At 66.0% G+C, this 57,671-nt stretch carries 50 protein-coding genes and 2 other RNA genes (1 of these 52 only partly in view); 21 read left to right on the top strand and 31 right to left on the bottom strand.

What is annotated here, in order from left to right:
- Window positions 1–251: 251 nt before the first annotated feature.
- From ABQY64_RS16235 to ABQY64_RS16285, 11 genes are all read right to left on the bottom strand, one after another.
- Complete coding sequence (locus ABQY64_RS16235; protein WP_349779488.1) at window positions 252–1,991, bottom strand: BatD family protein; 1,740 nt, start codon at window positions 1,989–1,991, stop codon at window positions 252–254.
- Window positions 1,988–3,841 carry a tetratricopeptide repeat protein gene (locus ABQY64_RS16240; protein WP_349779487.1) on the bottom strand — a complete coding sequence of 618 codons (1,854 nt, stop codon included), beginning with the start codon at window positions 3,839–3,841 and terminating at the stop codon, window positions 1,988–1,990. Before ABQY64_RS16240 ends, ABQY64_RS16235 begins: the two co-directional genes overlap by 4 nt.
- Window positions 3,838–4,845 carry a VWA domain-containing protein gene (locus ABQY64_RS16245; protein WP_349779486.1) on the bottom strand — a complete coding sequence of 336 codons (1,008 nt, stop codon included), beginning with the start codon at window positions 4,843–4,845 and terminating at the stop codon, window positions 3,838–3,840. Before ABQY64_RS16245 ends, ABQY64_RS16240 begins: the two co-directional genes overlap by 4 nt.
- Window positions 4,842–5,303, bottom strand: coding sequence for a DUF4381 domain-containing protein (locus ABQY64_RS16250; protein WP_349779485.1), 462 nt, complete (start codon window positions 5,301–5,303; stop codon window positions 4,842–4,844). Before ABQY64_RS16250 ends, ABQY64_RS16245 begins: the two co-directional genes overlap by 4 nt.
- A 2-nt stretch (window positions 5,304–5,305) precedes the next feature.
- The gene (locus ABQY64_RS16255) at window positions 5,306–6,268 is read right to left on the bottom strand and encodes a DUF58 domain-containing protein (RefSeq protein WP_349779484.1); all 963 of its coding nucleotides are present in this window, start codon (window positions 6,266–6,268) and stop codon (window positions 5,306–5,308) included.
- Window positions 6,269–6,290: 22 nt separating this feature from the next.
- Window positions 6,291–7,310: a MoxR family ATPase gene (locus ABQY64_RS16260; RefSeq protein ID WP_039525693.1), complete on the bottom strand. Its 1,020-nt coding sequence runs from the start codon at window positions 7,308–7,310 to the stop codon at window positions 6,291–6,293.
- A 310-nt stretch (window positions 7,311–7,620) separates the two neighbouring features.
- The gene (locus ABQY64_RS16265; RefSeq protein ID WP_349779483.1) at window positions 7,621–9,558 is read right to left on the bottom strand and encodes a type IV pilus secretin PilQ family protein; all 1,938 of its coding nucleotides are present in this window, start codon (window positions 9,556–9,558) and stop codon (window positions 7,621–7,623) included.
- Window positions 9,559–9,577: 19 nt separating this feature from the next.
- The gene (locus ABQY64_RS16270; RefSeq protein ID WP_016903584.1) at window positions 9,578–10,111 is read right to left on the bottom strand and encodes a pilus assembly protein PilP; all 534 of its coding nucleotides are present in this window, start codon (window positions 10,109–10,111) and stop codon (window positions 9,578–9,580) included.
- Window positions 10,108–10,773, bottom strand: a complete 666-nt coding sequence (locus ABQY64_RS16275) for a type 4a pilus biogenesis protein PilO (RefSeq protein ID WP_016903585.1) — start codon at window positions 10,771–10,773, stop codon at window positions 10,108–10,110. Before ABQY64_RS16275 ends, ABQY64_RS16270 begins: the two co-directional genes overlap by 4 nt.
- Window positions 10,770–11,543: a PilN domain-containing protein gene (locus ABQY64_RS16280; RefSeq protein WP_024938131.1), complete on the bottom strand. Its 774-nt coding sequence runs from the start codon at window positions 11,541–11,543 to the stop codon at window positions 10,770–10,772. The genes ABQY64_RS16275 and ABQY64_RS16280 overlap by 4 nt, the downstream gene beginning before the upstream one ends.
- Window positions 11,543–12,601: a pilus assembly protein PilM gene (locus ABQY64_RS16285; protein WP_039423791.1), complete on the bottom strand. Its 1,059-nt coding sequence runs from the start codon at window positions 12,599–12,601 to the stop codon at window positions 11,543–11,545. The genes ABQY64_RS16280 and ABQY64_RS16285 overlap by 1 nt, the downstream gene beginning before the upstream one ends.
- Window positions 12,602–12,719: 118 nt before the next feature.
- On the opposite strand from ABQY64_RS16285, the gene ABQY64_RS16290 reads away from it, so the two are divergent.
- Window positions 12,720–15,242 carry a penicillin-binding protein 1A gene (locus tag ABQY64_RS16290; RefSeq protein ID WP_349779545.1) on the top strand — a complete coding sequence of 841 codons (2,523 nt, stop codon included), beginning with the start codon at window positions 12,720–12,722 and terminating at the stop codon, window positions 15,240–15,242.
- Window positions 15,243–15,456: 214 nt separating this feature from the next.
- Window positions 15,457–16,107: a hypothetical protein gene (locus ABQY64_RS16295; protein WP_039525683.1), complete on the top strand. Its 651-nt coding sequence runs from the start codon at window positions 15,457–15,459 to the stop codon at window positions 16,105–16,107.
- A 102-nt stretch (window positions 16,108–16,209) separates the two neighbouring features.
- Here ABQY64_RS16295 and ABQY64_RS16300 read toward each other — a convergent pair whose 3' ends face one another.
- From ABQY64_RS16300 to ABQY64_RS16340, 9 genes are all read right to left on the bottom strand, one after another.
- Window positions 16,210–17,499, bottom strand: coding sequence for a citrate synthase (locus ABQY64_RS16300; RefSeq protein WP_024938127.1), 1,290 nt, complete (start codon window positions 17,497–17,499; stop codon window positions 16,210–16,212).
- A 229-nt stretch (window positions 17,500–17,728) separates the two neighbouring features.
- Window positions 17,729–17,971, bottom strand: coding sequence for a type B 50S ribosomal protein L31 (locus ABQY64_RS16305; protein WP_024938126.1), 243 nt, complete (start codon window positions 17,969–17,971; stop codon window positions 17,729–17,731).
- A 71-nt stretch (window positions 17,972–18,042) separates the two neighbouring features.
- The gene (locus ABQY64_RS16310) at window positions 18,043–18,981 is read right to left on the bottom strand and encodes a nucleoside hydrolase (protein ID WP_065032782.1); all 939 of its coding nucleotides are present in this window, start codon (window positions 18,979–18,981) and stop codon (window positions 18,043–18,045) included.
- 138 nt (window positions 18,982–19,119) lie between these two features.
- The gene (gene recG, locus ABQY64_RS16315; RefSeq protein WP_349779482.1) at window positions 19,120–21,264 is read right to left on the bottom strand and encodes an ATP-dependent DNA helicase RecG; all 2,145 of its coding nucleotides are present in this window, start codon (window positions 21,262–21,264) and stop codon (window positions 19,120–19,122) included.
- A gap of 29 nt (window positions 21,265–21,293) precedes the next feature.
- The gene (locus ABQY64_RS16320) at window positions 21,294–21,674 is read right to left on the bottom strand and encodes a RidA family protein (RefSeq protein WP_024938123.1); all 381 of its coding nucleotides are present in this window, start codon (window positions 21,672–21,674) and stop codon (window positions 21,294–21,296) included.
- Between the two features lie 280 nt (window positions 21,675–21,954).
- Entirely contained in the window at window positions 21,955–24,126 is a 2,172-nt protein-coding gene (locus ABQY64_RS16325) for a bifunctional (p)ppGpp synthetase/guanosine-3',5'-bis(diphosphate) 3'-pyrophosphohydrolase (protein WP_039525675.1), read from the bottom strand.
- A gap of 127 nt (window positions 24,127–24,253) precedes the next feature.
- Window positions 24,254–24,553 carry a DNA-directed RNA polymerase subunit omega gene (gene rpoZ, locus ABQY64_RS16330; protein WP_002812428.1) on the bottom strand — a complete coding sequence of 100 codons (300 nt, stop codon included), beginning with the start codon at window positions 24,551–24,553 and terminating at the stop codon, window positions 24,254–24,256.
- A gap of 127 nt (window positions 24,554–24,680) precedes the next feature.
- Window positions 24,681–25,292, bottom strand: coding sequence for a guanylate kinase (gene gmk, locus ABQY64_RS16335; RefSeq protein ID WP_039525672.1), 612 nt, complete (start codon window positions 25,290–25,292; stop codon window positions 24,681–24,683).
- A gap of 112 nt (window positions 25,293–25,404) precedes the next feature.
- Window positions 25,405–26,265, bottom strand: coding sequence for a YicC/YloC family endoribonuclease (locus ABQY64_RS16340; protein WP_349779481.1), 861 nt, complete (start codon window positions 26,263–26,265; stop codon window positions 25,405–25,407).
- 109 nt (window positions 26,266–26,374) lie between these two features.
- Between ABQY64_RS16340 and rph the strand changes: the two genes are divergently transcribed.
- The 8 genes from rph to ABQY64_RS16380 all read left to right on the top strand — a co-directional run bounded on the left by rph (window position 26,375) and on the right by ABQY64_RS16380 (window position 34,055).
- Window positions 26,375–27,100 (top strand): ribonuclease PH, encoded by a 726-nt coding sequence (rph, locus tag ABQY64_RS16345; RefSeq protein ID WP_349779480.1) that lies wholly within the window; start codon window positions 26,375–26,377, stop codon window positions 27,098–27,100.
- On the top strand, window positions 27,097–27,489 hold the full coding sequence (locus ABQY64_RS16350) for a VOC family protein (protein WP_016903569.1): 393 nt from the start codon (window positions 27,097–27,099) through the stop codon (window positions 27,487–27,489). Before rph ends, ABQY64_RS16350 begins: the two co-directional genes overlap by 4 nt.
- Window positions 27,486–28,085 carry an RdgB/HAM1 family non-canonical purine NTP pyrophosphatase gene (gene rdgB, locus ABQY64_RS16355; RefSeq protein ID WP_039512392.1) on the top strand — a complete coding sequence of 200 codons (600 nt, stop codon included), beginning with the start codon at window positions 27,486–27,488 and terminating at the stop codon, window positions 28,083–28,085. Before ABQY64_RS16350 ends, rdgB begins: the two co-directional genes overlap by 4 nt.
- A 16-nt stretch (window positions 28,086–28,101) precedes the next feature.
- Window positions 28,102–29,259, top strand: coding sequence for a radical SAM family heme chaperone HemW (hemW, locus tag ABQY64_RS16360; protein WP_167709597.1), 1,158 nt, complete (start codon window positions 28,102–28,104; stop codon window positions 29,257–29,259).
- Between the two features lie 222 nt (window positions 29,260–29,481).
- Window positions 29,482–31,893 carry a DUF1631 domain-containing protein gene (locus ABQY64_RS16365; protein ID WP_349779479.1) on the top strand — a complete coding sequence of 804 codons (2,412 nt, stop codon included), beginning with the start codon at window positions 29,482–29,484 and terminating at the stop codon, window positions 31,891–31,893.
- Window positions 31,890–32,237: a PilZ domain-containing protein gene (locus ABQY64_RS16370; protein ID WP_016903565.1), complete on the top strand. Its 348-nt coding sequence runs from the start codon at window positions 31,890–31,892 to the stop codon at window positions 32,235–32,237. Before ABQY64_RS16365 ends, ABQY64_RS16370 begins: the two co-directional genes overlap by 4 nt.
- Before the next feature lie 65 nt (window positions 32,238–32,302).
- Window positions 32,303–33,628, top strand: a complete 1,326-nt coding sequence (gene pepQ, locus ABQY64_RS16375) for a Xaa-Pro dipeptidase (RefSeq protein WP_104559958.1) — start codon at window positions 32,303–32,305, stop codon at window positions 33,626–33,628.
- 28 nt (window positions 33,629–33,656) lie between these two features.
- Window positions 33,657–34,055 carry an XVIPCD domain-containing protein gene (locus tag ABQY64_RS16380; protein ID WP_024938113.1) on the top strand — a complete coding sequence of 133 codons (399 nt, stop codon included), beginning with the start codon at window positions 33,657–33,659 and terminating at the stop codon, window positions 34,053–34,055.
- Window positions 34,056–34,240: 185 nt separating this feature from the next.
- Here the strand turns inward: ABQY64_RS16380 and ABQY64_RS16385 are convergent, their stop codons facing one another.
- Together ABQY64_RS16385 and ABQY64_RS16390 are read right to left on the bottom strand one after the other, a co-directional pair.
- Entirely contained in the window at window positions 34,241–35,581 is a 1,341-nt protein-coding gene (locus ABQY64_RS16385) for an aminopeptidase P N-terminal domain-containing protein (protein WP_167705883.1), read from the bottom strand.
- A 13-nt stretch (window positions 35,582–35,594) separates the two neighbouring features.
- Window positions 35,595–36,137 (bottom strand): YecA family protein, encoded by a 543-nt coding sequence (locus ABQY64_RS16390; protein ID WP_024938111.1) that lies wholly within the window; start codon window positions 36,135–36,137, stop codon window positions 35,595–35,597.
- 236 nt (window positions 36,138–36,373) lie between these two features.
- Here ABQY64_RS16390 and ABQY64_RS16395 point away from each other — a divergent pair, with 236 nt between their 5' ends.
- From ABQY64_RS16395 to ABQY64_RS16430, 8 genes are all read left to right on the top strand, one after another.
- Complete coding sequence (locus ABQY64_RS16395; RefSeq protein ID WP_024938110.1) at window positions 36,374–36,595, top strand: TIGR02449 family protein; 222 nt, start codon at window positions 36,374–36,376, stop codon at window positions 36,593–36,595.
- On the top strand, window positions 36,592–36,891 hold the full coding sequence (locus tag ABQY64_RS16400; RefSeq protein WP_016903560.1) for a cell division protein ZapA: 300 nt from the start codon (window positions 36,592–36,594) through the stop codon (window positions 36,889–36,891). The genes ABQY64_RS16395 and ABQY64_RS16400 overlap by 4 nt, the downstream gene beginning before the upstream one ends.
- A 96-nt stretch (window positions 36,892–36,987) precedes the next feature.
- Window positions 36,988–37,172: non-coding RNA, 6S RNA (gene ssrS / locus ABQY64_RS16405), on the top strand.
- A 269-nt stretch (window positions 37,173–37,441) separates the two neighbouring features.
- On the top strand, window positions 37,442–38,032 hold the full coding sequence (locus ABQY64_RS16410; protein ID WP_349779478.1) for a 5-formyltetrahydrofolate cyclo-ligase: 591 nt from the start codon (window positions 37,442–37,444) through the stop codon (window positions 38,030–38,032).
- On the top strand, window positions 38,029–38,499 hold the full coding sequence (locus ABQY64_RS16415) for an EVE domain-containing protein (RefSeq protein ID WP_349779477.1): 471 nt from the start codon (window positions 38,029–38,031) through the stop codon (window positions 38,497–38,499). Before ABQY64_RS16410 ends, ABQY64_RS16415 begins: the two co-directional genes overlap by 4 nt.
- A 108-nt stretch (window positions 38,500–38,607) precedes the next feature.
- Window positions 38,608–39,255, top strand: coding sequence for a ribose-5-phosphate isomerase RpiA (gene rpiA, locus ABQY64_RS16420; RefSeq protein WP_349779476.1), 648 nt, complete (start codon window positions 38,608–38,610; stop codon window positions 39,253–39,255).
- Window positions 39,256–39,417: 162 nt separating this feature from the next.
- Window positions 39,418–39,867 carry a DUF192 domain-containing protein gene (locus ABQY64_RS16425; RefSeq protein WP_104555318.1) on the top strand — a complete coding sequence of 150 codons (450 nt, stop codon included), beginning with the start codon at window positions 39,418–39,420 and terminating at the stop codon, window positions 39,865–39,867.
- A 40-nt stretch (window positions 39,868–39,907) separates the two neighbouring features.
- Entirely contained in the window at window positions 39,908–40,789 is an 882-nt protein-coding gene (locus ABQY64_RS16430) for a SirB1 family protein (RefSeq protein ID WP_024938107.1), read from the top strand.
- A gap of 104 nt (window positions 40,790–40,893) precedes the next feature.
- Here the strand turns inward: ABQY64_RS16430 and ABQY64_RS16435 are convergent.
- Window positions 40,894–40,970, bottom strand: a non-coding RNA gene (locus tag ABQY64_RS16435) — sX9 sRNA.
- A 60-nt stretch (window positions 40,971–41,030) separates the two neighbouring features.
- Window positions 41,031–41,270 carry a rubredoxin gene (locus tag ABQY64_RS16440; RefSeq protein ID WP_024938106.1) on the bottom strand — a complete coding sequence of 80 codons (240 nt, stop codon included), beginning with the start codon at window positions 41,268–41,270 and terminating at the stop codon, window positions 41,031–41,033.
- 23 nt (window positions 41,271–41,293) lie between these two features.
- Between ABQY64_RS16440 and thiE the strand changes: the two genes are divergently transcribed.
- Window positions 41,294–41,917: a thiamine phosphate synthase gene (gene thiE / locus ABQY64_RS16445; RefSeq protein WP_349779475.1), complete on the top strand. Its 624-nt coding sequence runs from the start codon at window positions 41,294–41,296 to the stop codon at window positions 41,915–41,917.
- Window positions 41,918–42,615: 698 nt separating this feature from the next.
- On the opposite strand, the gene ABQY64_RS16450 is transcribed toward thiE, so the two are convergent.
- Window positions 42,616–45,792: a TonB-dependent receptor gene (locus ABQY64_RS16450; RefSeq protein ID WP_164741611.1), complete on the bottom strand. Its 3,177-nt coding sequence runs from the start codon at window positions 45,790–45,792 to the stop codon at window positions 42,616–42,618.
- Between the two features lie 308 nt (window positions 45,793–46,100).
- Between ABQY64_RS16450 and hemL the strand changes: the two genes are divergently transcribed.
- A complete protein-coding gene (gene hemL / locus ABQY64_RS16455; RefSeq protein WP_047129250.1) occupies window positions 46,101–47,390 on the top strand; it encodes a glutamate-1-semialdehyde 2,1-aminomutase in 1,290 nt (429 codons plus the stop codon).
- Between the two features lie 488 nt (window positions 47,391–47,878).
- Window positions 47,879–50,650, top strand: coding sequence for a LuxR C-terminal-related transcriptional regulator (locus ABQY64_RS16460; RefSeq protein WP_349779474.1), 2,772 nt, complete (start codon window positions 47,879–47,881; stop codon window positions 50,648–50,650).
- Between the two features lie 320 nt (window positions 50,651–50,970).
- On the opposite strand, the gene azu is transcribed toward ABQY64_RS16460, so the two are convergent.
- The 6 genes from azu to ABQY64_RS16490 form a co-directional block, all read right to left on the bottom strand.
- On the bottom strand, window positions 50,971–51,420 hold the full coding sequence (gene azu / locus ABQY64_RS16465; protein WP_016903022.1) for an azurin: 450 nt from the start codon (window positions 51,418–51,420) through the stop codon (window positions 50,971–50,973).
- Between the two features lie 91 nt (window positions 51,421–51,511).
- Window positions 51,512–52,714: a pyridoxal phosphate-dependent aminotransferase gene (locus ABQY64_RS16470; RefSeq protein WP_104600055.1), complete on the bottom strand. Its 1,203-nt coding sequence runs from the start codon at window positions 52,712–52,714 to the stop codon at window positions 51,512–51,514.
- A 30-nt stretch (window positions 52,715–52,744) separates the two neighbouring features.
- Window positions 52,745–53,248 carry a RidA family protein gene (locus tag ABQY64_RS16475; protein WP_039519172.1) on the bottom strand — a complete coding sequence of 168 codons (504 nt, stop codon included), beginning with the start codon at window positions 53,246–53,248 and terminating at the stop codon, window positions 52,745–52,747.
- A 32-nt stretch (window positions 53,249–53,280) separates the two neighbouring features.
- A complete protein-coding gene (locus ABQY64_RS16480; protein WP_047124714.1) occupies window positions 53,281–53,706 on the bottom strand; it encodes a cytochrome c in 426 nt (141 codons plus the stop codon).
- The gene (locus tag ABQY64_RS16485; protein WP_349779473.1) at window positions 53,703–55,310 is read right to left on the bottom strand and encodes a flavin monoamine oxidase family protein; all 1,608 of its coding nucleotides are present in this window, start codon (window positions 55,308–55,310) and stop codon (window positions 53,703–53,705) included. Before ABQY64_RS16485 ends, ABQY64_RS16480 begins: the two co-directional genes overlap by 4 nt.
- 87 nt (window positions 55,311–55,397) lie before the next feature.
- Window positions 55,398–57,671: the 3' portion of a TonB-dependent receptor gene (locus ABQY64_RS16490; RefSeq protein WP_026064441.1), read on the bottom strand. The gene runs 9 nt beyond the window's last position; the window shows 2,274 of its 2,283 coding nt (coding positions 10–2,283); its start codon lies off the right edge, out of view; it ends in the stop codon at window positions 55,398–55,400.

The raw sequence follows: 57,671 nt of genomic DNA on the forward strand, positions 1-57,671 counted from the left end.
GGTCCTTGCCCGCTCACCGTCGCGGGACCTTACGCGGCATGGATGCCGCGTAAGAGCCTACAGGGACGTACTTGCGGCGTGTCCCGCGAGGGTGGGCGGGCAAGGGCCCTGCAGCCAGGTCGCAGACCCAACGCCTTGTTTTAAGCAGCACAGGTGAACAACCAGGTGCAACTGGGATCAATCCGTCAAAGCCGGACAGGACATGGTGATCATCTAGACCCAGTCAGCAACTTCCGACGCAGCGAAACCGATCAAGGCGCCGGCGGATACAGCGGCGCCAAGACCTCCGGCTCCGCAGCCGTGGCATGCCGCCAACGCGGGCCCTTGGCAAAGGCCTCGCGCAAGGCCGAACGTGCACTGGTCACGTCGCCATCGCCGCCCCAGCGAGCGCGCTGCATCTGCGCCACCGCTGCCCGCTGCGCCGGGTCTCTCAACGCTGCCAGCACGCTGTCGATATCGGCAACGCCGGCCATGCCGCACAGCACCGCGGCCACGTCGTCCATGCCGCCGGTATCGAGCGCACGTCGCAGCTCGGCCACACCGTGCGTCACACGCCGGCCGGGCGCAGCTGCATCGCTGGTGTTGATCACCGGCGCGCCGTGCGAACCGCCGCGACGCCGTAACAAGGCCCACACCAGTGTGGCAATCCACAGCAGCGCAAAGCCGATCGCCGCAGCGATCCAGCCCCATGGCCGTTGCGTGGCCGCAGCCTGCTGCAGACTCAGCGTGCCGGCCGCAGCGGTTGGCGCAGCGTTATCCGGTGATGGACTAGCTGCAGGCGTTGGCGCCGGCGCGGGCGCCGCAAACGCACCGCTGCCTGCCGCCACATCCAGCGTAAGGTCCGGCAACGCCGCGGTCTTGGCTGCCGCCGCGCCCACATCCCACCATGCCACCTGCAAGCCGGGCACCACCAGCGGACCGGCGCGATTGGGCACGATCGAATAACGGCGGGTCAGCCGCAGCTGCGGCGAGCCATCCACGAAGCGTTCTTCGTATTGCGGCGGCTCGGCGAACACCTGCGCGTCGGGCACGCTCGGGGTCGGCAATTCCGGGAACTGCGCCTGGGTGGCGCCACGTGCGCTGGCCTCCACCACGATCTGGGCCGCTTCACCGGCGGTGGCGCGCTGCGGCGTGGTCGTATACCGCAACTGCAGGCTGCGCAGCGGCAACCACGGCTGCGGCGCGTTGGCTGGTTGTGCGCGCACCTGCAGTGGGATGCTGGCACTACGCGCGCTCAGCTCGCCATTGCCACGACCGAAATAGTCGTCGAAGAAGCCGCCGACCGAGCGGCCATTGAAGCGCGCCGACGGCAACACCAGCCGGCCGCTGCGCTCGGGCACCAGCAGATAGCGCCGCTCGACCACGTTGTATTGGCGGTTATTGAGTACCTTGACCGAACTGACGTCGTCGCCGATGCGCTGCAGCGATGCACCATCGGGCGCTTCCAGATCCAGCTCGCCGGACGCCAGCTGCGTGGCGAAATACAGCCGCACCACTACGCCCACACTTTGCTGCACATAGGGCTGCGGATCGTCCACCTGCGTCTGCACAAAGGCATCCTCGTTGCCTTGCGCCGCCGCTGCTGCGCCGGGCGCGCTACTGCCGGCATCGCTTGCCGACGCGCCCACCTGCAACCGCAACGGTTCGGTGCGCTCGTTACCCACGCGGATCGCCGGCACGATCAGCTCGCCGCTCTTGCGCGGCGTCAGCACCACGCCGAACAGCGCGCGCACCGTCACCGACCCATTGGTCACCTGCATCTGCTGGTTGGCGCTCTTGGCCCCCAGCGCGAAGTCGTTGCGCAACGGCGTGTAATCCGGATCGACACCGCGTTGATCGGTTTCGATATTCAACATCACTACGTCGCCGGCATCGGCGCTGTCGCGGTCCAGCCACGCGCGCGTGACGGCACCCACCGGTGCACAGGTGAGCAGCATCACGCTGGCCAACATGCCGATCGCCGCGCGGCGCAAATGGTGTGTGCCGATCATCGTCCGTCCCGTTGCCTGCGTTCGTGTTCCAGCCTGAATTTGGTGCGCAGCAAGCTACCCGGATCATCCGGCACCCGCCGCAACCAGGCATCCACCGCCTGACGTTGCTCGCGTTGCTCCGGCGTTTCGTTCGCCGTTGCCGCAGCGGCCTGCTTGCCATTTGCATCGGCGCTCTTGTCGCCAGCCTGCGCCATCGCCTGCTGCATCTTTTGCCGCTGCGCGGCATCGGCCTGCTGCTGCGCCTTGGCGTCGGCCGATTGCGGCGCTGCGTCCTGCTTGCTCTGCTCGCCCTGGCCGTTTTTGGACTGCTGGCTCTGCGAGGCTGCGTCCTGCGGCGCCTGCGTAGGCGGCTGATCCTTGCCGTCCTGTTTGCCTTGCGCATCCTGCTTGCCTTGTCCGTCCTGGCCGGGCTTTGGATCGTTCTGCTTGTTCTGTCCGGACTGATTCTGGCCGGAGCCGTTCTGACCGGATTGCTTCTGGTCGTCGGACTGGCCCTTGCCGTCCTTGCCCTTGCCGTCTTTATTGTTCTGCTGCTGGCGCTTACGCGCCGCCTCCACCGCCGCACGATTGGCGATGGCGTCGGGCTGATCCGGATGTTGCTTGATCGCCCGGTCGTAAGCGGCAATCGCTTCGTCGTACTGGCCCTGCCTGGCCAGCGCGTTGCCGAGGTTGTACAGACCCTCATCGGTGGGCACATTTTCGAAGGCTTTTTGTGCCGCGGCGAAATCACCCTTGCGATACGCCTGCACGCCGGCATCCAGGCGTTGCTGCTGCACCTGATCGGCGCGTTGCCACAAGGTGCCGTCGGCAGCATGCGCGGGTTGGGCCAATGGCAACACGCACACCAGGGCCAGGATCGCCACAACCGTACGCCGCCGGAACGCCAGCAGTGCCAACAGCATCACCGGCAGCAGCAGCCAGTAGCCCTCGTCCAGCCAGGTCTTGCCGCCGGTGGACTCGGCAGCTTCATCGGCCAGCGGCTGTTGCGCCGGGTCGAGCACGCCCAGTGCACGCAGGTCCGCATCGTCAGCGGTGATGCGCGCATAGCGACCACCGCCCTGCCCGGCAAGATCGCGCAGGCTGCCTTCATCCAGTTTTGTCTGCGCAATCTCACCGGTCGTGGTGCGATAGGCCGCGCCGCGCGTGCTCCCCACGCCGAGCGCGGACACGCTGAATCCACGCGAGCGCGCCAACCGTGCGGAACTTCCGGCCGCACGATCGGCGCTGTCGCTGACCAGCAGGATGTCGCCTTGCTTGAAGCCCGCCTGCAGCAGCAACTGCGTGGCCGCGTCGATCGCCGCATCGGCGCGCTTGCCGTCCACCGGCATCACCGATGGCGACAGCGCATCCAGAAACAACGCCACGTTAGCGGTGTCTTCGGTCAACGGCGCAACGGTGAAACTCTCGCCCGCATAGACCAGCAATGCGACTTCGCCACCGGCCCGCTTGCGCAACAACGCGGCCAACTTGGCCCGCGCCTGCAGCAGACGCGATGGCGGCAGGTCGTTGGCGGTGATGCTGGAGGACAGGTCCAGCGCCACCACCAGCGGCATGCTGGAGTGATACACAGGCCGCTCGGTCTGCCGCCAGCTCGGCCCGGTCATCGCCAGCACCGCCAGCGCATAGGTCAGCGCAGCCAGCACAAATCCCAGCCATCCACGCCGACTGCCGGACACCAGCAAGGTCGGCAACAGATGCGCATCCACGCTTTGCCGCCACACGTCCACATCGCGCCGACGCAACTGCCACAACACTGCCGCCGGCACGATCGCCAGCAGCGCCCCCAGCAACCCCGGGCGCAGCAGATGCAACGACTGCAGCCAGCCAGCCAGTTCGGTCAGCGCATTCATCGCCATCTCCGCGGCAACACATAAGCCAGCAGCGCAAGCACGATGGCGGCACCCAATGGCCAGTAATAGCGTTCCACGCGCGGCTGCACCGAGGGGCCGAGCGCCTTGACCGGCTCCAGCCGATCCAGTTCGGCATAGATGCCGGCCAGTTCTTCGGTATCGCGGGCACGGAAAAAGCGTCCACCGGTTTGCGCGGCGATCTTGCGCAAGCCGTCTTCGTCGATATCGTCGTTGCCCGTGGCCGGAATCGGCACGCCGAACAACGAATAGCCGCCGTTGCCGCCGAAGGCGATCGTATGCACGCGCACGCCTTCGGCCTTGGCGAGCTCAGCGGCCTTGAGCGGATTGAGCACGCCGGCGGTGTTGACGCCGTCGGTGAGCAACACCACCACGCGCTGGCCCTGCTTCTGCTCGCGCAGCCGTTTGACCGACAACGCGATCGCATCGCCGATCGCCGTCTCGCGCCCGGCCAGTCCCACCACGCTGTCGGCCAACTGGTCGCGCACGGAGGTCAGGTCGGCGGTCAACGGCGTCAACGCGTACGCGCGCTGACCGAACACCAGCAAGCCGACCCGATCGCCGTCGCGACGATCCAGAAAGTCCGACAACACCGCCTTGGCGGCGGTCAGGCGATCCACCACATTGCCGCCGAGCACCATGTCCGGCTCGCTCATGCTGCCGGACAGATCCACCGCCAGCATCATCTGCCGTGCCTCGCGCGGCGGCTGGATCACATCGCCCAATTGTTGCGGGCGCGCAAGCGCCGCGCACAGGAAAAACCAGCCCAGCCAGGCAAGCCAGCGCGGCACCCGCAGTGCGGGTGCGCTGTTTGCCTGTGCAACTGCATGCAGTTGATCGGCATAAGGCACGCGCAGCGCCGCGGTATCGGCGCTGCGCTGCGGCCAGAACCACATCAGCAACGGCAGCGGCATCAACCACCATGCCCACGGCCATGCGCAGTGCGCCAGCGCATCCTGCCACTGCGACCATTGCAGCCAGTTCATCGCCGGCCTCGCATCAGACCCAGAAAACGCTGCCGCGCCAGCGCTTGCACCGCATCCAGATCGGTCACCGCCGGCGTGCGTTGAAACCCGCCGTCCAGCAGCGCGCGCCCCGGTCCCTGCGAAAAGGCCTGCGTCTTGCTTTTGCGCCCGTCCAGGAACTGCAGCCATGCCTCGCCCTGCAGCCGGTCGGCCTGCGCATCGACGCTGCGCGCTGCGCGTCGCAACAACACCGACAACGCGGCCAGACGCTGTGCGGGAGTCGTTGCGCGCTGCAGCTCGGCATCGAATGCCGCCAGCCAGCGCCGCTGCTGCTGACGACGGCGACGCCACCACCACCATGCGCTGCCAAGCACCAGGACCACTGCCGCGATCACCAGCCACCAGCCCAGCGCCAGCGGCCACCACGACGGCGACGGCGGCAGATGGACATCGCGTAGCGGCAGCGATTGCGGCGACATCGTCATCGACTCCGCACGGCGGCACTGCCGCCCAACCAGGCATCGCTGGCATCGTCGGTGGACAGGCGATGCAAGCGCACACCGCGTGACTGCAGGACCGCGGTCAATTGTTCCAGCGGCGCCACGAATTCGGCCTGCCAACGCGCACGTCCGGCCTGCGTGGACAGATCGATCGCAATGCGCTCGCCGCGCACATCGAAGCTGAGTGCGCGGGCCGGCGGCGCCAGCTCCAGCGGGTCGACCAGCACGATCACCACCACCTCGTGATGCAAGGCCAGGCCCGACCAGCGCGTGGCAGAAATCCTGCTGGCGCTGCGCGCATCGGCCAGTACGGTCAGCCGCGCACCCGGGCGCAGCAACCGCGCGGCATGGTCCAGTGCCACCTCCAGGCCCGCATCGCCGGACGGCGGCTGCGTGTACCAGCGCGCCAACGCATCCAGCACCGGCAATACGCCGCGTTGACCCGAGCGCGGTGCAATCGGCGCCTCGCTGGCAGTGCCACGCAGCGCGGCGATCCGGTCGCCCTGCCGCTGCGCCAGCCACGCCGCGATCGCGCCGGCACGTGCGGCCTGCACCGATTTGTAGCGCATCCGCGTACCGAAGAAGAGCGCCGGCGAGGTATCGGCCACAATCAGGCTCAAGCGTTCGCGCTCGGCCTGGAACAATTTGGTGTGCGCGCGCCCGGTACGCGCGGTGACGCGCCAGTCGATATGCCGCGCATCGTCGCCGGCCACGTACTCGCGCGACTCGGCGTATTCCATCCCGCGCCCACGCGTTGCCGCCGGCACCGGCCCGACCAGCCCATGGCGACCACGCCCTGGTTGCCCGCGATGGGTCGCGGTGCCGCGCAGCGCGATCAGCTCCGCCAGCGTCGGCCGCAGCCCATCGCCGGCGATCGACGCCGGAGCGGTGACAGGGGAAGAAGACGGCATCGAAGACATCGGATTCTGGTCAGAGGACGGCATACCTCGGCGACACGCTACCCGATCAGGGCAGCGGAATCTTTTCCAGCAAGGCGGCGACCAGGCGCTCGCCATCCCAGCCTTCGGCAGTGGCTTCGTAGCTGGGCAGCACGCGATGACGCAGCACATCCGGTGCGATTGCGCGGATATCGTCCGGGGTCACGTAGTCGCGCCCGGCCAGCCATGCACGCGCCCGTGCGCAGCGCTCCAGTGCGATCGACCCGCGCGGGCTCGCGCCCCAGGCAATCCGCCGCGCCAGTGCCGGGTCGTAGCGCTGGGCATCGCGCGACGCGAGCACGATCTCGATCAGGTAGCGCTCCAGCTGCGGCGCCAGATGCACGTCCAGTACCACCCGACGCGCGGCAAAGACATCTTCCAGCGGGATCTTGTCGGGTACCGTCTCGTGCTTTTCCAGGGTGTCGCGCGCGGCCTCACGTGCCAGACGCAGGATCTCCGCCTCGGCATCGGCCTGTGGATAGCCGATACGCACGTGCATCAGGAAGCGATCCAGCTGCGCCTCGGGCAACGGGAAGGTGCCCTCCTGCTCGATCGGGTTCTGCGTGGCCATCACCAGGAACAGCTGCGGCAGCGCATAGGTGTGCCGCCCGACGGTGACCTGGCGCTCGCCCATCGCCTCCAGCAGTGCCGACTGCACCTTGGCCGGTGCACGATTGATCTCGTCGGCCAGCAGGATCGGATGGAAGATCGGCCCGGGCATGAACTCGAACCGGCTGTCCTGCGGCCGCCAGATCTCGGTGCCGGTCAGATCGGAGGGCAGCAAGTCAGGGGTGAACTGCACCCGCGCGAAATCCGCCTCCAGCCGCGAGGCCAGCGCGCGGATCGCGGTGGTCTTGGCCAGCCCGGGCGCGCCCTCGACCAGCAGATGCCCATCGGCCAGCAGGGCGATCAGCAATCGTTCGACCAGCGCGGACTGGCCCACGATGCGCTGCGCCAGCGACTCGCGCAGCAGGGTGAATTGACGATGCAACCGGTCCTCGGCGGGCGCGGCAGCGGCTTCTGGGGGCAACAGCGGCGGTGCGTTCATAGGCCCAGTGTGACCGATTCGAGCGCAATTGGTTCACTCGATCATCCCTGAGCATTCAGTCAGTGACTCCGGGTATGAAACAGGTCACACAAGCAGGGAGTGCAGGCATCGCGCCTTGGCAAAGCAATCAGGCCAGCACGATCACACCACAAGGGGAAACGGTCCAGAGGCCTTGATGGTTTTTGACGCAAGACAACATATCGCTTGCTTGTGACCACGCCGGCGGCCCAAACCGCCTACTGCCTTTAACGACATGCTTCACCATGGAAAAAGGCCGCTTTCGCGGCCTTTTTTTCAACATGGCTCCCTCTCAAGGGGTAGCACTCGCAACACGTAACACCTTGGGGGTAACGAAGACCAGCAACTCGGCTTTTTCTTTGCTGCGTCCACGTTTCTTGAACAAATTTCCGAGGAATGGGATGTCGCCCAGGAAGGGAACCTTGGAGACGCTCTCGCGATCTGTAAATTCATAAACACCACCGATTACCACCGTCTCGCCATCACCGACCAAAACGGCGGTGTTGACCTCACGACGATTGATTTCCGGCACGGTGCCATAGCCTTCCAGAATGATAAACCGCGCGACTTCGTCTTTCTTGACATTCATGTTCAAGAAAACGCGATTGTCATTGGTAATGGTCGGAGTGACTTTCAGCTCAAGCAACACTTCCTTGAACTGTACATTGGCTTGCGCGGCCGAACCGGCAGCACCGCCGCCGCTGATTGTCACATAACCGATTTCCCGTCCCTGCTTGATGACACCCTCACGCTGATTGGCAGTGACGATTCTGGGATTTGAAACAACCTCGCCACGCCCCTCCTCTTGCATCGCCGAAAGCTCGATATCGAGATTGAAATTGGAGCCCAGCAGCGTATATGCCAAACCTGCTGCCCTACTGTTAGTAAACCCGCTTGCACCAAGGTCCACATTCAACCCAGTCGGGAATAGATGCGACGCTAGCGTTGTGCTTGTGCCCGTGTTGGCAAGTTCATTGGCACGCTGAGCCGAGGTATTCTGGAAATTGACATTACTATCCAATGAGCCGCTCAGAATACCGCGGCCAGTTGAACCAGTGATGCCAAACCGCGCACCGAGGTCACGCGCGAACGTGTCGGTCGCGATCACAATGCGGCTTTCGATCAACACCTGATCCACCGGCCGATCGATATGCGAAATCAGCTCGCGCATCTGCGCGACCTTCTTCGGAATATCGCTGATCATCAGGGTGTTGGTGCGCTCGTCGGCAACCAGGCGACCGCGAGGCGACAAAAATCCATTGTCCTGCTGGCCACCTTGACCGCCACCCTGACCACCACCACCGCCACCAATCCCCTTGGCCTCCGTCAGCGCTTTGAAGATCACGGCCGCGTTGTGGTAATTGATCTGCACGTAATCGGTGATCAGATCCTCGCGGTTTTCGATCGCGATGCGGGCGTCTTCCTTGTCCTGCTCGAACTTGGCCAGCTCCGGCTGCGGGGCAACCCAGACCACGCCGCCGTCGCGGCGCTTGTCCAGCCCCTTGGCGCGCAGCACGATGTCCAACGCCTGGTCCCACGGCACGTTCATCAGGCGCAGCGTGACATTGCCCTGCACGGTGTCGGAGGCGACGATATTGAGGTTGGATTCCTCGGCGATCAGCTGCAGCACGGTGCGTACCGGCACGTCCTGGAAGTTGAACGTCACCGGGCGGCCACTGTAACCGCGCGCAGCGATCTGCGCGGCGGCCTGGGTGACGGCTGCGGCGCTGACGCCACCGACCGCGGGCTGGCCCTTGCGCGGAGTGATTTCGACCACGTATTCGTTGCCGGTCTGGTAGGCCAGCGAATCGAACGCGCCCTTGGTCGACAGCACCAGTTGCGACCCCGAGCCGGATGGCTTGACCTCGACACGCTGCACCGGCGTTGCAAAGTCGGTGACGTTGAGCGGGCGCTGCAGTTCGGCGGGCAGGCGCGCGTTGCTGATGTCGACCAGCACGTTGTCGCCCTGCGTACGCAGATCCGGGCTGGCGCCCTGGCCGTCGAACTGCAGGATCAGACGGCCAGCGCCATCCTCGCCACGTTTGAAATCGATCTTGGACACCGCCAGGCTCGCCGGAGCGGTCTTGGCCGGATCCTGCGCAGGCTGCTTCAGTGCTGCCGCCGAGAACGCGCTACCGCTCGCCAGCGCCAGCGCGAACCCCATCGCGCAGGCCTGGAATACCGCGTGGCGCCGAACCGGACGCAGCCGCCGGGCATTGGAAAACGTCATCGTGCTATCCCCTATCACTTTATTGATCATCCAATGCGAGCGCGGCCGGCCGTTCAAGCCATCCGCCCGCACCGTCCGGCACAAGTTCAATCAGCTCGATGCGGTCTTCGTAGACCCCGGTGACCCGGCCATCGCTCTGTCCCAGATACACGCCCGGCCGCACCCGGTAGGTCACCTTGTCGGGCGCCATGACCAGCGCGACCAGGCCCGAGCCGCCGCCAATGGTCCCCACCATGTCGAGGGCGTCGAGCGGATAGGCTTCCAGCGGTTCCTTGCGCCGGTTCGGATCCGGACGCGTGCCGTTGCCGCCTTCCGCACTGACCCAGGCATCGCTGAACGGGTCGCGCATCGATTGCGCGGCATATTCGAATGTCTCGAACTGCTGCATCACCGGCAACGGCTCCAACGGCGGTGCCGGCCGTGCGCGCACTTCGGCGACCCAGGCTTCCAGGTTCGGCGCATCGCCCGGTGTGCTGGTCACACCGCGCGTACACGCCGGCAATACGGCAATTAGCGCCACGCAGGACAGGATCTTGAGCAGTTTCGTGGTCATTGGCCGCCCTTCTTCGCAGCGTCGGCCGCAGCCTTCTCCTGCTCGGCCATTTCCTCATCGTCCAGATAACGATAGGTCTTGACCGTGCCGGACAGTTCCAGCGCCCCGCGCGGGGTGATGCCGGCCTTGGGATCCTTCGGCTTGAGGTTGATGTCGTGCATGGTCAGGATCACCACGCGCGGCAATGACGCCACACCGCTGACGAAGGCACCGAACTGGTGGTAACTGCCCACCATGCGCAAGGCGATCGGCTTTTCGGCGTAGAACTCCTTCGGCGATTCCGGGCCCGGCTGGAACAACTCGTTGGACAGGCCGCTGGACAGCGCGGTCTGCGAGATGTCGATGATCAGATCCGGCATTTCGGTCTTGCTGGGCAGCTGCCGCAGCATCTGCTGCAGCACCTGTTCCATCTGCGCGAGCTGCTGCTTGAGCGGCTCCAGATTCACCGCGCGGCCCTGCTGGGTCTCGAACTCGGTGCGCAGCTGCGTTTCGGTGCCTTCCAGGCCTTCGAGTTCATCGCGCTTGCCGCTGATCAACAGGAACCAGGCCAGCACCATGATGAACAGGCCGACCACCACGCAGAACACGATGCGTGCCTGCTGCGGCCAGCCGCCGATGTTGTTGAAATCCAGATCGCTGAGCTTGAATGCTTTCTTACTCATGACGCCGCCCCCTCCTGCGGCCGATTGGCGGACGCCGGCGCTGGCTGCACGGGTGCAGGAGCAGCGGCCGGCGACGTGGCAGGCGCAGGTGCTGCAGGTGCCGCCGCTGGCGCGCCCGCAGGGGCCGTACCGGCTGGCGTTGCACCCGGCGCTTGCGCATCGACCGGTGCGGTGCCGTTCTTGTCGGCCTCGTTCGGATTGGCCAGCTTGACCTTGAGCGTGAACACGTACGGCAGCGTCTTGGTGTCCATCGACGGTCCCGCAGGCTGCCCGGCCTTGTCCTGGCTCTTGGCCTCGATGATCGACAGGTCCGGATTGGTCATCCAGCCCGAACCTTCGAGGTTGCGCATATAGGTACTGACGCGCGCGTTGGACTGCGAACGCCCTTCCAGGGTCAGGATGTCGCCGTCCTGCTTGATGTTGGTCAAGGCCACGCCATCGGGGATGGTGCGCACCAGCGAATCGAACAGATGCACCATCTGCGAACGATTGGCCTGCAGCTCCTCAATCACCTTCTTGCGGGCGAGCAGGCGGTCCTTCTTCTTGTCGAGCTCCTTGATCTCTTCGTTCTGCGCCTTGACCTTGTCGATCTCGGCGGTCAGGAACGCATTGCGCTCGGTCTGGCCGCTGATCTGGGCGTCGTAGTAGAACCAGATCAGGACCGACAGCAGCACGCCGCCCAACGCGGCGAAGCCCAGCATCGAATAGAACTCACGCTCGCGCGCCTTCCGGCGCTCGGCGCGCCAGGGCAAAAGATTGATTCTTGCCATCAGTCAAAGCTCCTCAGGGCCAGGCCGGTGGCGATCATCAATGCAGGTGCATCCAGCGCCAGCGCATGCGCCTGGACCTTCGGGCCCAGCGTCATCTGCGCGAGCGGGTTGGCGACCACGGTGGTCACGCCGAGCTGTTCTTCCACCATTTCCGGCAGGCGCGACAGCGCAGCGCAGCCGCCGGCCAGCACGATGCAGTCGACGCGATTGAATTCGCTGCCCGCGTAGAAGAACTGCAGCAAACGGCTGATCTGCTGCACCGTCGCCTCCTTGAACGGCTCCAGCACTTCGACCTCGTAGCTCTCCGGCAAGCCGCCCTGACGCTTGGCCAGGCCGGCCTCCTCGTAGGTCAACCCGTAACGGCGCATCACCTCGTCGGTGAGCTGCTTGCCGCCGAAGACCTGCTCGCGGCTATACAGGCTGCGACCGGAGCGCAACACGCTCAGCGTGGTCATGGTCGCGCCGATGTCCACCAGCGCAACCACCGCATCGGCGGCCACCGGCAACTCGCTGGCGACCAGGGCGAAGGCGTTCTCGACCGCGAAGGCCTCCACGTCCATGACCTTGGCGGTCAGGCCACCGAGTTCCAGCGCGGACTGGCGCAGTTCCACATTCTCCGAGCGCGAGGCCGCCAGCAGCACCTGAACCATGTCCGGGCTGTTGGGCATCGGGCCGAGCACCTCGAAGTCGAGATTGACTTCCTCGATCGGGTACGGAATGTAATTGGTGGCTTCCAGTTCGACCTGGGCTTCCAGATCGCTGTCGTCCAGATCAGCCGGCATCGGAATCAGCTTGGTGATCACCGCCGACCCGGCCACCGCGGCCGCGGCGTTCTTGGCCTTGCTGCCGGAACGGTTGATGGCGCGACGAATCGCTTCGCCAACCGCCTCGACTTCGACGATGTTCTTTTCCACGACCGCATTCGGCGGCAACGGTTCCACCGCGTAATGCTCCACGCGGAAACGGTTCCCGCTGCGCGACAGCTGCAGGAGCTTGACCGCAGTGGAACTGATATCGACACCAATCAGTGGCGATTGACTCTTGGGTAGAAGCCCCACGGAAACTCCCCTGCCGATGGGCACTTGGACGCTTGTCTGCGCCCTCGTATTAATAATTAAATTTTAACAGGTGACAAGCCCTTCACGCGCATGGCAATGGCCCCGCGACGTGACCCCAGTGCTGTTTCCTGCGATCCCCAGAGTTCGGCCCCAGCCAAACCCGGCGTCATCTATACTCTGTGACCAAGAAATCTGCAATCGGAATCTCTCTTACATGCCCCGTATTCGCCGTTGGCTGGGCTGGATCCTGGCCGCGTTCGTGGTGCTCGCCCTGCTTGGCGCTATTGCTGCCGGCGGCCTGTATTACGCCATTTCCTCCAAGTTGCCGGACGTGCAGTCGCTCAAGCAGGTCGAGCTGCAGGAGCCGATGTACGTCTATTCCAGCGACGGTCGCCTGATGGCCGTCTATGGCGAGACCCGGCGCTACCCCATCCAGATGAAGGACGTGCCGCTGCGCCTGAAGCAGGCCTTCTTGGCAACCGAGGATGCGCGCTTCTACGAGCATGGCGGCGTGGACTACAAGGGCATCGCCCGCGCGGTGTGGCTGCTGGCCAGCACCGATGCCAAACGCGTGCCGGGCGGTTCGACCATCACCCAGCAGGTGGCACGGCAGTTCTTCCTCAGTTCCGAATACAGCTACACCCGCAAGCTCGCCGAGATCCTGCTGGCGCGCAAGATCGAGAGCGAGCTGAGCAAGGACGAGATCTTCGAGCTGTATCTCAACAAGAGCTTCTTCGGCAACCGCGCCTACGGCGTGGGGGCTGCGGCCGAGTACTACTACGGCAAGAAGATGAGCGAGTTGAGCCTGGACGAGATGGCCTCGCTGGCCGGCATCCCCAAGTTCCCATCCAGCGGCAACCCGATCAGCAATCCGGAACGCGCGCAGGAGCGCCGCGATTACTACGTGCTGCAACGCATGGCCGACCTGGGCTTTGTCAGCCAGGCCGAAGCCGACGCCGCCAAGGCGGTGCCGATGCACGCCAAGCCGCACGAGCCGCCGGTCGAGGTCTACGCCCCGTACGTGGCCGAGCTGGTGCGCCAGGAAATGATCGCCAAGTACGGCGGCGACGTGCTCAACAAGGGTTACCACGTCACCACCACCATCGATGCCACGCTGCAGACCGGCGCCGATGCGGCGGTTGCCGAAGGCCTGCGCCTGTACGACCACCGACACGGCTGGCATGGGGTGGAGCAGCATTTCGATGTCGCCACCGATGCGGATGCCGCGGCACTGGCCAAGCATCTGTCGGGCGTGTTCACCCAGGGCGGCCTGCGCGCGGTGATCGTGGCACGCACCAATGCCGACGGCGGCGTGACCGTCGTCCAGAGCGACAATACCGAGCTGACCCTGCCGGCCAGCGCCAGTCGCTGGACCAACAAGACGCCGGCCAAGCTGCTGACGCGCGGCGACCTGACCCGCATCCGCGCCGGCGAGAAGGAGGGCGAGTGGATCATCGACCAGTTGCCGCGCGGCCAGGCCGCGCTGGTGTCGCTGGATGCCAATAGCGGTGCGCTGCGCGCGCTGGTCGGCGGTTTCAGCTTCGCCGGCAACAAGTTCAATCGCGCCACCCAGGCACGCCGCCAGCCGGGCTCGAGCTTCAAGCCGTTCGTGTATGCGGCCGCGTTCGAGAAAGGCTTCAACCCGGCCTCGATCGTGCTCGATGCGCCGGTGGTGTTCCGCGACCGCCGCGGCAAGACCTGGTCGCCGCAGAACGATGGCGGTGGCTTCCGCGGCCCGATGCGCTTGCGCGAGGCGCTGGTGCAATCGCGCAACCTGGTCTCGGTCCGCTTGCTGGATGCGATCAGCGTCGATTTCGCACGCAAGTACATCAGCCAGTTCGGCTTCCAGGAAGCCGAGCTGCCGCCCAACCTGTCGATGTCGCTGGGCACGGCCTCGCTGACGCCGTTGTCGGTGGCGCGTGGCTATGCGGTATTCGCTAATGGCGGCTCGCGGGTGGAGACCTGGATCGTGGACGAGGTCAAGGACCGCGACGGCAATGTGGTCTTCAAGGAAGTGCCGGCGATGGCCTGCCGTACCTGCGCCTTGCAGGGCGGCAATGTCGCGCCGGTGAGCCAGGTGGTGGACGGCTTCAACTTCGGCGCCCCCGCGCTGCCCAAATCGATCGAACCGACCACGGCGACGCCGGCCACGCCGGCGGAGATCGCCCCGGCAGCCACTGCTGAAACCAAGATCGCGCCGCGCGCCATCGACGAGCGTACCGCCTACCAGCTGGTCTCGATGATGCGCGACGTGGTCCAGCGCGGCACCGGCACCGCGGCCAAGGTGCTCGGGCGCGAGGACGTCGGCGGCAAGACCGGCTCGACCAACGATCACCGCGACGCCTGGTTCTCCGGCTTCGGCGGCCCCTACGCCACCACGGTGTGGGTGGGTCGCGACGACTTCCGTTCGCTCGGCTATCGCGAGTACGGCGGCAAGGCGGCACTGCCGATCTGGATCGACTACATGCGCGTGGCGCTGAAGGACAAGCCGATCGCCGCCAACGACCCGCCCGACGGCATGACCCAGGCCACCATCAATGGCGCGGTGGAATGGGTGAAGAACGAAGACCTGGATCGCCTGCAGGACTACGACTACGGCCTGCAGGAACAGCAGGACGAGAAGGCGTTCGATATCTTTTGAGGGCCGGGAATCGGGAATCGGGATTGGGGAATCGGAACGGCTTCTTCCGCTCGATTCCCCAATCAGGTTCGCGGAATCGACTGTCTCCAGTTGGGTAGAAGGCAACGGGTAATCACCGTTGCGTGATTGCCCTTGCAGGGAGACACGGGGGCATTCGCCACCTCTTCATGCCGCTGTTGTAGAGTCGAACCAGGTTCATTAGGGGAGCCCGGTCATGCATCACGCGCGCGAACACGCCGATACGCGAACCCGAGAACGTCGCCATCGCCTGGCGCACGAAGCGGCCCGGCTGATGGCCGAGGGTGGCATCCGTGATTTTCATCAGGCCAAGCTCAAGGCGGCCAGCCGGCTGGGCATCCACGACGACGCATCGCTGCCGCGTAACCGCGAGATCGAAGATGCGTTGCGCGAGCACCAGCGCCTGTTCGCCGGGCCTGCGCACGGGCTGCGGCTGCGCCAACGTCGCGAAGCCGCATTGCGCGCGCTGGAGTTTCTTAGCCCGTTCCAGCCGCGCCTGGCCGGCCCGGTGCTCGATGGCACGGCCGACGCCAACGCGCCGGTGCAGCTGCAGTTGCACAGCGACGATGCCGACGCCGTGCAGCGCTTCTTGGAAGAACACCGCATTCCGGCCGAATCGCGTACGCGCCGGCTGCGCCTGGACCGCGAGCGCACGGCCGAGTTCCCGGTGTGGCTGTTCAGTGCCGAGGAACTGACCTTCGACCTGACCGTGCTGCCGTACGATGCCTTGCGCCAGGCACCGTTGTCGCAGCTGGACGAAAAACCGATGCAGCGCGCCTCGGCCGCCCAGTTGCGTCAGTTGTTGGCAGAAGAGGATGGTGGCGACGCCCTGCCGCGCACGCGCTGAGCGCAGCGCGCCATGCCGCGTGACCACTGACCACAACGCCACCCCGCAAAAGCAAACGCCCCGCAATGCGGGGCGTTCGTTCAAGCAGACAACCGCAGGCGCTTAGCGCTGGCCGGCGTCGGTGTAGTCGCGCTTGTCGTAGCCGGTGTAGATCTGGCGCGGACGGCCGATCTTCATTTCCGGGTCGACCTGCTGCTCCAGCCAATGCGACACCCAGCCGGCGGTGCGTGCGATGGCAAACATCACGGTGAACATTTCCACCGGGATGTTCAGCGCCTTGTAGATCAGGCCCGAGTAGAAGTCGACGTTCGGGTACAGCTTGCGCTGCACGAAGTAGTCGTCCTTCAGCGCGGCTTCTTCCAGCTTCAGCGCCACTTCCAGCAGCGGATCGTTGACGCCCAGTTCGCCCAGCACCTTGTGGGTCATCTCACGGATGATCTTGGCGCGCGGGTCGAAGTTCTTGTAAACGCGGTGACCGAAGCCCATCAGGCGGAACGAGGAGTTCTTGTCCTTGGCCTTGGCCACGGCCGACTCGACGTTGTCGGCGGTGCCGATCTCTTCCAGCATCTTCAGCACGGCTTCGTTGGCGCCACCGTGTGCCGGACCCCACAGCGCGGTGATGCCCGCTGCGACCGAGGCGTACGGGTTGGCACCGGTCGAACCGACCAGACGCACGGTCGAGGTCGAGGCGTTCTGCTCGTGATCGGCATGCAGGATGAACAGCAGATCCAGCGCCTTGGCCACCACCGGATTGATCTCCAGCGGCTCGCTCGGCACTTCGAACATCATGTGCAGGAAGCGGTCGACGTAGTTGAGGTTGTTGCGCGGGTAGCGGATCGGCCAGCCGATCGAATAGCGGTACGCGGCAGCAGCCAGGGTCGGCACCTTGGCGATCAGACGGATGGCGGCCTGGCGGCGCTGCTCCGGATCGTTGAGGTCCAGGGTGTCGTGGTAGAACGCCGACAGCGAGGCGACCGAACCGGCCAGCATGGCCATCGGGTGGGCGTCATGACGGAAGCCACCGAGGAAGTTCTTCAGCGACTCGTGCATCATCGTGTGATGCGTGACTTCGTGGTCGAACTTCTTGAATTCGTCCGCGGTCGGCAGCTCGCCGTTCATCAGCAGGTACGAGACTTCGAGGAAGCTGGACTTCTCGGCCAACTGTTCGATCGGGTAGCCGCGATACAGCAACACGCCGTTGTCGCCATCGATGTAGGTGATGGCCGACTTGCAGCTGGCGGTGGCGGTAAAGCCCGAGTCGTAGGTGAACAGACCGGTTTCTTTGGTCAGCTTTGAAATATCGACGCAATCATTGCCAAGCGTGGGCTTGAGAACCGGCAGAACGACCGACTTGTCGCCGGCGTTGAGCGTGACCTGATCAAGATCGGACACTGTGTACGCTCCTTCAGTGGAAGGCGCCTGTCACCAAATGGGCAGGCACGTGATGGAAGTCCAGGGCATCGCCCCGGATCACGTCATTATCGCACAGCAACATTTTGGCCGTCGCTTGGACAGAAGTCGTAGACGCCACGTCGAAGGCGTGAAAACGAAGTTGCCGCCGTCCCAAAAAACAACGGCCGCGCAATGCGCGGCCGCTGCCGGTACAGCCCGTCCTGCAAGCTCAGCGCGCGTAGCGCTTCTGGAACTTGTCGATCCGGCCGCCGGTGTCGATCACCTTGTGCTTGCCGGTATAGAACGGGTGCGAGGCCGAGGAGATATCCACCTTGATCAGCGGGTATTCCTGGCCGTCTTCCCACTTCACGGTCTCTTTCGAGCTCATGGTGGAACGGGTCAGAATCTTGAAATCGGACGTCACGTCGTGGAAGACGACGTCGTTGTAGCTGGGATGAACGTTATCTTTCATGGACTTGGCGCCGGGCTGCCTGGATAAGCCGGGCATTATAGCGGCCTCCCGACGCCCGGCGCAAGATCGGCCTAGCCCGCCGCCAGCGCCGCCGCGACCAGGCCGAAGAATTGCTGGCGATCGTAGTCCAGCAGCAGGTTGGCGTTGTCGGGGTTGCCATCCCGGCGCTCCCAGTCCACCAGGGTCATGCCGCGGGTGTGCGTACCGGTCAGCTCGATATGCACCGGCCGCTGCTCCAGCCGCTGCGCGCCCTCCGGATGCAGCGCGAACGCCATCGCCAGCGCGTCGGCGGCGTACCAGTGCTCGCCACGGCTGTCTTCGGACCACAGCCGGGTCTTGCGCGAAATTTCCTCGTAGAACCGCGCCTGCGCGGAGTCGGCCGCCAGCCATTGCTCGACATCGCGATGCAGCAGCCCGTGCGCGATGGTGGCTTCCCAGTCAGCCACGTCGAACTGCGGAAAACCGCGGAACACGATATGTGCCGCTTCCGGGTCGAAGCCGATATTGAATTCGGCCGCGGCGGTGATGTTGCCGTGCCCGGTCAGCGCCCCGCCCATCACCACCAGCCGCGCCACGCGCTGCGGCAGGGTCGGATCCAGCGTCAGGGCCAGGGCCAGATTGGTCAGCGGACCGAGCGCGACCAGCAGCAGCTCGCCGGCGTACTCGTGCGACAGGCGCAGGATGGCCAGCGCGGCGTGCTCGGTCTCGGCAGCGCGCTTGGCCGGCGCCAGGCCGACATCGCCGAAGCCGTCGATGCCATGCACATGCGCCGCGTCCACCGAGGGATGCAGCAGCGGTTGCGGGCAGCCCGCATAGACCGGCACATCGTCGCGCCCGGCAATCTCGCAGACCTTCAAGGCGTTGCGCACGGTGTGCTCCAGGCCCACGTTGCCGGCGGCGATGGTCAGCCCAACGACCTCATGCCGGGTGTCGTTGAAGGCCATCAGCAAGGCCAGCGCGTCATCCACGCCCGGGTCGGTGTCGATCAGTAGCGGTATCTTTTTGGTCATGGGATCGGAGATTGGTCATTCGGGATTCGTTGCCGCATCTTCGCAAGGATCGGCGAGGCACGCGAATCGGTTACCCATCCAGATCGCAGCGACCTGGCTCTGACGAATCCCCAATCCCCAATCCCCAATCCCCGCCACTCAAGCCGCGGCATAACGCACCGCGCTGCCGATCCAGCGCGCGACCACGCGGTCGGCAATGTCAGGCGCTTCGGCCAGCAGCCGTTCGGCGAGCACCTGCACGCGCGGCAGCAACCCGGCATCGCGGGTGAGATCGGCGATGCGGAAACTGGCCAGGCCGGTCTGCCGCGTGCCCAGCAATTCGCCGGGGCCGCGCAGCTCCAGATCCTTTTCTGCTATCACGAAGCCGTCGTTGGTCTGGCGCATGGTTTCCAGGCGTTGCCGCGCCATCATCGACAACGGCGCCTGATACAGCAGCACGCAACTGGACGCGGCCGCGCCGCGGCCGACCCGGCCGCGCAACTGGTGCAACTGCGCCAGACCCAGGCGCTCGGCATTCTCGATGATCATCAGCGAGGCATTGGGCACGTCCACGCCGACCTCGATCACCGTGGTGGCGACCAGCAGATCGGTAAGGCCCTGCTTGAAATCCAGCATCGCCTTCTGTTTTTCCGCCGCTTTCATGCGCCCGTGCACCAGCGCCACGCGCACGCCGGGCAATTGCGTGGACAGGGCTTCGAAGGTGGCCTCCGCCGCCTGGGCCTCGATCCTCGGCGGGCCACTGGGCGCGCCCTTGCCGGGCTCTTCGCTTTCTTCGATCAAGGTGCAGACCCAATACGCCTGGCGCCCTTCGGCGCAGGCGGCGCGGATGCGCTCGACCAGGTCCGGCCGACGCTCGGCACTGAGCACGATGGTCTGCACCGGCGTGCGCCCGGGCGGCAGCTCGTCGATGGCCGAAACATCCAGATCCGCATAGGTGGACATCGCCAGGGTGCGCGGGATCGGCGTGGCGGTCATCACCAACTGATGCGGCACGCTGCCGGCGGCCGCACCCTTGTCGCGCAAGGCCAGGCGCTGATGCACGCCGAAGCGGTGCTGCTCGTCGATGATGGCCAGTGCCAGATCGTGGAAGACCACCGCGTCCTGCATCAGTGCGTGGGTGCCGACCACCACCTGCGCCTGGCCGGAGGCCACCTCGGCCATTGCCGCAGCGCGCGCCTTGCCGGTGACCTTGCCAGCCAGCCAGACGATGCGCACGCCCAGCGGTTCCAGCCAGCCACGTAGATTGGTCAGGTGCTGCTCGGCCAGCAGCTCGGTCGGCGCAGCCAGTGCGACCTGCTTGCCCTGCTCCACCGCCAGCATCGCCGCCAATGCGGCGACCACGGTCTTGCCGCTGCCGACATCGCCCTGCACCAACCGCAGCATCGGCGACGGTTTTGCCAGGTCGCGGGCAATCTGCGCGAACACGCGCTGCTGCGCACCGGTAAGCTGGAACGGCAATGCCGCGCGCAGCTGCTGTACCAGGATGCCGTTACCAGGCAGCAGCGGTGCGCGGAAGCGCTGCAAGGCGATGCGCTGGCGACGCAGGCTGAGCTGATGCGCCAGCAATTCTTCGATCGCCAAACGCTGCTGGGCCGGATGCCCACCTGCGAGCAGCTGCTGCGGGTCGGTGTTCACCGGCGGGCGATGCATGGTCAGCAGCGCGCTGCGCAGCGAGGGCAGTTGTTCGTCCTGCAGCCAATGCGGCGGCAGCAGTTCCAGCGCGGCCTCGGCCGGTAAGCGCTCCAGCGCCTGGCCGATGAGCTTGCGCAACGTGGCCGGGCCCACGCCTTCCAGCACCGGATAGACCGGATCCAGGCTGTCGCCCAGCCCGGCATCCTCGCCCGGTGCCAGCACGCGGTAACTGGGGTGCACGATTTCCCAACCGTTCTGTCCTGGCTTGGGCGTGCCGAACACCCGCAGCCGCGTGCCCGGTGCGAACTGCGCGACCTGCGCCGCGCGGAAATGGAAGAAGCGCAGCACCACGCTGCCATGCGACTCGTCCGAGACCGCCACCCGCAACACTGGCCGGTAACGGAAGCCGCGCTCCACCGCATCCACACGCCCTTCGATCTGCGCCGGCACGCCGCTCTGCAACTGCGCGATCGTGGTCAGCCGGGTGCGGTCTTCGTAGCGCAACGGCAGATGCAGCCACAGATCCTGCAGCGTCAAGATGCCGCGCGCAGCGAATTTCTCGGCCACCTTGGGGCCGACGCCGGGCAGGCTGGCAAGCGAGGCCTGGCCTGCGACGGCCAGGCGCGGGGTGACGGTCGCGGCACGCGGCACGGCAGGGCGCTCGGGTCAGCCGAGCTGGATCAGTCGAGCACCATCACCGCATCGACCTCGAAGCCGGCACCCTTGGGCAGGCCGGAGACCTCGATGGTCGAACGCGCCGGGAACGGCGCCTGGAAATACTCTTGCATCACTGCATTGACGGCGGCGAACTGGCCGAGATCGGTGAGGTACAGGCCCAGCCGCACGATCTTGTCGAGCGAGCCACCGGCGGCTTCGGCCACCGCCTTGAGGTTGTCGAACGCGCGGCGTGCCTGCACGCCGACATCGCCCGGCACGATCTCGCCGGTGGCCGGATCCAACGGGATCTGCCCGGAGAAATACACCGTGTTGCCGGCACGCACGGCCTGCGAATACGGGCCAATGGCGGCGGGCGCCTGGTCGGTATGGATGATCTGGGACATGGAAGCTCCACTGCAAAGATGTGTGCTGCAGTTTAGGCGTTTGTGCGGATTTGCTCGACTGTTGCGCACGATCTTGTTGCCACGCATCTTGCGACGATCGCCAGGCACCGTGCTGGCGTACCGGACAGATCGCGCTACAAGGGCGGCGTGAAGCCTGACCGTGCACGCGCGCGGCGCTCGCTACCTGTCGCCGCGGCAGACCTGAAACCCGGCGTCGGCGCATCAGTGCACGCTGTTGCGCGGGCGGCCTCAGCGCCGCCTCTCGACAGGACCCGGGCCGCTACTGCCGCCCCACGCTCTGCACCACATGCAGGCGCCGCAGCCGGCGCATCACTTCGGCCAGATGGCGGCGGTCGCGGACCTGGATGTTGAAGCGCAGCACCGCCGCGTTGAAATCGCGGTCCAGGTAATCCACGCGTTCGATATTGGACTGGCTCTGCGCAATCGCCGCAGCCAGCTGGGCCAGCACGCCGGTGCGGTTTTCCACCTCGACCACCAGTGCGGTGTCGTAATCGCCGGTCACGCCCGAGTCCCAGTCTATCGGCACCCAGCGTTCGGGCGATTTGCGTAGCTCGGCCAGGTTGGGGCAGTCCAGACGGTGCACCACGATGCCCTTGCCGGCGGTGTGGTAACCCATGATTTCGTCGCCGGGAATCGGCTGGCAACAGTTGGCGAAGCTGATCACGCCGCGCTCGCTGCCGTCGATCAGGATCTTTTCGTGCGAATGCTTGGAGTGGCCGCCACCGCGCAATTCGGCGTAGGCCATCAGCGCCTGCGCGGCCTGGGTCGGCATCCAGTTGCCCAGCGCCACGTCGGCCAGCAAGGCTTCCAGGCGGGGATAGCGATGCTCGGTGAGGAAGGCGTCCAGGCGGCCCTTGGGCAACCGCTCGAGCGAGCTGTCCATCGCTTCCAGCGCGCGATCGAGCATGCGGTGGCCGAGCTGCACGGCGTCCTCGTGCTCGAGCTGCTTGAGCTGGTGGCGGATCGCGGTACGCGCCTTGCTGCTGACCACGAACTCCAGCCACTGAGGCTTAGGCGTGGCCGAGCGCGCGGTGATGATCTCCACCGCCTGGCCACTGGCCAGCTTGGTGCGTAGCGGCACCAGCTTCTTGTCCACCCGCGAGGCGACCGCGCGGTTGCCCACGTCGGTGTGCACCGCATAGGCAAAGTCCAGCGCGGTGGAGTTGCGCGGCAGTGCCAGGATCTTGCCCTTGGGCGTGAACAGATAGACCTCGTCCGGGAACAGGTCGACCTTGACGTTGTCCAGGAACTCCAGCGACGAGCCTGCCGCACGCTGCGAATCGATCAACTCCACGATCCAGTCGTGCGCGCGGCTCTGCGCGCTGTTGGGAGAGGCCGAGCCGACCTTGTAGGTCCAGTGCGCGGCCACGCCGCGCTCGGCGATCAGGTCCATTTCCTCGGTGCGGATCTGCACTTCGATCGGCGAGCCGTACGGGCCGAACAACACGGTGTGCAGCGACTGATAGCCGTTGGCCTTGGGGATGGCGATGAAATCGCGGAAACGCCCGTCCAGTGGCTTGAAGGTGGCATGCACCGCACCGAGCGCGTGATAGCAATCGGCCACCGAGCGCACCACCAGGCGGAAGCCGAACACATCCATCACCTGGTCGAAGGACTTGTTCTCTTCGTGCATCTTGGAATAGATGCTCCAGGGCGTCTTGATGCGGCTGACCAGGCGGTGCTCCAGCCCTTCCTTGGCCAGCCGCTGCGACAGCTGCACTTCCACCTGCGCCATCGATTCGCGCCGCACCACCGGCTGGCTGCGGATATGTTTTTCGATGATGGCGTGACGCCACGGATACAGCGCGCGGAAGCCCAGATTCTGCAGCTCGGACTTGATCAGGCTCATACCCAGGCGCTGGGCGATCGGCGCGTAGATTTCCAGCGTTTCGCGCGCGATGCGGCTGCGCGCCTCGCTGCTCTGCGCGCCCAGCGTGCGCATGTTGTGCAGGCGGTCGGCCAGCTTGATCATGATCACGCGCAGGTCGCGCGACATCGCCAGCAGCATCTTGCGGAAGCTCTCCGCCGCCGCTTCCTGGCGGTCGCGGAACTTGAGCTTGTCCAGCTTGGTGACGCCATCGACCAGCTCGGCCACCGCCTCACCGAATTCCGACGCCAGCTCTTCGCGGGTCAGCGGGGTGTCTTCGATGGTGTCGTGCAGGATCGCGGCGATCAGCGATTCCATGTCCAGGCCGAGCTCGGCGAGCACGCCGGCCACCGCAACCGGATGGGTGATGTAAGGCTCGCCCGACTTGCGGGTCTGGCCGGCATGCGCGCTGGCGCCCACTTCCCAGGCACGGCGCAGGATCGGCAGCTGCTCCTTGGGAAGGTAGCTGGCCGCGCGTTCGAGGTGCAGGACGTAGTCGGGAATGGCCTGGTCGGAAGACGGAGACGTCACGACGGTCGCCTGGGCAGTGGGGCCTGGGTTCATGCCGGAAGACTATGCCAGCAACGCAGTCACGGCAAACGTTTGCACACTGCAGGCGACAAAGCGGGCCTGAAACGAAAACAGCCCGCACATGGCGGGCTGTTCAGATCGATCGCAGCGATGCGAACAATCAATCGTCGTTCTTGGACATGTCTTCGTCAGCAACCACTTCGGCAGCAGCCCATTCCAGCGCTTCGCGTTCGGCGCGCTCGCGCTCGGCCTTCTCGACTTCGTCGATCAGCGCGTTGTCGATCCGGCGTGCGGCGATCTCGCGCAATGCCATCACGGTGGGCTTGTCGCTGGCGTCGGCATTTTCGATCAACGGCTGCACGCCGTTGGCGAGCTGACGGGCGCGCTTGGACGCCATCATGACCAGCTCGAAACGGTTGTTCACGACTTCCAGGCAATCTTCTACGGTAATGCGGGCCATGCGGGCTCCCGGCGACCAGCAACGGCCGCGCATCGAATGAGGGAAAGGGGGCGGAGTGTACGCCCGGGCCGCCGTCACGGCAACCTGGGCCTATTCAGTTTCCTTTGGAATCAGGGATTTGAGCCGCTCAGTCCAGCAAGGCCCGGATCAACTCCGCATGCCGCTGCTGTTGCGCCTGCCGGCGCAGCCGGCTGGCAGTGAAGATCGCGCACATCTCCGAGACAGCGGTGTCGAAGGTCTCGTTGATGATGACGTAATCGAACTCCTCGAAATGCAGCATCTCTTCGCGGGCAGCGGCCAGACGCTGCGCCATCACGTCCTCGCTGTCCTGGCCGCGCTTGCGCATGCGCTCGTCCAGCGCCTGGCGCGACGGCGGCAGGATGAACACGCTGACCGCGTCGGGCACCTTCTGGCGCACCTGGCGCGCGCCCTGCCAGTCGATCTCCAGCAGCACGTCGTGACCGGCGGCCAGCTGCGGCTCCACCGACTGCCGCGCGGTGCCCTTCCAGTCGCCATGCACCAGCGCGTATTCGAAGAAGTCACCGGCTTCGATCATGCCCTGGAACTCGTCGGCGGAGACGAAATGGTAGTGCTCGGCATGCCGTTCGCCCGGCCGCGGCGCGCGCGAGGTGAACGAGATCGACAAGGCGATCTTGGGATCACGCGCCAGGGTGGCGTTGACGATGCTGCTCTTGCCGGCGCCGGAAGGGGCCGCAACGATATAGAGGGTGCCGCGCATTTTAGGGAATAGAGAGTCGGGAATGGGGAATGGGGCACCGCGCCAAGCAAGCAGGCCAAGGGTGAATCGTACCTGCTTTGACGATTCCCCATTCCCGATTGCCTATTCCCGGCTATTCGATGTTCTGCACCTGCTCGCGGATCTGGTCGATCAGCACCTTCAGATCCACCGCGGCATTGGAGGTGCGGCTATCCACCGACTTGGAGCCGAGCGTATTGGCTTCGCGGTTGAATTCCTGCAGCAGGAAGTCCAGGCGGCGGCCGACCGGCTCGCGCTGCCTGAGCACGCGGCGGACCTCGGCGATGTGGCTGGACAGGCGGTCGAGCTCTTCGTCCACGTCCAGCTTCTGCAGCCACAGCACCAGTTCCTGCTCGGCGCGACCGGGATCGACCGGATGCGGCAGATCGGCCAGCCGGGCGGCCAGCTTGGCACGCTGCCCTTCGCGGATGACGGGAATCAGCGTGCGCACCTCGGCGGCGATGCGTTCGATCGCATCGACCCGCTCGCTGATCGCATCGGCCAATTTGCCACCTTCGCGCTCGCGCGCGGCGACGAAACTGTCCACCACCTCGTCCAGCAATGCCAGGGCCTGCGCCTGCAATGCCGGTGCGTCCACGTCCTGCACCTGCAGCACGCCGGGCAGCTGCAGCAGATCGGTGAAGCCCACCTGCAGCTTGGGGAACATGCCGTCAAGGCGCGTGGCCAGTGCACCCAGTTCCTGCAGCAGCGATTCGTTCACGGCCAGGGTCTGCGCGTTGTCCGGCGCGCGCAGGCGCAGCGCCAGATCCAGCTTGCCGCGGCTGTTTTTCGCCGCCACGCGCTCGCGCAGCAGCGGCTCCAGCGCACGCAGTTCTTCGGGCAGGCGCACGCCCACTTCCAGAAACCGATGGTTGACCGAGCGCAGCTCGCAGCCGAGCGTGCCCCAGGGCGTGATGCGTTCGCCACCAGCAAACGCGGTCATGCTTCGAATCATCGTCAGTCCCGTGCCTTCAAAGCGCGAATGGTACCCTAGCCGCCCGCGCTGGCTGACCGCCCCGCCACGCGCCGACCCAGACCCACCTCCCGACTTCCGGACTCATCGCATGACCTTTTCCCGTCCCAGCGGCCGCACGGCCGACCAGCTGCGCCCGGTGCGCATCGAACGCGCCTTCACCCGTCACGCCGAAGGCTCGGTGCTGGTCAGCTTCGGCGATACCCGCGTGCTGTGCACCGCCAGCGTGGAAAACCGCGTCCCCGGTTTCCTGCGCGGCAAGGGCGAAGGCTGGGTGACCGCCGAATACGGCATGCTGCCGCGCTCCACCCACACCCGTTCCGATCGCGAGGCCTCACGTGGCAAGCAGGGTGGACGCACGCTGGAAATCCAGCGTCTGATCGGCCGCGCACTGCGCGCCTGCGTGGATCGCAATGCCCTGGGCGAGCGCACCATCACCCTGGACTGCGACGTGCTGCAGGCCGATGGCGGCACCCGCACCGCCGCGATCACCGGCGCCTACGTGGCGCTGGCCGATGCGGTGAACCTGCTGCTCAAGCGCGGCGACATCAAGAAGCACCCGCTGATCGGCGCCGTGGCCGCGGTGTCGGTGGGCATCTATCGCGGCGAGCCGGTGCTGGATCTGGACTACCCCGAAGACAGCGACTGCGACACCGACATGAATGTGGTGATGAATGACGGCGGCGGCTTCATCGAGCTGCAGGGCACTGCCGAAGGCCACGCCTTCCGCCGCGACGAACTCAACGCACTGCTCGCACTCGCCGAACGAGGCATGAGCGAACTGTTCGCGCTGCAACGCGCTGCGCTGGCCGGATGAGCCGGCGCATCGCCCTGACCACCTTGCTGGTCGCCGATTACGACGCGGCGATCGCCTGGTACACCGGTGCGCTGGGCTTCCAGGTGCTGGAGGATCGCGCACTTGGCGACGGCAAGCGCTGGGTGGTGATCGGCCCGGGCAGCGCGCAGGACGCCGGCTTGCTGCTCGCGCAGCCGGCCGACGCCGCCCAGCGCGCACGCATCGGCGACCAGACCGGTGGGCGGGTGGATCATTTTCTCTACACCGACGACTTCTGGCGCGACCACGCGGCGATGCAGGCGTTCGGGGTGGAATTCCTGGAAACCCCGCGCGAGGAACCGTACGGCACGGTCGTGGTGTTCCGCGATCTGTACGGCACCAAGTGGGACCTGCTGGAGCCCAAGCAATGAAACAACTGGTCCTGGCCAGCGGCAACGCCGGCAAGCTGGAAGAACTGCGCGCCATGCTCGCCGACCTGCCGCTGCGCATCGTGGCGCAAGGCGAGCTGGGCGTGGACGATGTGCCGGAAACCGGCCTGACCTTCGTCGAGAACGCCTTGATCAAGGCACGCCATGCCAGCGCGGTCACCGGACTGCCGGCACTGGCCGACGACTCCGGCCTGATCGTCGATGCGCTCGGCGGCGCACCCGGCCTGTATAGCGCGCGCTATGCCGGCAGCCCGACCGATGCGCAGGCCAACAACGCCAAGCTGCTCGACGCCATGCGCGCCGTGCCGGCCGAGCGCCGCAGCGCGCGGTTTTACGCGGTGATCGTGCTACTGCGTCACCCGGAAGATCCGCAGCCGCTGATCGCCGAAGGCAGCTGGGAAGGGGTGATCACCACCGAACCACGCGGCACCGGCGGCTTTGGCTACAACCCGGTGTTCCTGGATCCGCTGCATGGCCTGACCGCTGCGGAGATGGATACCGCGTTGAAGAACCGGCTGAGTCACCGTGCGGTGGCGCTAGCCACGCTGCAGCACAAGCTGCACGCCCTGTCGCTGTGAACCATGGCCTGACGCAGTGCCCGACCTGATTCCACCGCCGCTGTCGCTTTACGTGCACCTGCCCTGGTGCGTGCGCAAGTGCCCGTACTGCGATTTCAACTCGCATGCGGCCAAGGGTGTGCTGCCGTTCGAGGACTACGTGGATGCGCTGATCCGCGACCTGGATGCGGACCTGCCGCTGGTGTGGGGGCGCGTGGTGCATTCGGTGTTCTTCGGCGGCGGCACGCCGAGCCTGTTTCCGCCCCAAGCCATCGACAGATTTCTGCAAGCCGCCGCCGCGCGGCTGCGCTTCGCACCGAATCTGGAGATCACCCTGGAAACCAATCCAGGCACCGCCGAGCATGGCCGCTTCGACGGCTATCGTGCCGCCGGCGTGAACCGCCTGAGCTTCGGCGTGCAGACCTTCGACGATGTAGCACTGCAGCGGCTGGGTCGCATCCACGACAGTGCCGAGGCCGAGCGTGCGATCAAGCTGGCGCAGGATGCCGGCTACGACAATTTCAACATCGACCTGATGTACGCGCTGCCCGAGCAGACCCTGGCACAGGCCGAGCGCGATCTCGAACGCGCCTTCGCGCTGCAGCCCACCCACATGTCGCATTACCAGCTCACGCTGGAGCCGAACACGGTGTTCTTCGCGCGGCCGCCCAAGGGCATTCCCGACGACGATGCGGCCTGGGACATGCAGGAACATTGCCAGCGTCTGCTGGCCGAGGCCGGCTACGCGCAGTACGAAGTGAGCGCCTACGCCAGGCCCGGGCGGCAATGCGCGCACAACCTCAATTACTGGCGCTTCGGCGATTACCTGGGTATCGGCGCCGGGGCGCACGGCAAGATCAGCTCCGGCGCCGAACAGCATGTGTTGCGACGCTGGAAGCACAAGCACCCGCAGAGTTACCTGGCCAGCGCCGGCAGTGCGGCGTCGATCGGCGGCGACGAGATCGTGCCGCGTGAGCGGCTGCCGTTCGAATACATGCTCAACCTGCTGCGCCTGCACGAGGGCTTCGCCCTGCGCGACTTCGAAGTCTCCACCGGCCTGGACGCCTCGGTCATCGAGTTGCCTGTGGCGCGCGCGATTGCGCAAGGCTGGATGACGGCGCAGGACGGACGAGTGGTGCCGACCGAGCTGGGCCGCCGCTTCACCAATGACGTGGTCGAGCTGTTTCTGGGCTGATCGCGGCGATCGCGGCGCGGCACCGCAGCCAGCACTCCACACCGTGATCGACAGCGCACGCGACAGCACTGGCGCGCGGAGCCAGCGAGTCGCGCCACGCGCGCCGTCCGCATCAGGGTGGCGACCGTAGCTGGCGAGGCGCGTCTTGCGCCCGCCTGGTCGCTGCCCGTCGGAAAAACATGCTACATAGCTCACGCCTCGCACCGAGCCCGCCTCCCCCGGATGTCCACTCCCGCCTCCTCCCTGCAGCACACGCTCAGCGGCCCGATCGCCGATGCGCCGGTTTCCGCGCGCGGACGGCGCCTGCTCGCCGCGCTGCACGCGCACTGCGTGCAGGCGCTCAGCGGGCCGCTGCGGCTGACCATCGTCGAGCTGGAACGCGAGCTGCTGCATCAGGCCGAGCATGCACGCAATAGCCAGATCCAGGCCGAAACCTATGCGCAGACGCGCGGCCTGCGCGACCACATCGATCGGTTTCCGCAGGCGTTTCTGCAGCAGCTGGCGCAGGACCTGGCCACGCCGCGCGATCGCCCGTCGCTGATGCCAATAGCCGATGTATCGGCGCATCCGCAGATGCTCACCCTGGTGGAGGACACCGATATCGATCGCGATATCGTGCTCAGCGAGATTGCGCGCCGTGAGACCTCCCGCCGCGCCGATGCGCTGCAATTGCTGGCGCAGCGGGTGGCGGTGATCGGCGCGGTGGCCGAGTTCGAACTGGAAGCAGTGCCGCTGGGCCCGTACGCCTTGTGCCGCGTGCTGCGCCAGTGCGGCGAAATGCTGGGACTGAGCCTGGACGGGCAGCTGACGTTGTATCGCGTGTTCGAGCGTCAGGTCATCGAGCGTTTGAACGATCTGTACGAGCGCGCCAACGGCACGCTCGCGCAGGAAGGCATCCTACCGGGACTGATCTATCACCCGTACCTGGTCAAGCCCACCCAGGTGCAGACGCGGCGCGCACCGCCTGCAGCAGCCACCGCACCGAAGGACGCTGCGGCCGCCAGCACGCGCGCGCTGCCGCCGCGCAACGGGCGGCCTGCAACCGGCTGGAGCGGGCAATCGGCACCGACACCGTGGCAGAGCGCGCTACTGGATCCGCCCGCTCTGCCGATGACACTGGCAGGGGTGACCTACGGTGAGCAGGCAGCACCTGCGCTGAGCGATGCAGTGCAGGCGCTCGGCGGCCTGATGTCGTCGGCGCGTCAGTCGCAGGCAGCCGGCAACGTAGGCGCAGCGGCGAATCAAAGCTCTGCAGATCACGGCGCAGCGCCTGCAAGCAGCGCCCAGGCAACACTCGAGAAAGCATCTCCCCGGCTCGTCTCCTCGGCCGTGCCCAAGGCCGCCGTCAGCGACGCACTGGCCAGCCTGCAGAGCACGCTGGTGGCACAGGCGGCGGCGCAGCCCACCGGCATCGATGCGGTGCAGCGCCAAGTACTGGCGTTGTTGCGGACGCAACACGGCCCCGACGCCGCGCTGTCGCCGCAGGACACCGACACCTTCGATCTGCTCGGCCTGCTCTACGCGCAGATGCAACGCGAAGTGCGCGAGCAGACCCCGGCGCAGGCCCTGCTCGCCAAGTTGCAGGTGCCGGTGGTGCGCGCGGCCTTGGCCGATACGCATTTCTTCGTGCGCGACCAGCACCCGGTGCGCGAATTGCTCAACACCGTGGCCGAGTCCGGCGCGGTCTGGCTGGGCGACGACGACGTCGACCCGCAGTTGCTGCACAAGCTGGGCAGCGCGGTGGACCGGATCGTCAACGACTACCAGGGCGACGAGGCCGTGTTCGCCGCGGCCAACGACGATATCCAGGCGCATCTGCGCGCCTCGGCGCGCAAGGCCGACCTCGCCGAGCGCCGCCATGTGGATGCGGCGCGCGGCAAGGAGCGGCTGGAGTCGGCCAAGCAGCAGGCCGAGGCGCGCATTGAGCAGTTGTGCGAGCAGAGCGTTCCGCCGCGCTTCGTGCAGGCGCTGCTGCGTCAGGCATGGTCGGACGTGCTGACGCTGACACTGCTGCGCCAGGGCGAGCAATCGCCCGAATGGGACGAGCGCGAGGCCCTGACCGCGCGCATTGCCGAAGTCACCTGCCGCAGCAAGGGGCAACCTGCCGACATCGCGCTCGGCACCGAGATCGAAACCGCGCTGCTGCAGGTCGGCTATCACCACGATGAAGCGGCGGCGATCGCACGGCGCCTGTCCACGCCCGGCGGCGAGGACGAGATGACCTCGCGCACCGAACTCGCCACCAAGCTCAAGGCGCGTACGCGGCTGGGCGACAGCGCACCGCGCAAGGACATCGCCGGCCCACGGTCGCCGACCGAAGAGGCCTGCTACACGCAGCTGCGCAGCCTGCCGTTCGGCAGCTGGTTCGAGTTCGTGATCAACCAGCAGGGTGACCTGCGCCGGCAACGGCTGTCCTGGTACAGCCCGATGACCGGCAACGCGCTGTTCGTCAATCAACGTGGGCAAAAGGTCGCCGAGCACTCGCTGGATGGCCTGTCGCGGTTGATGGCCGGCGGCCAGGCGCGCCTGCTGGTCGAAGAGAAATCGCGCCTGATCGACCGTGCCTGGCATGCCACCGTGCGCACGCTGCGCAGCCTGGCCGGCCAGGCGCCCATTGCAGAGGCCAACCCATGATTCAGGACACCCGCCGCGCACCGCGCCGCCAGCCGTCTGACCTGGTACCGGTGACCGACATGCTCAGCGAGGCGCAGATCGGCCGGGTCGGCAATGTCTCGGAAACCGGCATGCTGCTGCTGGCCTCGGTTCCGCTGCATGACGACGCCCTGTATCAATTACGCTTCAGCCTGCCCGAGCGCATCGGCCGTGCCACCGAGATCGATGTCGGCGTGCATCTGTTGTGGACCGAAGCCGCGCACGCACCCGGACAGGCCTGGGCTGGCTTCCGCTTCCTGACCATGTCCGAGCCGCATCGCCAACGCCTGCGCGCCTGGATCGCCGAAGAACACATGCTGGGCTGAAGGACAGCATCACCACGATTACGGCAAAATCGCGACCTGTCTTTGCATTGCCGATCGAGTCCCGCATGCCCCAGCCGTCCTTGAGCCACCTGTATTCCGACCACCTGCGCACGCTGACCGCGCGCGCCGACGAGGCGCTGCAGCGCGGCGGCTTCGACCACCTGGTGGTGCCCAGCGGCAGCCTGCATTACCAGGTGTTCGACGACCGCGACTATCCCTATGCGGTCAATCCGCAGTTCAAGGCCTGGGTGCCGCTGACGCGGGTGCCCAACAGCTGGCTGGTCTACACCCCGGGCAAGCGCCCGACGCTGATCTTCTGCCAGCCGTTCGACTACTGGCATGTGGTGCCCGACGCGCCCAGCGGCTGGTGGGTGGAGCACTGCGACATCCACATCATCCGTACCCCGGACCAGGCCCTGGCGCTGCTGCCCAGGCAGATCGACCGTTGCGCCATCCTGGGCGAGGCGCAGAGCGCGCTCGGTGCGTATGTGCCCAACAATCCGCAGCCGGTGCTCGATTACCTGGAGTACCAGCGCGCATTCAAGACGCCCTACGAACTGGCCTTGCTGCGCATCGCCCAGCAGCTGGCAGTGCGCGGCCATCGTGCCGCCGAAGCGGCCTTCCGCGCCGGGCAGAGCGAGTTCGGCATCCATATGGCCTACTGCGCCGCCGTCGGTCAGGACGCCAACGAACTGCCCTACGGCAACATCATCGCGCTCAACGAACACGGCGCGGTGCTGCACTACACCGAACTCGGCCAGCAGCCGCCGCAGCCGCTGCGCAGCTTCCTGATCGATGCCGGTGCTTCGGCCTACGGCTACGCCAGCGACATCACCCGCACCTATGCCGCCGACCCCGGCAGCGAATTCCAGGCCCTGATCGATGCGGTGGATGCCGCACAGGTGCGCATGGGCCAGGGCGTGCGCAGCGGCGTGGATTACAAGCAGTTGCACGTGGATGCGCATCTGGCCCTGATGGGCATCCTCAAGGACTTCGGCATCCTCACCGTGTCGCCGGAAGCTGCGCTCGCCACCGGCGTCAGCGCCGCATTCTTCCCGCACGGCCTGGGCCATCTGATCGGCCTGCAGGTGCATGACGTGGCAGGCTTTGCGGCCAGCGACCGCGGCGGCCGCATCGAACGCCCCGCCGGCCACCCGTATCTGCGCCTGACCCGCGTGCTGGAACCGGGCATGGTGGTCACCATCGAACCGGGCGTGTACTTCATCGACATGCTGCTGGACGAAGTGAAGAAGAACGGCCACGCCGCCAGCGTCGACTGGGCACGCGTTGCGCAGTTCAAACCCTACGGCGGCATCCGTATCGAAGACGAGGTGGTGTGCACCGATGGCGCGCCCGAAAACCTGACCCGCCCGGTGTTTGCCGCCCCTTGAATCCTTCCGCACCGCACGGAGCATTGCCATGAACGATCCACGCCAGTCCTCGCACCCCGACCATCCGATGTATCAACAGATCCAGCGCGGCGTGCATGCAATCGATGCGGCACATGGACGCACCCCCGACCAGACCAGCGACCGGCTCAGCGCGGCGCTGTTGCCGCTGGCCAAGGAAGGCGGCCTGTCGCGCGTGGATCATGTGCTGATGAGCGAGGCCAACAATCGCGGCGTACACGGTGGCGAAAACGTGTTTGTGGTGCAGGGCGACCCGGCCAACCCGGCGCATCTGCGCGCGCACATGAAGACCGAACAGGCATTGAGCACGCCGGAAGCGCAGTCGTTCGCACGTGCGCAGCAACTGGCTACGCCGGGCGAACAGGTCCAGCAGCCCGAACGCACGCAGACGCCCCAGCTGGGCCAGTAGAACGGCGCGCAGCACAACGGCCGGGCGCCTCATGTTTGCAAGGCGCCCGGCGCAGCGCGCGTCGAGCGACGCCGCCGCCCTCAGCCGGATACGCCGCGCAATCCCAACCAAGCCGGCAGTGCGCGTGTTGCTCGCAAGGCAATGCACCGATTCAGGTCACGGCCGCTCATGGCGGCATGACCGCGCTATGCGCGCAACGCGTTGCGGTCCGCCATCTCCGCCTCGATCTCATCGGCGCTGCGCGCCAGCGCACCGGTCAGCACCCGATGGCCGTCGGCGGTGATCAGCACATTGTCTTCGGTGCGGATGCCGATGCCGCGCCACCTGGCCTCCACCGTGGTGTCGTCGGCGGAGATATAGAGTCCCGGCTCGATGGTGAACACCATACCGGGCTCGAGCAGACGCGAGTCGCCAGCCAACCGGTAGTCGCCTACATCGTGCACATCCAGCCCCAGCCAGTGGCCGGTCTTGTGCCGATAGAAACGCTTGTAATGGCCGTCGGCGATATTGCGCTCCAGCTTGCCCTTGAGCAGGCCCAACTGCAGCAGCCCCTCGGTCAAGGTCTGCACCGCGGCCAGATGCCCGGCTTCGTAAGGCACGCCGGGGCGCGCCTGCGCCAGTGCGGCAGCCTGCGCAGCGCCGACCAGATCGTGCAGCGCACGCTGTGCCGGGGTGAAACGGCCGTTGACCGGAAAGGTGCGGGTGATATCGGCCGCGTAACCGCGGTACTCGGCGCCGGCATCGATCAGCACCAGTTCGCCATCGCGGCTGCGCGCATTGTTGGCGCGGTAGTGCAGCACGCAGGCGTTGCTGCCGGTGCCGACGATGCTGCCGTATGCCGGCCACGCATCGGCGGCGCGGAACGCGCACTCCACCTCTGCCTGCAGTTCGTACTCGTGCACCCCCGGCCGCGCCAACCGCATGGCGGCACGATGCGCGCGCACGCTGATGTCGGCGGCGTGCTGCATCAAGGCGATCTCGTCGCGCGACTTGAACAGCCGCTGCTCGTGCAGCAGATGTCCCAGCTCGAGGAATTCGTGCGGCGGCTGCGCGCCGTGGCGCACCTGCTCGCGCACGCGCTTGAGCCAGCCGATCAGCTTGAGGTCGAAGTCGACATCGCGCCCGAAGTGGTAATAGACGCGGCTGCGCCCTTCCAGCAGGCCCGGCAGGATCTCGTCGACATCGTCGATGGGATAGGCATCGTCCATGCCGTAGCGCTCCACCGCACCTTCCTGGCCCTCGCGCGGGCCATCCCAGGCCTCACGCTCGGCATCGCGCTCGCGGCAGAACAGGATCGCCTCGCCATGCTTGCGGCCCGGCACCAGCACCAGCACCGCTTCCGGCTCGGGGAAACCGCTCAGATACCAGAAATCCGAATCCTGCCGGTACGGGTAGTGGGTGTCGTGGCTACGCACCCGCTCGGGCGCGGCCGGCAGGATCAGGATGGCCTGATCGCCGGCCATCTGCATCAGCTGCTTGCGCCGACGCGCGTACTCGGCCGCGCCGATCCCGGTGAGTTTTTTCATGGCGGTTACGCGGTCAGTTCAGACGTTGGCGGAAGCGCGGCCCCATCACGCAGTCGCCATGCAGCAACAGCACCGCCACGCGCACGAACTCCTCGATCTCCGCCAGGGCGGTGTCGTCTTCGTCGGCCGCATCGAAATCGTCGCTGGACGCCTGCGCCAGCCGCGCCAGGTCTTGCAGCGCCTCTTCGCCCTCTTCGGTCAGTGCCGGGCGCTGCTGCGCCGCCAGGCCGAAACCGCCCAGAAAGGCGCGACACCAGTCGAACAAGGCATCGGTGCGCGCCGCCAGCGGTGCGCCGTCGTCGATCAGCAGCAGTTCGAAGGCGAAATCGCGGTCTTCCAGCTGCGCCACCGTGGCCTGACGCATCTGGTCCAGCGCCCCGCCCTGCCTGGGCGCCACCTGCGCGGTGTCAGCCAGGATGCGCGCCAGCCAGTCACCGCTGTCGGCACCGCCACCGGAGAGCCACCCGCACAGCCCGCCATGCAACTCCGCTGCGGAGGAAGCCAACTCCAGCTGGCGACTTTCGTTTTGCACAGCGGTTACATCAGGCAGATCCATCGGGTCATCCAGGCTGGGAACAGGAGGTGCCGGCACATGGGCCGACGATTTGACTTCCCAGTGTATCAAGGCACCCCGCGTCGGCCGCCAGCGGCGCGTTCCATACGGGTTCCACGCGTGTGACGCCGGCCGCGCCGGGCGCGGTGCAAGCCCTTGTCGGGATTGGCCTGACGGCGGGTAAGCGGGCTGCAATCGGGCGCTTGACCGCCGCGCGCACGCGCCCCTATCGTGAGCGCATGGACAACGCCGCTGCCCTCGCCCAGATCCGCGCACTTGCCGCCCGTGTGGAGGCCCTGGTCGAGCGCAGCCAGCGGTTGACCGACGAGAACCGCAGCCTGCGTCACCAGCAGGAACAGTTGATCGGCGAGCGCGCGCAATTGCTGACCAAGAACGAACAGGCGCGCTCGCGCGTGGAAGCGATGATCGTGCGGTTGAAATCCCTGGAGCAGCACACGTGAGCAACAACGAGCCGGTCAGCGTGCGTATTCTGGATCGTGAATACACCGTTGGCGTCACCGCCGACGAACGCGAGAGCCTCACCGCTGCGGCGCGCTTGCTGGACCTGCGCATGCGCGAGATTCGCGGCAGCAATCGCATGGCAGCGGTGGACCGCGTTGCGGTGCTGGCCGCACTCAACCTGGCGCACGAATTGCAGCAGCTGCGCGATCAGCAAGCGCTATACGACCGTGAACTGGCCAACACGCTGGACAGCTTGAATCGCCGCCTGGACAGCGTGTCTGACACGCCGCGTTGAAGTGCAGTTCGCACTGTCGTCGCAAATATGAACTTTCAATTGCGCCGGCCGACGAATGGGCTAGCCATCGCGCAGCAGAGGTCTATACTTCACCTGCGTTCTCTGCTGTAAACGACAGCGTGCAAAACATTCGCCTTGTCCCTTAATTACGACCACGGGGGCGCGACGAAGCCGGGAGTGCAAGTCCGCCTTGTAGCGGGAAGCCCGATGGCCTCACAACGTCCCCACTTGAACCCCGGGTTCAAGGTCGTTTCGCCCGCATCGTTCACGGCGGAGAATGCAAATCTGAAACGGTGCCTTCGGGCGCCGTTTCTTTTTGCGTGCCTGAAACGCAGTGCACGCGTGCAGTTCGGCTGCGCCGCTGTTGCAATGGCTGCGCCAAGACATGCGTGAGTGAGTGAGTGCGCCGCAACGTTGTCAGTGCTGCACGCACATGCCCTCATCGACCGGCGAGAGACTTGCAGGCCCCGGCAATCCGGGGGACGCGCACAGCTAGGCAGGCGCGTCCACGCCATCGACAATATCCCTCCGCCTATCGCTGCGAGACGCCATGACCGACGACCGAGACGCCTTGCGCCAGCAGTTGCGTGCGCTGCGCCGCAGCCTGCCCGCGGCTCAGCGACTGGCAGCCGCCGATGCGCTGGCCGAGCGCCTGCTGGCGCTGCCGTTCGCGCCGCAGACCGGTGCGGTGGCCGGGTACTGGGCAATGGATGGCGAAATTGCGCTGCACCGCTGGCAACTGAGCCTGCCGGCCGGCGTGCGCTATTGCCTGCCGGTGCTGGATGGGCGCGTCTTGCGCTTTGCGCCGTGGCGGCCGGGCCAGGGGCTGGTCAGCAACCGCTACGGCATCCCCGAGCCGGACGTGGCGCACACCGAGCTGCTCGCACCCGAGGAGATGGCGCTGGTGGTGACGCCGTTGACCGGCTTCGACGCGCAGTGCCGGCGGCTGGGCATGGGAGGCGGCTGGTATGATCGCAGCTTCGCGTTCCGGCACCGCCAGACGCCGCCGCCCTGGCTGGTCGGCGTCGGCTTCGCCGCGCAGCAGCTGCCCGCCCTGCCCGCCGAATCCTGGGACGTGGCGGTGGATGCGATCTGCACCGAACACGCCACCTTCCTGAAAGACGACGCCGTTTCCGAATGACTGCCCGCAAGCGCTACTGGTTGATGAAGTCCGAGCCGGACACGTTTTCCATCGATGATCTGGAACGCGTCGGCACCGAACCGTGGAACGGCGTGCGCAATTACCAGGCACGCAACTTCATACGCGACGGCATGCATGTCGGCGATGGGGTGTTGTTCTACCACTCCAACTGCAAGGTGCCCGGCATTGTCGGCATCGCCAAGGTCGCCAGCGCGGCGTATCCGGACGACACCCAGTTCGATCCCAAATCCGATTACCACGACCCCAAGGCCACCCGCGAAGATCCGCGCTGGATGCTGGTGGACGTGGCCTTCGAGCGCAAACTCACGCGCACGATCGCACTGGACGAAATCAAGCAGCAGGCCGACGCACTGGGCGAAGGCTTCCCGCTGATCGCCCGCGGCAACCGCCTATCGATCCTGCCGGTCACCGCCGCGCAGTGGAAATTGTTGCTGACGATGGAGTAGCCGTGATTGGGGATTCGGCAATGGGGATTCGCCCATCGCCGCCCCACGTGACCTGCTCTTGCGACTCCCCAATCCCGATTCCCGATTCCCCAATCCCGAGCCCCCCAAATGTCCGAAGCAAAACGCCTGGCCGCCGAAAAAGCGATCGATTACGTGGAAGACGGCATGATCGTCGGGGTCGGTACCGGTTCAACGGTGGCCTACTTCATCGATGCCTTGGGCCGCATCAGCCACCGCATCAAGGGGGCGGTGTCCAGCTCCGAGCAGAGCAGCGCGCAGCTCAGGCGCCACGGCATCGAGGTGCTGGATCTCAACCACACCGGCAATCTGTCGCTGTATGTGGATGGCGCCGACGAGTGCGACCCGAATCGTTGCCTGATCAAGGGCGGCGGCGCCGCGTTGACGCGCGAGAAGATCATTGCCGAGGCCAGCGAGCGCTTCATCTGCATCGTCGACCCGAGCAAGCAGGTGCCGGTGCTGGGCAAGTTCCCGCTGCCGGTGGAAGTGATTCCGATGGCGCGCAGCCTGGTGGCCCGCCAGATCCTGGCGCTCACCGGCGGTCAGCCGGTATGGCGCGATGGCGTGGTCACCGACAACGGCAACGTGGTGCTGGACGTGCACAACCTGCAGATCACCGACCCGGTCGCGCTGGAGCGCAGCCTGAACCAGATTCCCGGAGTGGTCTGCGTGGGCCTGTTCGCGCGTCGCCCGGCCGATGTGGTGATCGTCGGTGGCGAGCCGCCGTGGGTGATCTGAGCGATCGCGTGCAGGCACGCGCATACGCAGTTGCGGCCCGCGTTGCGAAGCGACAGCGGGCCGGACTCCTGTCACCTGCGATGACGGTACGACGCACCACAGCGGCTTGACGCACGCGGCCGCTTGGCAGATGGTGCGGCATCCCCCCCACTGGTATGCCGCATGCGCCGTCTTTGCCTCCTCGCCCTTGCGTTGTTGATCCTGCTCAGCGGCTGCGCCAGCGGCGGCGGCACATGGGTGGAACTGGCCGGCACGCGCTACCAGGTGGAGCTGGCGCAGAACGATGCCGACCGCGCCAAAGGCCTGATGTTTCGCGATGCCATGGCGGACGATCACGGCATGCTGTTCGTCCACGACCGCCAGGAACCGCTGGCGTACTGGATGAAGAACACCAAGATCGCGCTGGATATCCTGTATTTCGACAATGAGCGCCGGCTGGTCTCGCAGCAGCGCGACGTGCCGCCGTGTTCGGCTGGCGACGCCTGCCCGCCCTACCCCAGCAAGCGCCCGGCCCGTTACGTGCTGGAACTCAATGCCGGCCAGGCCGCCAGGCTCAACCTGCAGGACGGCGCCAGCCTGACCCTGAGCCCGGATATCCCAAAGCTCAAGTGAATCTCACGCGACAGGCCCTTCCTGTCAGGAAGTACCGGACTTGAACCACGCGCCGCTTGCCGACACTCTTGGCAGCATGGTCGACATGCTCCCACTTCCCCATTGGACCGCGCTCGCCAGCCTGGACGACGACGCAGTGCCGTTGATGTCTACCGCGCTGCTGATCGCGCGCGACGAGTATCCGCAGCTGGACGCCGAGCTGTACGACACGCTGGTGCAAAGCCACGTCGAGCACCTGCGCCGCGAGGTAGAGGCGATCGACCTGTGGCCGCTGAAGATGGCCGCGGTCAATCGCTACCTGTTCGACGAGCTGGGCTATTCGGGCAATCACGACGAGTACTACGACCCGCGCAACAGCTACCTCAACCAGGTCTTCGAGCGCCGGCTGGGCAACCCGATCTCGCTGGCGATGGTGCAGATCGAAGTCGCGCGCCGGCTGGGCATTCCACTGGCGGGCGTGTCGTTTCCCGGGCATTTCCTGGTGCGTTTGCCAGTGGACGACGGCGTGCTGGTCATGGACCCGTTCAACGGCGGCCGCCCGCTGGGCGTGGACGAGCTGCGCGAGCGCGCGCGTCCGCACCTGGGTGGCGAGATCCCCGACGACCGCGCCCTGGCGCAGATCCTCGACCCCGCACCGCATCGCGCGATCCTGATCCGCATCCTGCGCAATCTGCACGGCGTCTACGCCGATGCCGAGCACTGGGACCGCGCCGCGCGCAGTGCCGACCGCATCCTGAAGCTGGTGCCGGACCAGCCCGAGGCACTACGCGATCGCGGCATGGCCTATCTGCATCTGGGCCACCGCAACGGTGCACGCCACGATCTGTCGCGCTATCTGCAGCTCAACCCCAGTGCGCAGGATGCGACCAATCTGCATGAGCATCTGGTCGAGCTGAACAGTCAGCGCGCGCGCGCGCACTGAAAACACAGCCTGCGAGGCCCTCGCCGGCGCCATGCGACCGTGTGCCGGCGATGTTGTGGCGCGAAAAACGCAGCGCCCCAGCTGAGCCGCCAAGGCAGTAGAGCGGCGAATAAAACGTAGCGAGCGGTCGTCAGGTGAGTGCGGACAGCGCGCTCAGAACCGGAGTGTACAAGTGGTACATGCCGATCCCGAGCACCGCAGCGCCCGCCCGACGGCGGCGCAGTAGTTTTGTTGGCCGCTCTCAGTCGATCTCTACCATCTCGAAGTCGTCCTTGGTCACGCCGCAATCCGGGCAGGTCCAGGTGTCGGGAACGTCCTGCCAGGCAGTGCCCGGGGCGATGCCTTCTTCGGGGATGCCGTCGGCCTCGTGGTAGAGAAACCCGCAGACGACGCACATCCAGGTGCGGTAGGTGGTCGTGGATGTCTCGCTCATCGGATAATCGCGGTCACGCAACGGTGGGGCTGCATTGTCCCATCCCACCCACCGCTTCCGGAAGCGCTGCCATGCCCGACCTGCACAACGCCCGCGGCGTCTACCTCATCACGCCCGACGAACCCGACACCGCGCGCCTGATCGCGCGCACCTTGCCGCTGCTGCCCGCTGTCACCTGGCTGCAGTACCGCAACAAGCAGGCCACCGCGCCGCTGCGCCTGGAACAGGCCAGCGCGCTGCGCCAGGCCTGCGCTGCGCACGGCGTGCCGTTGATCATCAACGACGATCCGCAGTTGGCGTTACAGGTGGGCGCGCAGGGCGTGCATCTGGGCGAAGACGATGGCGAGACGGCCGCGGCGCGTGCACTGCTGGGCGAACAGGCCATCATCGGGGTGTCGTGCTACGACGAGATCGCGCGCGCGCGCGCAGCGGTCGCGGCCGGTGCCAGCTACGTGGCCTTCGGCGCGTTCTTCCCGACCACCACCAAGGTGACGACACGTCGCGCCACGCCGGCGTTGCTGCAACAAGCCGCAGCGCTGGGAGTGCCGCGCGTGGCGATCGGTGGCATCGCGGCTGCGCAGGTGCCCGGCTTGGTGGCTGCAGGTGCCGAGTTGATTGCAATGGTCAGCGGCGTGTACGCCGCGCAGGACCCGCTCGCGGCAGTGCAGGCATATCGGGCCGGGTTTGCACGCTAGCGTGGCTGGCAGACGACAGACGTTACCCGCGCCACGCGCAAGCGAAGACGCAAGAGACCGAGACTCGAGTCGAAGCGTTGTTTATTAGATGCAGTCAAAAGCTCGGTGGGTCGAGGGTGCAGTGCCCTCACCGCTCGCGGGACACGCCGTGAATCCGTCCATGGAGGCTCCTTGGCGGCATCCATGCCGCCAAGGGTCCCGCAATCGGCAAGGACGCCGGACCAGGAAATTTGCCGGCTGTTTTCTTGAGAGCTTGTTACTCGGCTTGCGGTGGCAGATGAGACGTTTGCAGATCGCGTGTTGAAAGCTTGTCCACTGCCCGGCTTGCGATAGGAAGGTGGCGGGAAGCTGGTTGACGCATAGTGATTCGACCAGCGCCCGCCATGCCCTGCTTGCAACCACGCACACCGACCATCTCGACAGGTCCTTGCCCGCCCACCGTCGCGGGACCTTACGCGGCATGGATGCCGCGTAAGAGCCTACAGGGACGTACTTGCGGCGTGTCCCGCGATGGTGGGCGGGCAAGGGCCCCGCAACCAAACTGCAGATCAACCGCTCTACAACTGATCTATGCGCGATCTATGCGCGCGACCAATCCTCCACCAGCCCATACGAAGGGCAGCGTGACGTACAGACAACAAGGCAGCGACGCGTGCCATCACGCGTCGCTGCCGGACCGACCTTACCGCTTGGCGCGATTAGAAGTCGTAGCTCAATGTCACCCGGCCCGAGCGCGGTGCCTGGTAGGCAACGACCTGATCCCAGAGCGGATTGGTGGTGTTGTCGGGCAACTGCGAGAACGGGTAGATGTTGGTTGCGGTCTGCTCGTTGGTGATGTTGAACACGTCAAAGCGCAGTGCCAGCTTGCCGGCGGCAAATGCCGGCTTGTAGGTCACGCCCATGTCGAGCTGCGCAATCCAGCCCAGCCGCCCTTGCGAGCCGGGAGGCGACGCCACGCCGGTGCCGGTCTCCGGGTTGTAGCAGTAGTGGTAAGGACCGCCGGTGATCGCGCTGCCACCGTAGCCGGCCGGGTCGGTGCCGGTGTAGTTGTCGCCGTAGTAGTTGCCCAAGCAATTGTGCGGCGCGCCCGAGATCAGGCTGAAGTTGGCCGACGCACCCCATTGCGGAGTGAACTGGTAGAAACCGAACAGCTTGAGCTGATGACGGTGATCGTTGGATTGATCGCCGTTGAAGTGTTCCATCAGCGCCGCGTGGTCCCAGCTCTGCGTGGTGGAAACCGAGGCCTGGCCCTGGTAGCTGCCCAAAGCGCCGCCGGTGCGCCACAGGTCAGAACGCACCTGACCTTCGGTGGTGCCGTAGCTATGCGACCACACGTAGTTGACCTTGGCGTACCACTTGCCGTCGAACGGACGTTCCAGATTGAATTCGACCGCCGAGTAATTGCGCTTGAACTTCGGGAAACCGGCCGCCTCGCGGCTCACCGACACTTCATGGAACTGGCCATCGGTGCCGATCACGCCCCAGGTGTTGGTCTGGCCCGGATTGATCAGCGATGCACCGGCAACCTGCGAGAAGTCGATGGTCACGCCCTGCGCGGCCGCAGCGGCAATCAACGCCGTATTGGAAACGTCGTAGTTCTGATCGTCGATCCCCGCATTGAGCCGGCGATGCGTGCCGCGCACGCCCAGCACCCAGCCGGTATCCAGCTGCTTGGTGAAGCCGAGGATCACTTCGTCCTGGTTCTCGCCCTCGATGTCCTTGACCACCGCGGTGCGCACGTCGGCGATGCGGCCGAAGCGCGAATTGGCCGACACGGCCGAACCCAGCTGCTGCGCCAGAATCGGCGTGCCATCGGCGTTGATGCCGCTGTAGGTGAAGTAGGTATCGGTGGTGGTGGCCGGGGTGAACAGGCTCACTGCCGACAACGGCAGGCCGAGGTAATAACGACCCACGTTGCCGAACACCTTCAGGCTGGAATCGCCATTGACGTCCCAGCTGAAGCCAAGGCGCGGCGCCCAGGCATTATCCACTTCGATGTAGGGGTCGCCGAACGGGGTGTAGTTGGTGAACTCGTCCTTGCGCAGGCCGATGCTCAGCAGCAGGTTGTCGGTGACCTGCCACTTGTCTTCGATGTAATAGGCGCGTTGCTTGGCCTCGTAGGAATACAGGCTGGTGTTGATGTTGCGCACCACGTAATAGCCGCTGGACCCGTTGACCGGATCGACCAGGCCCGGGCTCGGTGCGCCGATGCCGCCGGCTTCGTTGGCCGACTGGCTGACCAGCCCGCCCGTCCGCAGGCCATTGGGATCGTTGGTCTGGCCATAGGTCCATGCAAAGCCCGGGCCGGACAGCACCGAGCCCACATCGATCCCCTCGGACTTCTGGTTATCGATCCCGAAGTTGAGCGTGTGGTGGCCGATGCGCCATTCCAGATTCAGGCGTTGATTGTCTTTCTTGTATTCGCGATCCGGTGAACTGACCGAGGTCACCAGCTGACTGCCGATGCGCGGTGTGCCGCCGGTGTAGGCCGGATTCTGCAGCGCGGCACTGTTGATGACCGGCCCGCCGGCTGCGTTGTAGTTGAAGGGCGTCAGCTCATCGGGCGTTTTCATCTTGCCGTACAGCGCGGTCACGGTGAGGTTGTCGCTGAGGTAGCCGGTGTACTTGCCGGTGAACAAGGTCGGCCCGGTCTTCCAGGTGGACTCGTCGGTGAAATAGCTGCCGCGCTGGCGATTGACATAGTCGTAGCGGTAGATCGACCCGTTGGTCTCTGCCTCGTCGCTGGCGCCGGTCACCTCGATCAGGTGGTTGTCGGTGATGTTCCAGTCCACCTTGGCGTACCAGCGCTTCTGCTTGTAGTCGTAATCGGTCAGACCACCGGTGCGGCCGTTGTCGGTGTCGCGATTGGTGCCGACGCGTACGCCGTCCGAATCCACCTGTTCGGCGGCCAGGAAGAAGAACAGCTTGTCCTGGATGATCGGCCCGCCGACATAGGCGCTGTAGGTGGTCTGGTTGGCTTCGGCCTCGCTCGCCGGCTGATACAGGCCATTGGCCGAGCGCGCGTAGCGGTAGGCGGCATTGTTGATCGTGCTGCCCTGGCTGTCCGGGCGCCAGTAGATGTCGCGCTGATTGGCCTTGAGGCCGTTCGGCTCCCAGATCACCGCAGCACCGAACTTCCACTCATTAGTGCCGCGCTTACCGATCTGGTTGATCACGCCGCCATTGGCGCGGCCGTACTGCGCGCCGTAGCCGCCGGTGAAGATTTCCTGCTGGTCGATGGCGCCGTACGGCAGGGTCAGGCCGCCCAGGTTGTTGCTGATGGTGGTGGTGTTGAAGCCGTTGAGGTAATAGGCGTTTTCGCTGGCGGCCGAGCCGCCGAAGCTGGGCAGCGAGCCGCCGAGCGGGCCATTGTCGAAACCGCCGCTGTTGACCACCACGCCCGGTGCGAGCAGCGCGATTGCCTCGGCGGTGCGGCCCAGCGGCAGCTGCTGCAGCTGCTCGGCGGTGACCACGGTGCGGGTGTCCACGCTACTGACGTCGATGGTGGTCAGGCCTGCGGCGGTGACGGTCACGCTGTCCAGGGTCTGCATACCGCTCCCCGACGCGGCAGCGAACGAGACGTCGGTGTTGGCGCCGACGGTGATCGCGACGTTCTCGCGCGTCTCCACCACCGCGCCGTCGCGCTTGACGGTGACCTTGTAGGTGCCCAGCGGCAGGTTGCCGGCGGTGTAACGGCCGCGCGCATCCACCGGTACTTCGCGGCTGAATCCGCTGTTGTTTTCCACCAGCACGCTGGTGCCGCTGCTCTGCCCCACGCTGCCGACGATGCTGCCGCTGGTGGACTGCGCGTGGACGCTCCCCATGGCCACGACCAGCGCCAACGCCAAGGCACGCTTCTGGATACTACGGTTCATGCTGTCTCCCCCAAGTCTGGAACTGTCGGCAACGCGACAAAAATGAACGGCGCCAATGGCTACCGGAATCACACTCTCTGAACATCCGCCGCAGGAGGCCAATGACCGCGGGTCATCTGCTCATGCCAAACCGTCGATACCGTCCCGTTCGATCATAGGCAGCCGGGTTGCCCTACCCGCGCGCTCCGACGGGTAGGCAGGCACCTGGTGGGTAGGCGGACGGGGGCCGCAAGCCTGACAATGGCGAGTGCGCTGCCCGCAGTCGGGTCGCGCCGCCCCCACTCAGTACCACTCAAGGATCTGCGCGCATGAACCACACCCGCTCCCACGCCCTGTTCGCCCAGGCGCAGACGCTGCTGCCCGGCGGCGTCAACTCACCGGTGCGTGCATTCAAGTCGGTCGGCGGCGAGCCGTTCTTCGTGGCGCGCGCCGATGGCCCGTATCTGTATGACGTGGACGACAACCGCTACATCGACTACGTGGGCTCGTGGGGGCCGATGATTGCCGGCCACAATCACCCGGCAGTACGCGAAGCGGTGGAGCGCGCGATCCGCGACGGCCTGTCCTTCGGTGCACCGTGTGCGGCCGAAGTCACCATGGCCGAGACGATCCATCGGCTGGTGCCGTCCTGCGAGATGGTGCGCATGGTCAATTCCGGCACCGAAGCCACGCTGTCGGCGGTGCGCCTGGCGCGCGGCGCCACCGGGCGCAACCGCATCATCAAGTTCGAAGGCTGCTATCACGGCCATGGCGACTCGTTCCTGGTCAAGGCCGGCAGCGGCATGCTGACCCTGGGCGTGCCGACCTCACCGGGCGTGCCGTCCGGCCTGAGCGAGCTGACCGCCACCCTCAGTTTCAACGACTTCGAAGGCGCTACCGCCATGTTCGACGAGATCGGCGCCGACGTGGCGGCAGTGATCATCGAACCGGTGGTCGGCAACGCCAACTGCATTCCGCCGCAGGCCGGCTACCTGCAGCATCTGCGCACGCTGTGCACCCGGCATGGCGCGCTGCTGATCTTCGACGAGGTGATGACCGGTTTCCGCGTCGCGCTCGGTGGCGCCCAGGCGCATTACGGGGTCACGCCGGACCTGAGCACCTTCGGCAAGATCATCGGCGGCGGCATGCCGGTGGGTGCGTACGGCGGCCGGCGCGACTTGATGGAGCAGATTGCCCCAGCCGGCCCGATCTACCAGGCCGGCACCTTGTCGGGTAACCCGGTGGCGATGGCGGCGGGCCTGGCGATGCTGGAGCTAGTGCAGGAGCCGGGCTTCCACGCCCGCCTGAGCGAGGCCACCAGCGTGTTGTGCGAGGGACTGGAAGATGCCGCGCGCGCGGCCGGCATTGCCGTCACCACCAATCAGGTCGGCGGCATGTTCGGGTTGTTCTTCACCGACGAGATCGTGGAGAGCTACGCGCAGGCCACTGCCTGCGACATCACCACCTTCAACCGTTTCTTCCACGCGATGCTGCAGCGGGGCGTGTATCTGGCGCCGTCGGCGTACGAGGCCGGCTTCATGTCCAGCGCGCACGACGCGGCAGTGATCGAGGCCACGCTGGCCGCTGCGCGCGAGGCGTTTGCGGAAGTTGCGCACTGAGGCGTCTTCGGACTTCGTCTTGTCTGCGAGCTGGCAGGGACACGCTGACCTTGTGTGGCGTTGAAAGCCAGGCGTGATCGCGTGCCTCGCGATGCTCACCGATGGCGCTGGCCGCAAGGCTCGCGCCATCGGCGATGCCTGATGTGTATCTCGACTCCGCGCCGACGCTGAACAGGCGCGGCGCCGGCGTCGTGTCCGGGCCCATGGCGTCCGGATGGACTCGGCTGTTGCCTGGCGCTTGCACGCACCCTGCGCCATCGCTTGCGCCATTCAGGCGGCGGCGCAACGACAAGCTTTGCTTTTGTCTTGTGGCTGTCATACCTTTCTGAAAGGTGTCCACGGATGGGCATGGGTGGGGACCCTCGAAGCAGCCGATATGACGTTGTCGCCGGTCACGGTGACGCCATCTGCATCGCCGCTGTTTCATCACGATCTGCAGCGTGTCGAGCCGGCGCGCTGCCGACGCTTGCCAGGGCCGCCCTCGCCTCATGCTCAAGCCTGTTGCGTTGCTCACACCGCGCCCCTCACCGTCGCGCGATTCCGCCCATCCCGATTGGCTGCTTGCCAGCAAGCTGGAGCCGCCGCTGCCGCGTACCGGTGCGGTGGTGCGCGGCGCCTTGCTGGCGGCGCTGGATCAGGCCCAGGCCCGGCCACTCACCCTGCTGCTGGCACCGCCTGGGTTCGGCAAGACGACACTGCTGGCGCAGTGGCATGCGCAGCTGCGCACACGCGAGCACACTGCCGTGGCCTGGCTGTCGCTGGACGAAGAGGACGCCGATGCCGCGCGCTTCCTTGGCCATCTGGCGTTGGCGATCCAGCACGCAGGTGCAGATCCGGCGCTGTGCGCCGCAGTGCTGCACAACCGCGACCAGGATCCGCGCGAGGCGGTGACGGTGCTGATCCGCGCGCTGCGCACGGCGCCACGGCGCATCAGCGTGATTCTCGACGATTACGACCGGCTAGGCAGCGGCATCGTCGACGAGCTGGTGCTGCGGCTGGTCGAACACGGCGGCGGACGCCTGCACCTGCTGCTGGCCACCCGGCGCGTGCCGGCACTGCCGCTGGCGCGGCTGGACCTGCAGGCGCAGCTCAGCCGTCTCGGTAGTGCGCAACTGGCGCTGGACGAGCACGAGGCGCAGGCATTGCTGGGGCCCCAGGTCCCGGCGCCGGTGGTGGACGAATTGCTGCGCTACACCGAAGGCTGGCCGGTGGCGCTGCATCTGGCGCGCCTGTGGCTGGAGGGCGGCGTGCAACGTCAACAGGAGGTGGCCGCGCGTTTCTCCGGCCGCAGCGCACAAATTGCCGCGTACCTGGCCGAACAGGTGGTCAACGACCTGGATGCCGACACGCGCGACCTGCTGTTGCGGACCAGCCCACTGGAGCGCGTCAACGCAGCGCTGGCCGATGCGGTGCGCCAGCGCGACGACAGCGGCCGGTTGCTGGCGCGGCTGGAACATTTCCACGGCCTGCTGGTGCCCATGGATGGCGAGCGCGAATGGTTCCGCTATCACCCCTTGTTTGCCGACTTCCTGCAGCAACTGCTCGATCGCGAACATCCCGGCCAGGCCACGCACCTGCATCAACGGGCCGCACGCTGGTTTGGCGAGCACCAGCATCTGGCCGAAGCGGTGCGGCACGCATCGCGTGCCGAGTGCGGCGACCTGGCCGCCAGCTACATCGCGCGCGCCGGCACCTGGCAATTGGTGCTGACCCACGGCACGCACGAGGTGCGCGCATTGCTCCGGCATTTCGAACACCGCACCATCCGCGACACCCCGGCGCTGAATCTCACCCAGGCGCATCTGCACGCAAGGCTCGGCGAGTTCAGCCATGCGCGCCTGCTGCTGGAACGCTTCCGCGACTTTCCAGCGGCGCTGCGTGAGCCCTTGCAGCGCGACTACACGGTGGTGGTGGCGCTGTTGCGCGATCGCCTCGACGAAATCTGCGGCAATCCGCATGGCCTGACCCAGATCGCCGCGCAGGCATCCGCGCTGGACGAAGACGATCATCTGGGCCGCGGCATGCTGCTGTGCATCTGCGCCACCACCGCCATTGCGCAGGGCGCCTTTGCATTGGCCGAACGCTACGCCCTGAACGCACGCGACGCGATGCAGCGCGGCGGCAGCGAACCGGGCGCAAGCCAGGCGTTGCTGGCGTTGGGCCAGAGCTTTTTCTACCGCGGCCAACTCGGCGACGCCGAAGCCTGTTATCGGCAGGCCCTGAACTGGTGCGCCCGCACCCCCCAATTGGATCGCGTGCTAGAGGCCGCCGGCCAGTGTCTGCTCGCGCAACTGCATTACGAACGCGGCCACCACGACGATGCGGCCGACCTGCTGCATCCGGCGCTGGAATTGCTGGAACAGCACGACGGCGGCATGGACGTGCTGGCTGCCGCCTACGACACCGCGCTGGGGCTGGAGCGTGTGCGCGACCACAGCGGGCGCAGTGCACTGGCGCTGCTCGAACACGTCGAACAGATCGCGCACGGGCGCAAGCTGGCGCGCCTATCGGAGCTGGCTGCTGCCTGGCGCTTGATGCTGTTGCTGGAACATCCGGGCAATGCCGCCATCGATGTGGTGATCGCCCGTACCGGCGGCGAATCCGGCTTGGCGCATACGCTGCGCTCGCCCCACCGCTGGCGCGATCGTGCGGCGATGGGCTTTGCGCTGGCACGCTGGCACCGGCTGGCCGGACGCAGCAGCGCCGCGCTGACCATCCTGGGCCAGATCGAACAGGCCTGCCTGGCCAATGACAATCTGTGCCACCTCGCGCGCACCCGCGCACGCATCGCATTGGTGCTGCAGCAGCGTGGCGAACTGGCCGCGGCGCTGCCGCATCTGTACAGCGCGCTCGATCATGTAGCGCTGACGCAGAGCTGGCAGGCGATCGTCGAACTCGGACTGCCGGCCAAGGCAATGCTGCGCTCGCTGCGTCAACACGACCCGCAGACCGTCGGCGGCACCACCCGCGCACTCACCATCCAGGCCCTGCTCGAACGCCTCAGCGGCGACGAGGACCCGGCCGGCGACATCTTCAGCGAGCGCGAGCTGGAAGTGCTCGCGCAGCTGGCACGCGGGTATTCCAACAAGCAAATCGCGCGCTGTCTGCACCTGTCGGAAAACACGGTCAAGTTCCACTTGAAGAACCTCTATCGCAAGCTCGATGCACGCAGCCGCGAAAGCGCGTTGGCGCAGGCCTTGCAACGTGGGTTGTTGCGCGCAGCGGATCCGCCCGGCAGTTCGGAAACGGTGCCGGGCTGATCGCCAGCAGCGGGCGTCAGCGACGGCGCTGCCGCGCGGCAAGACGCCACGCCGGGCGCCGGAGGCGGTGATGACTCCTGCACGCGGCGGCAAGCTGTCTATCTCGGCATCCAGAAGTGGTCCGGTCACGACAACACATGGAGCCTGCCACAACAGCGCGCCTTCCTTTACGCGCACTTCTCCGCGCACCGTCTACGACAGTCGTTGGCGCTGCCGTCCGCTCCGCTCACGATTGCCCTGGAGCACGCGGCGTGACCGCGTGCCAGCTCCCTCACACTTCACTCCTGCCGCGGCCACGCACACCTGCGGCACGTGACAGCTCAACCAAAACTCAGCGTGCCCTTCATCATCGCCCAGTGGCCGGGGAACGAGCAGAAGAAGGTGTAATCGCCGCCCTTGCTCAACTTGCTGGTGGGAAAGCTGACCGTGGTGCTGTCGCCGCCGCCGATCACCTTGGTGTGCGCGATCACGCGTGCGTCCGCCTTGGGCAGATAGCTGTCGGCAATGGTGGAGCGTATGCCGGCATTGGCCACTGCCTGGAAGTCGGCGGACTTGGTCAGCACCCAGTTGTGCCCCATCACCGTGGCGGCCATCTTGCCGGAGTGCTTGAGCGTGAGGTCCACCTGCGTGCAGTCGGGCGCCAGCTTGATCGCGCTCTGGTCGAACTTCATCTGATCGTTGCCGGTGATGGTGACGGCGCAGGTACGCGCCCATGCCGAAGGCGCCAACAGCACCAGACCAAGCACGGCAAATGTCGAAAACACTTTCAAGGGAACACTCCTGCGTTAAGAGATGCGCGACGCCCAGCGCGCCTGGCGACACCAGCGCGTTCGCATGCGCCGGTGGTGCCAGAGTAACGCCTCATGCGTAACGGAAAAAAGCATCCATCGGATCATGCACCGCTGCCGTGGCGTCCGGCAGCGGCAACGGGCCGCGCTTGCCGGCGATCACCTGCACGAAAGCCTGCTTGAAGCGTGCCATCTCCGCGTCGGTACCGACGGTGATGCGCGACCAGGTCGGCCATACCGGCCAGCTACGCCCGATGAACACGCCATGGGTGGCCATGTCGTCCTTGAAGCCGGCGGCCGGTCGCTTGACGTCAACCATGAAGCAGTTGCTCTCCGAGGCGGTGCAGGCGTAGCCCTGCTTGACAAGAAACTCCATCACGTCCTTGCGTGTGGCCGCGGTACGTGCGCGGCGCTGCGGCACCAGTGCGGGATCGCGCAGGCTGGCCAGGCCTGCGGCGGCGGCGGTCACCGGCAGGCTGTTGACGCTGTAGAACATCAGCTTGGCCAGCAGGTCCGGACGCGCGGCCGCATAGCCCAGGCGAATGCCGGCCATGCCGTAGAGCTTGGAGAAGGTGCGCAACACCACCACGTCCTCGCCCGCGGCGACCATGTCGACCACGCTGCTGGTGCTCTGCGCAAAGTGGATATAGGCCTCGTCCACCACCAGCACGCTGCCCTTGGGCTTGTGCGCCAATGCGTAGTCCAGATCCTTGCGTGCGGTGACCGACCCGGTGGGATTGTTGGGATTGCAGATGTAGATCACGCCGGGGCTGGCGTCGGCGGCGCACATCGCCTGCACATCGTGCGAGAAGTCCTTGCGCAACGGCACCTTGATCAGTTTTGCGCCATTGCGGGTGGCGGCGCGCCAACCGGATTCGTAGGTGGGATCGGCGGTGACCAGCGCGGCGCTGGGCGAGGTGAACGCCAGCATCGTGTAGTCCAGCGGCTCGGTGGAGCCGGCGTAGGCCATCAGGTAATTGACCGGCAGCTTGAGCTCGGCGGCCAGGGTATCCATCAGCTCCATCTGCACATCGCGCAGGTAGCGTCCGCCTTGCGGTGCGATCTGCGCGATGGCCTTGACCGCGGCCGCCGATGGGCCATCGGGAAATTCGTTGGAGCCGATCATCACCGGCGACAGCGCACTGGCCGGTGTCGGCGCGACGGCGGCGGAACGTTCGGCGGCGCTGGCCAGCAGCGGCAGCGCACTCGCACCGGCAGCGCCGGCAAACAGCGCGGAATCGCGCAGAAACATGCGGCGCGAAAGAGCAGTTTTCATGACAACCTCCAGCAGGACGGCACGACGGATTCAGGGACGAACGGCGACCACTTCGATTTCCACCCGATATAGCGGATTGCCGAGCGCGGCGATCTGGAAGGCCGAGCGTGCCGGCAGGTTGGGCTGCTCCTTGGTACCGAAGAACTGGCGGTAACCCTCCATGAATCCGTTGAAATCCATCTTGCCGCCCATGGCCGGATCGCCGACCAGAAACACCTGCATCTTCACCACATCGCCCATCCCCAAGCCGAGCGCTGCGAGTTGCTGCTTGATCTGGTTCAACACGCTCACCGTCTGCGCCTTGGTATCGCCATAAGCGGCAGCCGAATCCTTGGGCGCACTGGCATCCACCACCGCCGGCACCTTGCCGCTGACATAGACGGTGGCCTTGCCGGCGGGAATTTCCACGGCGGCAGCGATGGGGAAATCGCTGTTGGGGATCTTGTGGCGGATCACCTCGGCGGCGTGCGCAGCGGTGAGGCCCGCAGACCACAACAGGGCAGCGGTGAGGACGGCTGTCACTGGACGGGACATGGCAACTCCTTGCATGAGAGGAAAAGGGGGCATCAGTGGCGCAGCAATTTGACGTCGTCGACGGTGACGCGCTCGGCGTGGTCGTTACCGAAGTGCGTGCGCACATAACTCACCACTTCGGCCACTTGGCGGTCGTTGAGCATCTCGCCGAAGCCGGGCATGCCGGCGTGGCCGTCGAGCACCATCATGGTGACGTAGGGTCCGGCGGCCAGCTTGGGATTGCCGGCAAGCGCGGGGTATTCGCCGGCACCTTGCGCGCCGTGCCCGGCCGGCATGTGGCAGCCCTGGCAAATCGCCTGGTAGACGTCCTGGCCGGATGCCTTGGCAAAGCCCTGTTGCGGGAACAGCTGGGTGGCATCGGAACTCTGCGCCCGCGCGTCGTATGCACCCGGCGGCACCAGCAAGGCAGCCATCGCAACGACGAAGCTGGCCGCGGCCAATCGTGGTAACAGACTCATGCGCGACCTCCTCCGGCCAGCACTTTGCGATGCAGACGGCCGACAACATCGTGCGCGGACAAGATCGCGCCCTCCTGCCAGGCCGGAATATAGGAGACGTGTTCACCAGCCAGCGCCAGGCGCCCGTCGATCTGGCACAGCGGTGTGTAGTGTTCGGCACGCGCCTGCTCGCTCCACATGCCGAAACAGCCATGCGTGAACGGCACGCGGTGCCAACCGACCGAAATGCCGTTCTCGAACTCGCGTGGATATTGCGGATGCAGCTGCGTGCCGTATTCGACCGCCTTGCGCACGCGCTGCTCCGGGGGCATCGAGGTGAACTGGTAGGCGTCCAGTCCCCAGACGTAGGCACCGAGCAGCACGCCCTTGCCGGGGCTGTGATAGTTGGTGCTGGGATAGCTGATCAAGGTGATCGGCAGATCGGTGTAGCTGATGCCGCCGTAGATGGCCTCGTCCTCTTCCCAGAAGCGGCGCTTGAACTGCAGGCCCACCTTCACCGATGCCGCATACGGCACCTGGCCGATCGCGGTGGTCATCGCGTCGCCGGCGGTGACCGGAATGCGGCTGAGCACCGACAACGGAATCGTGCAAATGCACCAATCGGCGCTGGCGATGCGTTCTTCGCCGCCATGCGCGGCGTCCTGCCAGGACACACGCACGCCGTTGCCGTCCTGATCGATCCTGGTGACCTTGGCGTTGTAGGTGATGGCATTGCCAAGCTGCTTCGCGAACGCCTTGCCGATCTGGTCCATGCCGCCCACCGGCTGGAACATGGTGGTCTGCATTTCGTAGTTGTTGCCGGCCGCCAGCGTGGTCCACAGACGCGAACGCAACACATCCTGCACGCTGAAGGGATCGGAGAACTCCGGCTTGCCCGACAGGCCGCCGCCGGGATACCGCGCAAAGCCGCGCCGCTCGCTGCTGTCCTTGCCTTTGACGTAGCCGAACTTGTGGTCGAGCGCGCCCCAGGTCCGCAAGGACTCCAACAGCACCTCCTGGTCTTCGCGGCTCACGCTCTTGTCCAGCGCCTGCTGCTGCGTGCACTTGGCCAGCAACTCGGACACGTGGCCCTTGTAATCGGCATCGATGGCGCGAAAGCGCTGCGGTTTGCCGTCAAAGCCTTGCTGGCTGTGCAACAGCGCGTTGTAGTTGACCTGGTTGAATGCCTCTAGGGCCACACCGAATTGCTTGCAGTAACTCAGCACCGCCTTGTGGTGATGCGGAATGCGCCACGGTCCCGGATTGAGGTACAGCCCGTCGTCGAACTGGCAATGCTGGGTCGCCCCGCCCAGTTCGGTGTAACGGTCGCCACCACGCAGCGTCCAGTTACGCCCCCCGGGGCGGTCGTTGTATTCCAGCACCTGCACGCGGTACCCCGCCTTGCGCAGTTCGAAGGCCGCAGCCATGCCGGCCAGCCCCGCCCCCAGAATAAGCACCGAGGCGCCCTTCGGGTCGCCGTCCAGTTGCAGCGGCCCTTTGAAATTTGATTCGGCGGCCATGCCCAGGCTGCTCATCGCCTGGTACATCATCGCGCCACCAGCGGTCATGCCGATGCGCGCCAGCAGTTGCCGCCGCGTCATCGCCCCAGAATGATTGCCTTGCATCAACGCGTAGTCCTTGCATGTCATGGAACGAGTGCGACTGACAAAACGCATGACGCGGCCGGCAGTGACGCCGGCCGCATCACCGCCTCAGAACTTGTAGGACAGACTGGCGAACAGCTGGCGCGGTGCGATCAACTGATACGAGCCGGAACTTTCGTTCGGGAACACCGCACCGATCGCATCGTCCTTGTCGAACAGGTTGTAGACCGACAACTGCAGCCGCCCACCGGCCAGGAACCCGGCATCCTCGCCCTGATAGCCGAGGCTGCCGTTGACGATGAAGGTGGCATCCACCTGGTCGGTATTGAGCGTGTCGCCGTAGCGCTTGCCGGTGTATTTGGTGTCGAGGTTGGCGAAGAAATGCTCGCCCTCCCAACCGCCGTTGAGGCTGAACATCACCTTGGGCGAGTCCGGCACTTCGTTGCCTTCCACCTGCACCAGGTTGCCGCTGACCGGGCCGAAATAGTTGTCCTGGAACTCGGATTTGTTCCAGGTCAGCGACGCCCCCAGCCGCCAGCCCGGTGCCGGCTTCCACATACCCGACACTTCCGCGCCATAGGTCTGCACGTCGCCGACGTTGGCGTAGATGGTGGGTGCGACCACCAATGGATCCGGGTCGGTCAGCGCGATGATGCGGTTTTCGTAATCGATCTTGTAGGCAGCGACGTAGCCGCTCCACTGGCTAGATTCGGCGCGGATGCCGATATCGATATTGGTGGATTCCTCCGGCGCGATATCCGGATTGAATGCGCCCGAGGTCAATGCCAGCCGCGGCGCCGAGCTGAAGTTCTCCGCGTAGTTGGCGAACACCTGCACGCCCTCGGCAAGCTGGAAGCTGGCGCCGACCTGCGGCTGGAACCAGTCGCTGTTCTTGATGGTGACATCGCGGCGCACGCCGACATTGAAGTCATCGAGATTGGCGATGCCGTTGTAGTCGCGTTTGACATCCAGTCCCTTGGCACCGAACTCCATGGTGAGCCGGTCATCGAGCAGGCGCAGCGTGTCCTTGATGTAGAGCTGCTTCACCTCGGTGGAGAAATGGTTGTCGTAGTAGATGACGATCGGCAGCGAGCCCTTGAGCAGTGCGCCGGTGGCCGGGTCAAGGTTGTACAGCGGGCGCACCTGGTCGAAGTCGTAGTTCTCGTACCACGCACCGACTTCGAGCTTGTTGTGCTCGGTCTCCCACGACACCGCAGTGGTCACGCCGTAGCGATCGCCGCCCATGATTTCCTCGCGCCGCGTCATCGCACCGACGCGGGTGACATTGCCGTTGGCATCGACGATCTGCGGGTCGTTGATGGCGATGTCGGTGCGCCCCGGCGTACCGGCGATGGCATCGTTGTACAGGCCAGTGGCCGTGCTCGGCGGCGTGCCGCCGACGCCGTAACCATGCTTGTTCTCGTAGTAGCCGGTGAAGGTGAAACCGATCGCATCGTTGAACAGGAAATCGCCGTGCAGGCTGAGCAGCGAGTCGCGGCGGCCGTTCTGCCATTCGCTGTAATGCTCGGCATCCACTTCCGGATTGCCGGTGATGCGTTCGTGCAGATCCCACGCGACCGAGCCGTCGGAGTTGTACGACTGCACGTCGTAGTCCTTGCGGTTGTTGTAGATCCAGCCCAGGGTCAGGTGGCCCACGTCCCAGGCCTGGCGGATCTTGGCTTCGAAGTGATCGCTCTTCTGCGTGGCCGGTTCCATGTCCCACACCCCGCCCTGCGTGCGCGAGGCAGACAGATAGGCGCTGGGGCCGCCTTCCCACCAATCCGGCGTATCCAGCCGCACGAAGCTGCGTACCAGATCGTCCGAGCCGATGGTCTGGGTGAGATTGCCGCTCCAGCTGTCGCCGCCTTTCGGGGGCAGGCTGGTGTAGCGGATCGCACCGCCGAGTGCGTGGTAGGAAGGCTGGGTGACATCGCCGGAGCCGGCCGACACGGTGACGTCGAGCAGGTTCTCGCTGGACACGTAGCGGGTGATCGGGCCGCCTTCGCGGGTGTCGAAGGTTTCGATCGGGATGCCGTCCAGGGTCACGCCGATCTGGTTGGCGGAAAAGCCGCGGATGGTCATCGAGTCGCCGAATTCGTACAGCCCGAACGGATCGGTGGTCTGCACATTCACGCCGGGCAGGCTCGCCAGCAACTGCTGCGGTGCCACGCCGGGCACCTGGGCCTGGATCTCGGCAACGGAGATGGAAGCCGTGGTGCGCGTGGAACCGGTACCGACCACGCTGACCGCGTCCAGCGTGCGCGCTTCCTGTGCCAGGACGGGCAGGCTGTGTGCGCCAGCCAGCACCAAGGTCATCGAAGCCAGCGTGCGACCACGCGTGGCAGTGGTGAGAATGGCGGCGACCGACGCCGCCAGTTGATC

Origin of the sequence: Xanthomonas sp. WHRI 7065, from assembly GCF_040203115.2 — a bacterium.
Lineage (GTDB): Bacteria > Pseudomonadota > Gammaproteobacteria > Xanthomonadales > Xanthomonadaceae > Xanthomonas > Xanthomonas arboricola.

Coding starts and splice junctions, on each gene's coding strand:
- ABQY64_RS16395 (WP_024938110.1), top strand. CDS start 36,374: ATGGACAACGCCGCTGCCCTCGCCCAGATCCGCGCACTTGCCGCCCGT.
- thiE (WP_349779475.1), top strand. CDS start 41,294: ATGCCCGACCTGCACAACGCCCGCGGCGTCTACCTCATCACGCCCGAC.
- ABQY64_RS16485 (WP_349779473.1), bottom strand. CDS start 55,310: ATGCAAGGCAATCATTCTGGGGCGATGACGCGGCGGCAACTGCTGGCG.
- ABQY64_RS16450 (WP_164741611.1), bottom strand. CDS start 45,792: ATGAACCGTAGTATCCAGAAGCGTGCCTTGGCGTTGGCGCTGGTCGTG.
- ABQY64_RS16470 (WP_104600055.1), bottom strand. CDS start 52,714: ATGAAAACTGCTCTTTCGCGCCGCATGTTTCTGCGCGATTCCGCGCTG.
- ABQY64_RS16350 (WP_016903569.1), top strand. CDS start 27,097: ATGAGCCGGCGCATCGCCCTGACCACCTTGCTGGTCGCCGATTACGAC.
- ABQY64_RS16370 (WP_016903565.1), top strand. CDS start 31,890: ATGATTCAGGACACCCGCCGCGCACCGCGCCGCCAGCCGTCTGACCTG.
- ABQY64_RS16425 (WP_104555318.1), top strand. CDS start 39,418: ATGCGCCGTCTTTGCCTCCTCGCCCTTGCGTTGTTGATCCTGCTCAGC.
- ABQY64_RS16475 (WP_039519172.1), bottom strand. CDS start 53,248: ATGTCCCGTCCAGTGACAGCCGTCCTCACCGCTGCCCTGTTGTGGTCT.
- ABQY64_RS16295 (WP_039525683.1), top strand. CDS start 15,457: ATGCATCACGCGCGCGAACACGCCGATACGCGAACCCGAGAACGTCGC.
- ABQY64_RS16410 (WP_349779478.1), top strand. CDS start 37,442: ATGACCGACGACCGAGACGCCTTGCGCCAGCAGTTGCGTGCGCTGCGC.
- ABQY64_RS16415 (WP_349779477.1), top strand. CDS start 38,029: ATGACTGCCCGCAAGCGCTACTGGTTGATGAAGTCCGAGCCGGACACG.
- ABQY64_RS16250 (WP_349779485.1), bottom strand. CDS start 5,303: ATGTCGCCGCAATCGCTGCCGCTACGCGATGTCCATCTGCCGCCGTCG.
- ABQY64_RS16390 (WP_024938111.1), bottom strand. CDS start 36,137: ATGGATCTGCCTGATGTAACCGCTGTGCAAAACGAAAGTCGCCAGCTG.
- ABQY64_RS16310 (WP_065032782.1), bottom strand. CDS start 18,981: ATGACCAAAAAGATACCGCTACTGATCGACACCGACCCGGGCGTGGAT.
- rpiA (WP_349779476.1), top strand. CDS start 38,608: ATGTCCGAAGCAAAACGCCTGGCCGCCGAAAAAGCGATCGATTACGTG.
- ABQY64_RS16275 (WP_016903585.1), bottom strand. CDS start 10,773: ATGAGTAAGAAAGCATTCAAGCTCAGCGATCTGGATTTCAACAACATC.
- pepQ (WP_104559958.1), top strand. CDS start 32,303: ATGCCCCAGCCGTCCTTGAGCCACCTGTATTCCGACCACCTGCGCACG.
- ABQY64_RS16280 (WP_024938131.1), bottom strand. CDS start 11,543: ATGGCAAGAATCAATCTTTTGCCCTGGCGCGCCGAGCGCCGGAAGGCG.
- ABQY64_RS16340 (WP_349779481.1), bottom strand. CDS start 26,265: ATGATTCGAAGCATGACCGCGTTTGCTGGTGGCGAACGCATCACGCCC.
- ABQY64_RS16380 (WP_024938113.1), top strand. CDS start 33,657: ATGAACGATCCACGCCAGTCCTCGCACCCCGACCATCCGATGTATCAA.
- hemL (WP_047129250.1), top strand. CDS start 46,101: ATGAACCACACCCGCTCCCACGCCCTGTTCGCCCAGGCGCAGACGCTG.
- ABQY64_RS16320 (WP_024938123.1), bottom strand. CDS start 21,674: ATGTCCCAGATCATCCATACCGACCAGGCGCCCGCCGCCATTGGCCCG.
- ABQY64_RS16460 (WP_349779474.1), top strand. CDS start 47,879: ATGCTCAAGCCTGTTGCGTTGCTCACACCGCGCCCCTCACCGTCGCGC.
- ABQY64_RS16325 (WP_039525675.1), bottom strand. CDS start 24,126: ATGAACCCAGGCCCCACTGCCCAGGCGACCGTCGTGACGTCTCCGTCT.
- ABQY64_RS16270 (WP_016903584.1), bottom strand. CDS start 10,111: ATGACCACGAAACTGCTCAAGATCCTGTCCTGCGTGGCGCTAATTGCC.
- ABQY64_RS16260 (WP_039525693.1), bottom strand. CDS start 7,310: ATGAACGCACCGCCGCTGTTGCCCCCAGAAGCCGCTGCCGCGCCCGCC.
- ABQY64_RS16480 (WP_047124714.1), bottom strand. CDS start 53,706: ATGAGTCTGTTACCACGATTGGCCGCGGCCAGCTTCGTCGTTGCGATG.
- ABQY64_RS16240 (WP_349779487.1), bottom strand. CDS start 3,841: ATGAATGCGCTGACCGAACTGGCTGGCTGGCTGCAGTCGTTGCATCTG.
- rdgB (WP_039512392.1), top strand. CDS start 27,486: ATGAAACAACTGGTCCTGGCCAGCGGCAACGCCGGCAAGCTGGAAGAA.
- ABQY64_RS16265 (WP_349779483.1), bottom strand. CDS start 9,558: ATGACGTTTTCCAATGCCCGGCGGCTGCGTCCGGTTCGGCGCCACGCG.
- ABQY64_RS16385 (WP_167705883.1), bottom strand. CDS start 35,581: ATGAAAAAACTCACCGGGATCGGCGCGGCCGAGTACGCGCGTCGGCGC.
- rpoZ (WP_002812428.1), bottom strand. CDS start 24,553: ATGGCCCGCATTACCGTAGAAGATTGCCTGGAAGTCGTGAACAACCGT.
- ABQY64_RS16255 (WP_349779484.1), bottom strand. CDS start 6,268: ATGCCGTCCTCTGACCAGAATCCGATGTCTTCGATGCCGTCTTCTTCC.
- ABQY64_RS16245 (WP_349779486.1), bottom strand. CDS start 4,845: ATGAACTGGCTGCAATGGTCGCAGTGGCAGGATGCGCTGGCGCACTGC.
- gmk (WP_039525672.1), bottom strand. CDS start 25,292: ATGCGCGGCACCCTCTATATCGTTGCGGCCCCTTCCGGCGCCGGCAAG.
- ABQY64_RS16235 (WP_349779488.1), bottom strand. CDS start 1,991: ATGATCGGCACACACCATTTGCGCCGCGCGGCGATCGGCATGTTGGCC.
- ABQY64_RS16305 (WP_024938126.1), bottom strand. CDS start 17,971: ATGAAAGATAACGTTCATCCCAGCTACAACGACGTCGTCTTCCACGAC.
- rph (WP_349779480.1), top strand. CDS start 26,375: ATGACCTTTTCCCGTCCCAGCGGCCGCACGGCCGACCAGCTGCGCCCG.
- ABQY64_RS16365 (WP_349779479.1), top strand. CDS start 29,482: ATGTCCACTCCCGCCTCCTCCCTGCAGCACACGCTCAGCGGCCCGATC.